Source organism: Lactobacillus equicursoris DSM 19284 = JCM 14600 = CIP 110162, assembly GCF_001434815.1.
Taxonomy (GTDB): domain Bacteria; phylum Bacillota; class Bacilli; order Lactobacillales; family Lactobacillaceae; genus Lactobacillus; species Lactobacillus equicursoris.
Genome location: NZ_AZDU01000013.1, coordinates 1 through 43,429 on the forward strand (window position 1 = coordinate 1; position 43,429 = coordinate 43,429).

Here is a 43,429-nt window from a genome sequence, read left to right on the forward strand (position 1 = left end):
AAAGTCAATGCCTTAACTTAATGACATTGATCCGTTTGGATGACTTCTTTTTTGATTGCTTGCGAATAGACTAACGGTCTAAGCCTGCAGTGTTGTGACGAACGACTAAAACGTCGCAGTCAGCGGTTCTAGTGATGTATTCTGTAACGCTGCCGATCAAGAGTCTTTCAACCGCGTTTAAGCCAGTAGCCCCAACCACGATCAAGTCAATATCGTGCTTCTTAGGGAATTCCCGGCTGATGATTGACTTCGGTGACCCAAATTCAATTGAGTAGTGAACTTCCTTAACGCCGGCATCAACGGCTTCTTGGTAGTACTTTTCCATCTTCTTCTTGGCATCATTGGAAACTTGTTCAACCATGGCTGAGTCAAAGCTGGAGACGTTTTGGAAAGAGCGAGTATCGATTACGTGCAGGATTTCCAAAGTGGCGTTCATGTGCTTGGCTACCGTGACTGCTTTCTTGAAGGCCAAATCAGCTTCCTTTGAGCCATCGACAGCAACTTGAATGTGTTTGTATTGATATTGCTTAGTCATTTTTAACACCTCTTCCTACTCCTATTTTACCAAAAAAATGAAAGCATTTTAATAGTTTTTTCCATCTCACTGCTGGTTTTGTGAAGGCAAAAGCGCAAAGGCGAAAATGACGCCAGATCCAAGGAAGAGGGTAATTAAATTCAGGTACTTGTTGGGCATAAAGAGCAGGATAATCCCTATGATGCTGACAGCCAAGAGAGCAATGGAGCAGGCCGTCAGCAAGGTATGCAGGCCAGGATTGCCAGCGACGTCAAAGACTAGGAAGGCGCCGTTTCTGCGGTGCCAGAGGTACCAGGAGGTGAGGAGGAGCATCAAGATGAAGATCCCCATGAAGATGCGAATGTAGAGCATTAAACCAACTTTCTCTTTCTAAAAAATATTGTATATACAAAAAAACGGCCCATTTGGGCCGCCTTTATTATCTAAGAAAATCCGAGTTGACCAAAGCATAAATGGCGCTTGTTGATCCCGTAAAAAAATCACAAAATCCGGCCCATCGCGCAGTGAATATGGATTCTGCCAAGGCAGCATTCCGATTCAGTAGTTACTGACAGGCCACCACGTCCTTAAGTTTGATCGGTCAACTAATTTACAAATAAGCTTCTGACGATCAACTCAGATCACTTATTATAATATAGAAAGCCCTGCCTCTTGTCAAGAGCGAAAATAGCGCTTACAAAATCTTAATCTTTTTTCTCTGCTTTCCTGGCTCTTTTGAGGCCATCGGCCTGCATTTGGTGCAAGAGCTCGTACTGCTTTTTAAAAGCACCCTCATACTTGCTCTCGCCCTTAGGCTGGAAGTACTGCTTGCCGACCAGCTTATTAGGCAGGTACTGCTGCGGCACCCAGTCGCCAGGGTAGTCATGCGGATAGATGTAGCCCGTGCCATGGCCCAGCTTTGCCGCGCCTTGGTAGTGGGCATCTTTTAAATTATCTGGTATTTGGCCGATATTAGCCTCTCTCACGTCGGTCAGGGCCTGGTCTACGGCTGCCATCGCCGAGTTGCTCTTTGGGGACAGACAGAGCTCGATAACGGCATTTGCCAAAGGGATCCGTGCTTCTGGCAGGCCCAGCTGCTGGGCGCTTTGGACAGCTAGAGCGGTCCGCTCGCAGGCAGGCGGATTGGCCAGGCCAATGTCTTCATAGGCAATAACGGTGAGTCGACGACAAATGGAAATCAGGTCGCCGGATTCGATCAAGCGGGCCAGGTAGTGGAGGGCGGCATCGGTGTCAGAGCCTCGGATGGACTTTTGAAAGGCGGAAACCAGGTCATAGTGACCATCCCCATCCTTGTCAAAATTTTGCGCCTTCATCTGGAGCGAATCTGCCATTTCTTCCAGACCAATGGTGAAGGCTTCCGTATCCTTGCCATCGTTTGCTAGCTCTTGCTTGGTTGACAGGACGGCCAGTTCCAGGCTGTTTAGGGTTGAGCGCAGATCCCCGTTCCCTTTTTCGGCTAAAAATTTTCCTGCTTCTTCGGTCAGTTTGGCGTGGTATTTGCCAAGGCCTCGCTCTTCATCGGTCAAGGCCCGGTTGACGGCAGTCAGGACATCGGCTTCACTCAAGGTCTTCAGCTCAAAAATCTGGCAGCGCGACCGAATGGCAGGGGAGATAGCTAGGTAGGGATTTTCCGTCGTGGCCCCGACCAAGATAACCTGTCCGCTTTCTAGCAAGGGCAGCAAGAAGTCCTGCTTGACCTTGTTTAAGCGGTGAATTTCGTCTAAAAGCAAAATCACGGTTCCGCTCATCTTGCCTTCAGCCGCTACTTGTGCCAGTTCCTTTTGCCCATCGGTTGCAGCATTTAGCTGGCGAAAGGCGTATTTGGTTGAACCCGCGATGGCGCTGGCGATGCTGGTTTTGCCGATGCCAGGCGGGCCGTAGAGAATCATGGAAGACAGGCGGTGGGCTTCGACCATCCGGCGGATGATCTTATGAGGCCCAACCAGGTGCTGCTGGCCGACCACTTCATCTAAGTCGCGGGGCCGCATGCGGTAGGCTAAGGGCTTCACTTTTGATCACCAAACAATCTTTCAAATAAGCCTTTCTTTTTCGGAGCTGGCAATTTTTCTTTGGGCAATTCTGGTGGGTAGACTTGGCCAATCTCAACCCGCATCTGGTTAATTGCCGTCTTTGACACAACCAAGATGGCCGAGTCGTCATCGCCCGTTTTGGCCGTATCATCGTTAACCAGGCGGAAAGGAATGCCCAGCTTGCTGGCCTGACTCTCAATCTTGCCCACAAAGGCCGGATTAGGCGTGTTGCCATTGATCAAGATGGTATAGCCCTGGTAGTCTTTTAAATGCGCTAAAAACAGCTGGGTGAGGGCAGGGTCTTGGCACTCTGTTAAATTCATGCGGAGGTAGACCCGTTCTCTTAAAGAGCCCAGGTAGCGGCGCCGTTCGTCGGGCTTGGTTTGCGGGGTAATGCCGCTTGCCGCGTATTCAACTCTTTTCTCTAAGTCTTCAGACATCTGTTTCCCCTTTCTATTTTGAAAAAAATAAATCGTCTTTTTCCTAATTATAGCAAGTTTAAGGGGTTTTTAGGCAAGAAAAAAGCCTCTCCCCACAGGGGAAAGGCTTTGAAGCAGGCGATGAATTACAGCAACTTGTTGTAGTATTCAACAACCAAGGCTTCGTCAATTTCTGGTTCCATTTCGTCACGTTCTGGGAAACGAACCAATTGACCTTCCATCTTGTCTTCGTCAAATGAAACAAATGATGGACGTGAAGCAGTAGCTTCCAAAGCGTCCTTAACTTGTTGCAAGTTCTTTGACTTTTCCTTCAAGCTAATGGTTTGACCAACCTTAACTTCGTATGAAGGAATGTCAACGCGCTTGCCATCAACAGTGATGTGGCCGTGGTTTACCAATTGACGAGCTTGTTCACGAGTAGTAGCAAGACCCAAACGGTAAACAACGTTGTCCAAACGACGTTCAAGCAAGATCATGAAGTTGGTACCGTGTTGGCCTTCACGGATCTTACCAGCGCGTTCAAACAAAGTACGGAATTGGCGTTCGTTCAAGCCGAACATCCAACGCAGCTTTTGCTTTTCGTGCAATTGCATACCGTATTCTGAAAGACGGCCACGTTGGTTAGGACCGTGTTGACCTGGAGCGTATGAACGACGAGCAAGTTCCTTGCCAGTGCCTGACAATGAGATGCCTAATCTTCTTGAGCGCTTCCAACTTGGACCAGTGTATCTTGACATATAAAATTCCTCCAATAAAAATTAATAAAATTCTTGGAGTAAAATATCACAATATAAGTTCAACATTCGTGCATCTTGAGTTTACATTTTCACCCGTGCAGCGTGGGTTACTCGTTCACTTAGGCGTCCCAAGATGTTGACGTTCTTGTCACTTATGGCTGCAAATATTTTACACGTTGACCATTATAAGGGGTTTGGCAGGATAAAGCAAGGAAAAAGATAAAAAAGCACAGAAAGTATTTATCTAAGAAAATATTTTTAGCCGGAGTTTGGTATAATGAAGTAAAGTTCGGAGGAGAAAGTTATGTCATCAACACAATCTCTACTACTCATCACGATCATTATTGCAATTATTGTCGCTGTAGCCGCGATGCTCATCGTCAACCGCCACCAGCTCCAGGAAATTGAAGAGCTGGACAACGATTTGGGCAACATGGAAGACCTTCACCTTGAGCGGGCCATCAGCAAGCTGGACCAAATGGAGCTGGCTGGGGAGAGTCTAGCAACCTTGACCACCTGGAAGAAGAGCTATGAAAAGGCAGCGGAGGCTTTTCCAGAAATCCAGCGCCTGATTGAGGAGGGGGCTGACGAAAATGCCCGCTACCGCTTAGTTAAGGCTCACCAAGACATCAAGCAGGCTCAAGAGCTTCTCGATGCGATCAGCGAAGATATCAAAAATTCTGCCGACGTCTTCACCCAGTTGCTAGAATCCAACCGGGAAAACCAGGCTCTTTACGATGAGCTGATGAAGACCTACCGGGAAATGCGGAAGGAAATTTTGGCTGCTTCCTTTGACTACAGCTCGGCTTTAGAGGAAATCGAAAACCGTCTGTCAGCCATGGAAGAAGACTTTGCCCAAGCTAAGAACCTTTCAGCCCAAGGCGATCACGTGGAAGCCAAGCGGGTCTTGTCCAAGATTCGGGCAGCTTTAGACAGTTTGGGCAAGCAACTGCCAGAAGTTAAAAAAGATCAGCACGAACTAGAGACGGTTTTTGCCGAGCAATTATCGGAAATTGCCGATGCCTACAAGAAGATGCGGTCTGAAAAATACAGCTTTGGCAGCCTGGACATCTTGCTAGAAATCAAGCAAAGCAATGATCAGATTGAGAAATCCCTCCAAGACCTGGCAAAACTGGACTTAGATGCCTGTGAAAAGGGGATGAAGAAGGTCGACAAGGAAATCGATACCTTGTACAAGATCCTGGAAAAGGAATACCGGGCACGGCCTTTTGTCGAAGAAAACCTAGACAAGCTGCAAAATCTCCTGGCCCACCAGCAAGTAGTCAGCCAGCAATTGGTCAAAAAATTGCGGCATATTGATGAAAGCTACGAGTTGACCCACGGCGAGCTAGACGAAGCCCGGGGCCTTGAGCGTGAGGTCCACAAGATGGATTCTGACTACATTAGAAGCAGTCAAAAGATTGCCGATGGCAATGCCGTTTATTCGGAAGTTGAAAGTACCTGGGTCCGGATCTTGAATCGCCTAAGCGAAATTGGTCAGCGCCAGCAAGAGCTCTCAGAAGCAGTGGATGGCCTTTATGAAGCTGAAGAAGTGGCCCACCGCTCTATCAAGGAATTTAAGCAAGAAGTCTCCCTGATCTATAGACGCTTGAGCCGGCACCAGCTGCCAGGGATCCCAGATGCCTTTTTGCAGATGTACACCTTGGTCATCAATGAAATCAGCAAGACGACCGGCGAACTCAATCAGATCCGGATCAACATGGAAAAAATCTCCCAAGAACTGGTGCAGATTTCTGATGACGTGGACCGGCTGAAAAAAGATGCCGCTGACATCGTCAATTCGGCAGATCTTTTTGAATTGACTATGCAATACTCCAACAAGTTCTTGGACAATGAAGGGGTGGTTCGGGCTAGAAAAGCGGCGATGAAACTTTATGACCGCGACTACAACTATAAAGACGCCCTAGACACGATCGCCACGGCAGTTGAGCGGGTTGACCCTGGCAGCTACCAGCGGATCGAAAATGCCTATTACCAAGAGCAAAAAGAAATGCTGGATTAAGAGTGTAATTAATTGCAGTTAAGCGGCTTTTGGATTAAAATTGAACATTGTTAAGATTAAGCGGTCAGTTGTTGGCCGCTTTTTTTAAGGAGTAAGACTGTGATTTATTTTGACAACAGCGCCACGACCAAGATGGCGCCAGAAGCTTTAGATACCTATAGCCAAGTCGTGACCAAGATCTGGGGCAACCCTTCCAGCTTGCACAAACTTGGCGACCGGGCCCACCAATTGCTTGAGGCTTCTCGCCGGCAGATTGCGGACCTGATGGGGGTAAAGGCAGACGAAATCTTCTTTACTTCCGGCGGGACCGAGTCCAACAACACTGCCATCAAGGGGACGGCTTGGGCCAAGCGGGAATTCGGCAAGCACCTGATTACCTCTTCAGTTGAGCATGCTTCCGTAGCCAACGCCTTTACCGAACTGGAAAACCTGGGCTTCCGGGTGACCAGACTGCCAGTTGACAAGGAAGGCCGGGTTAACCCAGAAGACCTCAAGGCTGCCCTTGACAAGGACACTACCTTGGTTTCCATCATGGGCGTCAATAACGAAGTGGGGACTATTCAGCCAATTCAAGAGATTTCTGAAATCTTGGAAGACTACCCAAACGTTCACTTCCATGTCGACAACGTTCAAGCTTTAGGAAAGGGGATTTGGGACCAAGTCTTCACCCCAAGAGTGGACATGATGAGCTTTTCTTCCCACAAGTTCCACGGTCCGCGCGGTATTGGCATCTTGTATAAAAAAGAGGGCCGGATGATCATGCCGCTATGTGAAGGCGGTGGGCAGGAAAAGGGCCTGCGGAGCGGGACCGAAAACCTGGCAGCCATTGCTGCCATGGCCAAGGCGACCAGGCTGCTGTTAGATGGCGAAGACGAAAAGGCTGCCCGGGAATTGGCCATCAAGACCAGAATTTCAGACTACTTGAAAGACAAGCCTGGCATTCACATCTTTTCACCGCTTAAAGCTGACTTTGCGCCGCACATCTTGTGTTTTGCACTAGAAGGCATCCGGGGCGAAACCCTGGTCCACACCTTGGAAGAGCAAGACATCTTTATTTCAACGACTTCAGCCTGCTCATCCAAGACGGCTGATGAGGCTTCAACCTTAGTGGCGATGAAGACCCCAGACCCAATTGCGACTAGCGCCGTTCGCCTCAGTTTTGACGAAAGCAACACTTTGGAAGAGGCTGACCAGTTTATCGCGGTCTTTGACAAGATCTACCAGCACTTTGCCAAGATTAACCATTTAGGAGAGTAAATTTGCAATACACAGAAATCATGATTCGCTACGGCGAATTGTCAACCAAGGGCAAGAACCGGATGGACTTCATCAACCGGCTTTCAGCCAACGTGCAAAAGGTTTTGCACGACTTCAAGGACTTAAAGATTCAAACCCACCATGACCGGATGCACATCCTGTTGAACGGAACTCCTTTTGAAGCAGTAGACGAACGCTTGAAGGTAGTCTTCGGCATCCAGACCTATTCCCCAGTCATCAAGACGGAAAAGAGCCTAGAAGCCATCGAAAAGACCGCTTTAGAGCTGATGCAGGCTACTTACAAGGAAGGCATGACCTTTAAGGTTAATACCAGAAGAAGCGACCACAAGTTTATCTATGACACCAACCAGTTGAACCAATTGGTAGCTGACTACCTCTATAACAACATGGAAGGCTTAGAAGCGGAAATGAAGCACCCGGACATGGTCTTGCGCCTGGAAGTGCGTCAAGACGGGGCCTACATTTCCAACCAGCTTCTTCACGGGGCCGGTGGGATGCCAGTTGGCACGGCCGGCAAGGCAGTGATGATGCTGTCAGGCGGGATCGACTCACCTGTTGCTTCATACTTAGCCATGAAGCGCGGCGTCAACATCGAAATGGTGCACTTTTTCTCGCCGCCTTATACCTCTGAAAAGGCCCTGGCCAAGGCCAAGGACTTGACCAGCATCTTGGCCAAGTACAGCGGCCGGATCAACTTCATCGAAGTGCCTTTTGCTGAAATTCAGGAAACCATCAAGGAAAAATTGCCGGAAGGCTACCTGATGACCGTGCAGCGCCGCTTCATGCTGCGTTTAGCAGACATCATCAGACAAAGACGGCACGGCCTGGCCATCTTTAACGGGGAATCCGTTGGCCAAGTTGCTTCGCAAACCCTAGAATCCATGGCTGCCATCAACGATGTGACGACTACCCCAGTCATCCGCCCAGTTGCCACCATGGACAAGAACGAAATTATTGCCAAGGCTGAAGAAATCGGCACCTTTGATTTGTCTATTCAGCCATTTGAAGACTGCTGCACAATTTTTGCTCCACCGCGTCCTAAGACTAAGCCACGGGTTGACAAGGCTCGGGAATACGAAAACCGTCTGGACGTAGATGGCTTAATTGAGCGGGCTTTGGCCGGCATCAAGGTGACGCCAATTTACCCAGGTCAAAGTTTCTTAAATGACCTGTCTGAAGAAGACGCGGACCTCCTTTAATGCTGCGCCTTGATAAATTTTTGGCCAACATGAAAGTTGGCTCAAGAAGCCAGGTTCATGAAATCATCAAAAAAGGGCAGGTCCAGGTTAACGGCAAGATCTGCCGGACGGCCAAGCAAAAGGTCAAGGAAAGCGACGAGGTGACGGTAAACGGGCAAGCAGTCGTTTATCAGGAATTCCACTACTTCTTGCTGAATAAGCCGGCTGGCGTTTTATCAGCAACCGAAGACCGGAGCCAAAAGACGGTGCTGGATTTGCTAAAAGCCAAGGACCGCTACCAAAATCTGGCACCAATCGGGCGCTTAGACAAGGACACGACGGGGCTGTTATTGATCACTAACGATGGTCAATTGACCCACCAGCTGCTGGCTCCAGACCACCATGTGCCGAAAGTCTACTATGCTATGCTGGCTGGTGTTGCCACTCAGGAGACGGCTGAAGCTTTCGCTAAGGGGCTAACCTTAAAAGATGGTACAGAGCTAAAGCCTGGTAAGTTACGAATTTTGTCGCAAGACTTTGATCATGATGCATCAGAAATTGAAGTCACCATCACCGAAGGCAAGTACCACCAGGTCAAACGGATGGTTGCTTCTCAAGGGATGAAGGTGCTTGCCTTAAAGCGTCTGTCCATGGGTCCACTTAAGCTGGACGAAAATTTGGCGCCTGCTGCCTACCGGGAGCTGACTGTTGAAGAACTTGCCAAGTTAAAGGGATCGGCCCTTTAATGATCTGAAAAAATATGCTATACTTTTTGACAAAGCACAGATCAAGAGGTGGCGCCTCATGACAGAGAAAGGTCAGCATGCTGAGAGACCGGAAGCGCCTAGTAGCTTGAAGAGCTGATTGGCTGAAAACAAGTAGGTCAATCCGGTTGTTGCCCCGTTACCCGCCTTTAAGTGGAGCAGTATGCTCAAAATAGGTGGTACCGCGGTTAATTAAATCGTCCTAGACAGATTGTCTAGGACTTTTTTGATGGAGGAATTTATGACAGATCTAGCACCAAAATACAACCCGCAAGAGGTTGAAGCTGGCCGCTATCAAGAATGGCTTGATGAAGACCTTTTTAAGCCATCTGGCGACAAGAAAGCTAAGCCTTACTCAATCGTTATCCCGCCCCCAAACGTAACTGGCAAGTTGCACCTGGGTCACGCTTGGGACACGGCAATTCAAGACACCCTGATCCGCTACAAGCGGATGCAAGGCTATGATACCTTGTACCTGCCAGGGATGGACCACGCCGGGATTGCAACTCAAGCCAAGGTTGAAGCGCGTCTTCGCGAAGAAGGCGTCAGCCGCTATGACTTAGGCCGGGAAAAATTTGTCGACAAGGTCTGGGAATGGAAGGACGAATACGCCAACATTATTAAGAGCCAGTGGCAAAAGCTAGGCCTTTCCCTGGACTACTCAAGAGAAAGATTTACCTTGGACAAGGGCTTGTCTAAGGCCGTTCGCCGCGTCTTCGTGCAGCTTTATAACGAGGGCCTGATCTACCGCGGTGAATACATCATCAACTGGGATCCAAAATTGCGGACTGCTTTGTCTGATATCGAAGTTATCCACCAAGACGACCAAGGTGCCTTTTACCACATCAACTATCCACTAGCAGATGGGTCAGGTTCTGTTGAAATCGCAACGACTCGTCCAGAAACCATGTTTGGTGATACCGCCGTTGCCGTTGCACCTGGCGATGAACGCTACAAGGACTTGGTTGGCAAAAAGCTGATCCTGCCACTGGTTGGCCGGGAAATTCCAATCATCGAAGACCAACACGTTGACCCAGAATTTGGGACTGGTTTGGTGAAGATTACCCCAGCCCACGACCCGAACGACTTTGAAGTCGGCAACCGGCACAACCTGGAAAGAATCAACGTCATGAACGATGACGGCACCATGAACGACAAGGCTGGCAAGTACGCTGGCATGGACCGCTTTGACTGCCGCAAGCAATTGGTAGAAGACCTGAAGCAAGAAGGCTACCTCCTTAAGGTTGAGCCAATCGTCCACTCAGTTGGTCACTCAGAACGGTCTGGCGTACAAGTTGAACCACGCCTGTCTACCCAATGGTTCGTCAAGATGAAGCCATTAGCTGATAAGCTTTTGGAAAACCAAGACACTGATGGCAAGGTCAACTTCGTGCCAGAACGCTTTGAAGGGACTCTGCGCCACTGGATGGAAAACGTCCATGACTGGGTTATCTCCCGTCAGCTGTGGTGGGGCCACCGGATTCCAGCTTGGTACAACAAGGAAATCGGTGAAATGTACGTTGGTGAAGAAGCGCCAAAGGACATTGAAAACTGGGACCAAGATGAAGACGTTTTGGATACTTGGTTCTCCAGTGCCTTGTGGCCATTCTCTACTTTGGGTTGGCCAGATGAAGACTCTGAAGACTTCAAGCGCTACTTCCCAACCAACGCCTTGGTAACGGGTTACGACATCATCTTCTTCTGGGTTTCCCGGATGATCTTCCAAAGTTTGCACTTTACCGGCAAGCGGCCATTTGACAACGTTGTCTTGCACGGCTTGATTCGGGACGAACAAGGGCGGAAGATGTCTAAGTCCCTGGGCAACGGGATTGACCCAATGGACGTCATTGACAAGTACGGTGCCGACGCACTGCGCTGGTTCTTGTTGAATGGGACGGCGCCTGGTCAAGATACCCGCTTCAGCTACAAGAAGATGGATTCTGCTTGGAACTTCATCAACAAGCTCTGGAACGCAAGTCGTTTCGTGATCATGAACCTGCCAGAAGATGCTCAGCCTGCTCAAATGCCAGACACTAGCACTTTTGACCTGGCTGATGCCTGGATTTTTGACCGCTTGAACCACACGGTTAAGGAAACCACTCGTCTCTTTGACGAATTCCAATTTGGTGAAGCTGGCCGGGAAATGTACAACTTCATCTGGAACGACTTCTGTGACTGGTACATCGAAATTTCCAAGGTTGCCCTGTACGGCGATGATGCAGAATTGAAGGCCAGAAAGCAAGCCAACTTGACTTACATCCTGGACCAAATCCTGCGCCTCATCTCCCCAATCATGCCGTTCGTAACCGAAAAGCTCTGGCTGTCCATGCCACATGAGGGCAAGTCCATCATGGTGGCTGAATACCCAGTAGCCCATGAGGAATTTGACAATGCGCAAGCTGACAGCGACATGGCCTTCTTGATTGAAACCATCAAGGCCGTTCGGAACATCCGGATGGAAGTGAACGCTCCAATGTCAAGTGCAATCGACATCTTGATCCAATTAGACGATGAAGCGAGCGAACATATCCTGAAGGACAACATGGATTACGTTGAAAACTTCCTGCACCCTAAGAAACTGGAAATCTCAACCAAGATCGATGCGCCAAAATTGGCTAAGACCGCTGTGATCGCCGGGGCTCAGATCTTTGTCCCACTGTCAGAATTGGTGGACCTTGACGAAGAAATTGCTAAGATGACCAAGGAAGAAGCGCGCCTGCAAAGTGAAGTTGACCGGGCTGAAAAGAAGCTGGCCAACAAGGGCTTTGTTGACCACGCTCCGCAAGCTGTTGTTGACAAGGAAAAGGCTAAGAAGGCTGAATACGAAAGTCAACTGGCTGGGGTCAAGGAAAGAATCCAAGAATTGAAGGAAAGTCGTTAAAGACGTGAAATTTGAGACTGTTACCGAATTTACAGATTACCTCTACCATTTGCCCAAGCTGCATGAAAAAAGCGACCTGCGCTATGTGAAGAGGATTTTGGCTGAACTTGGCCATCCAGAAAGGGAAGTCAAGTGCTGCCATATTACTGGAACCAACGGTAAAGGGTCAACTGCATATTATTTGAGCAATCTGCTCCAAAAGGCTGGTCAGCGGACTGGCCTTTTTGTTTCTCCCTTTATCGTTAGCTTTAATGAGCGTATCCAGTTAAATGGCCAGCCGATCAGTGACCAGGAGCTTTTGGCCATCGCCAACCAGGTGGAAGATAAAATTGCTGAAATTCAAAAGACGGAGCCGGATTTTTCGCTTGTGACTTTTGAATACGAAGTGGCAATGGCCTTTTTGTATTTTGCTAAGCAAAAATGCGACTATGCCGTGATTGAAGTGGGCATTGGGGCTGAGCATGACAAGACCAATGTGATCACGCCGGCAGTCAGCCTGATTACGACGATTGGCCTGGACCATGAGCAGATCATCGGGCCGACCCTGGCTGACATTGCCCGGGAAAAAAGTGGCATCATCAAAAAGCAGGTTCCGGCGGTCTTAGGCGATATCCCTGAAAGCGTAAAGGGGATTGTCGAAGATAAGCTGGAAAAAGAAGACAGCCAAGGCTACTGGCTGGGAAAAGATTTTTCCGTGATGGAAAAAGATCAGCAAACAGAAATTTCCTTGCCCCAAAAATACCTCTTGCCGGCGATGCCAGAAGCAGAGGGCAAAGATGCAGCCATGGCTTTAAAGGCTTTTTCCTGCCTGGGCCTGACGCTAGCTTCAGGGGATGCAGAAGCGGCAATTACTGAAACAACTGTCCCTGGCCGCTACCAAAAGCTGGGGGAAGCGCCAATGCTGCTCTTAGACGGAGCCCACAATGTCCAAGCCGGGGAAAAGCTGCTGAGATATGCTGACCAGCTGGCCGGGCAAAGGGGCGGGCAGGTCTTGGTTCTGACGGCGATGATGAAAGATAAGGACTTGAGCGATTTCTTGAGTCTGTTTCAAGCAAAAAACTTGCTCTTGACCAGCCTGCCTTATCCGCGGGCGGCCAAACAGGCCGATTTCCCGGCCTGGGCCCAGGAAAAGTTCCCTTATGAAGCTGACTTAAAGCTTGCACTAGACCAGCAACTGCAACAGGCTAAGAAAAACGACATTGTTTTAGTAACTGGATCTTTTTACCTGGTTAGTGCCGTCTTGCAGTTGGTCAAAAAGAACAGGCAAACAAAATAGGTTGACAAAAAAGCAAAATTGGAAAAAGAAAAAATGAGTAAGAAAAGAGATGAGGAAAAATGCAGATTAAGGGCATTAAACACGAAAAGCAGGGCGTAATTTTTGACATGGATGGCCTTTTAGTCAACTCAGAAGAACTCTACTGGAAGGCTAATATTCAAGCCTCAAAAGAATATAACTTAGGCATCCCCGATGACAGCTACCTGACCCTGGTTGGGGCTAGCGTCAAGAGCATGGATGACTTTTACGCCAAATATTTTGCTAGTGACGAGGTTCGCCGCGCCTTTGTCAAAAGGACCGATGACCTGGTCTGGCAATGGACCGATGAGGGCAAGCTAGTGCTTAAGCCTGGCGTTCAAGAAATCCTCGATAAGTTTGAAGAGCTCGGGATCAACATGGGCCTAGCCAGCAACAACTATAAGAGCGTGGTTGACCATGACCTGTGGGTGACGGGCTGCCGCAATTATTTTGACTACATCGTCACCCACGACGAAGTAGCTGAACACAAGCTGCGCTCTAAGCCTTTCCCAGATCTTTATTTGGAAGCGCAAAAGAAAAGCGGGTTAGCTAAAGACCAGCTTTTGATCTTTGAAGATTCCAGCATGGGGGTCGAAGCCGCCGCCAATGCCGGCATCGATTGCGTGATGATTCCTGATCTGAAGGCACCTACAGCGATTGATAGGAAAAAAGCAATAATGGCGTGCCAAAACTTCTTCCAACTTTCGACGTTAATTTTCTGATTTTCGGTGTAATAACAAGTAGAGGCGTTTTTATTTTTAGGAGGCAGTTGTCATGACTGAACAAACGTTTAACTACTACTACATCGAAAACGATCTGGACTTGCTCAAGCTTTTAGTCAGCCAGCTCCACTTGACCAGCTGGGACGACCTGGAAAAGCGGCTGCAAAAAGACAAGATTACCAGCTTCAAGGACCTGCTGGACTATGCGTCAGGTCCCGCTTGCCCGCCTGACCTGGCCTTGACCATCGAGGTCATGCTGGACCGCTTGCGGGCAACCGACCACCGCCGGTCTTGTGACTGGTCATCCAGCTCCAAGATTGGCAATTACCTGGCTGAAAAGCTGCAAGGGCAAAAGCAGGAGCAGTTTTGGGTCCTCTACTTTGACAAGCAGCAAAATCTGTTAGGAGAAAAGATGCTTTTTCAAGGCACCCTAGACCGGTCCTGGGTGCACCCAAGGGAAATTTTCCGCTGGGCGGTCGTTTACGGCTGCGCCAGCATGATTGTGGCTCATAACCACCCAAGTGGCTATTTGACCCCGTCCCAAAATGACCTGGAACTAACCAGGGGGCTCAAGGAGGCCAGCAAGATCATGAAGATCGCCTTCTTGGACCACTTCATCGTGGGCGGAGGAGACTATTTGAGCCTGCGTGAAAGAGAATTGTTTTAAATTTAGCTTAATTTTCTGCCAATCCATGACTTTCACGGGCATTATGCTATAATTAAGCAAGATTAAGCGAGTAAATAAGGAGAGATATCCGTGTTTGGATTTGGTTCAAAAAATATTGGTATCGACCTGGGTACTGCCAATACTCTGGTTTATGTTGAAGGCAAGGGCATCGTTTTGCGCGAACCTTCTGTTGTGGCAAAGAACACCAAGACCGGCGAAGTCATCGCCGTTGGTTCTGAAGCCAAGGAGATGATCGGCCGTACTCCTGGTTCAATTGTTGCGATTCGGCCAATGAAGGATGGGGTAATTGCCGACTACGACACTACTGCATCCATGCTGAAATACTTCATGGGCAAGACAGTTGGCAATTCTAAGCCGTCGGTCATGATCTGTGTTCCTTCTGGCGTTACCGAAGTTGAAAAGAGAGCGGTCATTGACGCTGCTCGCGTGGCTGGTGCCCGTGAAGCTTACGTCATCGAAGAACCTTTTGCCGCAGCTATCGGTGCTGGTCTTCCAGTAATGGAACCAACTGGTTCGATGGTCGTTGACATCGGTGGCGGTACGACTGACGTTGCCACTATTTCATTAGGCGGGATCGTTTCTTCAACTTCTATCCGCCAAGCTGGCGACAAGTTCAACCAAGCGATCACCAACTTCGTTCACAGCAAGTACAACCTGTTGATCGGTGAAAGAACTGCTGAAGACATCAAGATCCAAATTGGCTCAGCTTCTGTTGAAGCAGCTAAGGAAATTGAATCAATGACGATCCGTGGCCGGGACCTGGTTTCAGGCTTGCCTAAGTCATTGGAAATCAGCGCCGTTGACGTGGCTACGGCCATCCAAGATGTCGTTCAAGACATTATCGTGGCTATCAAGGAAACTCTGGAATTGACTTCTCCTGAAATTGCGGCTGACGTAATTGATCATGGTATCGTCCTGACCGGTGGTGGTGCCTTGCTCAAGAACCTACCAGAAGTCATCTCTGATGCAACCAAGGTACCAGTATTTATCGCTCAAGATCCACTTGACTGCGTAGCTATTGGGACTGGTGAATCACTGAAGCATTTGGACGTAATGCGCAGAACTAGTAGATAAGCAGCAATAAACCGGCCTTAGGCCGGTTTTTATCTTGGATTTGAGTTTATATGAAGAAGTTTTTTCAAAACAGAAAAATGTTATCAGCCCTGGCAACGGTCGCTGTGGTAGCGGCCTTGCTGGGCTCAACCGTTACTTTGCGGAATAACTTAAATGCTCCTTTATTCGTGCAAAGACTGGGCAATGACCTGGTTTCAGTTGGCTCTAGAATCGTCAGTGCACCAGTTGCTTGGCTGTCTGATGGGATCAATTCGATCGATGACCTCCTCAACGCCGCCAGTGAAAATGACCATTTGAAGAAAAAAGTCTCTGAATTGGCCCAGGTTGAAGCAAGAAATGCTGTCTTAGAAAAAGAAAACAAGCAGCTGAAGGCCGCAGCCGGGATCAAAAAGACTTTGACCAGCTACACGACCACCACCGCTTCTGTCATTTCCCGCTCTTCTGACAGCTGGAGCGAGCAATTGACCATCAACAAGGGCAAAAACGCCGGCTTTAAAAAGGGCATGGCGGTGATGTCTGGCGGCGGGGTCATCGGCCGCTTGACCGAAGTGGATACGGCAACCAGCAAGGTTGAATTGATCACGACGACTGACAGTTCAGCTAACCGTTTTGCCGTTCAAGCAGTTTCTAGTTCCGGCAAGACCTTGCACGGCATTATCAGCGTGCAGTCTGGCGGCGTCTTGACCTTCACCCAGGCTTCTAGCTCAAGCAAATTGGCCAAGGGTACCAAGGTTTATACTAGTGGTCTTGGTGGCGTGTCACCTAAGGGCCTGTTGATCGGGACGGTTAGCGAAACGACCAAAGACAGCTTTGGCTTGTCTGACTTGATCAAGATCACGCCTGCCGGCAACCTGTCTGACCCATCAGTCGTCACGGTCGTTCAAAGGAGCGTGTCCTAATGCGCATTTTTAAGCAGTGGATCCTGGCGATCGCCTTATATGTTGCCCTGATCCTCGATGGCGTTTTGTCCGTTTACCTGCAGCCGATCTTAAAATATGGTAACGGCAAGGCTAGCTTGATGCTGCTCCCTTTAGCAGTTTTGATTATCAATTTCGAAGATGAGCGCAACCCTAAAGAATTTTGGCTGGCCCTTGGCGCTGGGTTAGTAGCAGACTTATACTTTTACGGCATTATCGGCATTTACATCGTCGTTTTGCCGGCCCTGTCGGCATTTGGCCGCTGGTACGCCCGCGTTTCACCAGAGCTTTTCGTCGTGCGCTTGATCGGGACCTTTTTGGCCAGTTGCGGGGCTAGCCTTTACATTTGGCTGGTTTTCCGTATTTTGACTTGGACCAACCAATCCTTCCAAGCCGCCTTGCCAAGCGTTCTTTATACGGGCCTGTGGAGCGTGGGGATTACGATTTTGACCTACTGGATCTGGTCAAAATTGGCCCGCAGCTATCCATTCTTGATTGACCTGGATAATTACCGTTATTAAGCTAAAAATAAACGCAAGCAAAAAGCGATCAGCAGCTGCTGATCGCTTTTCTCTTTGATGGTATTTGTCAGTCTTATTAACCCATCAGGTAGTAGACTACAGAAGCAGCAACACCAAACAAGGTGATTACCGCCATCAAGATAACCATGACATTTTCAATCTTTTGAAATGTTGACTTTTTCTTCTTGCGTGCCATATGAGCCTCCTGTATGAAGAAATTATAACCTGTTTGCCATTGATTTGCAATTTATTGCTAGGATTAAGTGCCGAAAAAAGTTAAAATAGACTAGATACGGAGGATTTTTATGACCAAAATTTTGCTAATGCCCGTGCTTGGTCTGGCGGCCGCCTACGTCGTCAACCTAATTTGGCCCAAAGCCAGTTTTCGGGGCTATGACGTGATGCCTTTCTTCTTGATATATGCTTGTCAGCTGTTGACCGATTTGAAAAAGCTCCCTTCATTCTTGCCATCGGCTTTCTTGCTTTACTTCATTTTAATCTTGCTGTCGGCCATCAAGTGGGCCATGATCAACAAGAACATTTCCCTGAGCAAGATGTTTCGGCAGTTTTGGAGCTACCTCAATGCTTGTTCCTTTTTCTGGTATTTGGGTCTCTTGCTAGTCACCATGATTTAAAAAATGTACCGCTTTAATTTGCTAAGCGGTGCATTTTTTTAATTTTTGTGGAAAATTTCCTCTCTTTTCCATATTTGGTGGTTTAAAGTGGGGATTTGTGGTAAATTGTTAATAGAAGGGAGGACCAGGCCATGCTAATGGGTGAATATCAGCACAATTTAGATGCTAAGGGTCGCTTGATCATTCCAGCTAAATTTCGTGAACAAATTGGTTCAGAATTGGTATTGACCCGGGGCATGGAAGGCTGCATTTTTGGCTATCCTTTAGTAGAATGGGCCAAGATTGAAGCCAAGCTGGCCAAGCTTTCCTTAACTAAGAAGAATGCCCGCAGCTTCACCAGAATGTTTTATTCTGGGGCGATGGAAGGCGAGTTTGACAAGCAGGGGCGGATCAACATTTCTCCCACCTTGAAAGAACATGCCGGTCTAAAGAAGGAGTGCGTGATCGTTGGCGTTTCAACCCGGATCGAAATCTGGGCCAAAGAGCGCTGGGATGACTACTCTGAAGAGGCTAATGAGAGTTATGACGATATAGCAGAGAGTTTGGACGATATTGAGTTATAGAAATGGAATTTAAGCATACTAGCGTGCTCCTGCACGAAACGATCGATAATTTAAAAGTGCACGATGGTGGCCTCTATGTTGACGCGACTTTTGGTGGAGGCGGGCACGCCCGCTACCTCTTAAGTCAGCTTAAAGAGGGCACCTTGGTGGGCTTTGATCAAGATGAGTATGCGATCAAGACGGCTCAAGGCAATTTTGCCGACTTTTTGCAGGCTGACAGCCAGCCGCGGCTAGAACTCGTACATAACAACTTTAGTCACTTAACTGAAGAACTTGAAAAGCTGGGGCATGGACTAATCGATGGCATCTACTATGACCTGGGCGTCTCGTCTCCGCAGCTAGACCAAGCTGAGCGCGGTTTTTCCTACCGGTTTGATGCGCGCTTAGACATGCGGATGGACCAAAGCCAGGATTTTGATGCTTACCAATTGGTCAACCAGTATAGCCAAAAGCAGCTGGCTGATGTTCTTTACCGCTACGGCGATGAAAAGTTTTCCCGGCAAATTGCCCGGAAGATCGTGGAAAAGCGGCAGATCAAGCCGATTGAGACCACTTTTGAATTGGTAGACATCATTAAAGAAGCCATTCCAGCGGCGGTTAGACGGACCGGGGGGCACCCAGCTAAAAAGAGCTTCCAGGCCATCCGGGTTGAAGTCAACCATGAGCTGGACGTCTTGCAGGCCTCCCTGGAAGAAGCAATTAAGTTGCTGGCGCCAGGCGGCCGCATCAGCGTTATTACCTTTCAGTCTTTGGAAGACAAGATCGTCAAGAAGACCTTTAAAAAATATTCAGAAGTTGAAATTCCTCGCGGGATGCCGGTTGTGCCCGAAGGAATGAAGCCTGCCCTCAAGCTGGTTACCCGTAAGCCCATTACCGCCAGCGCAGAAGAGCTAGAGCATAACAACCGTTCACACAGTGCAAAATTGAGAGTAGCAGAGAAGTTATAAAGAGGACCACTATGGCTGGAAATACTGTTAGAAAATACAATTACGAACCACAACAAGAAGAACGTGAGCGTCAGCGCCCCCGGATCGTCGTTGACCCCCAAAAGGTCCCTTATTCCCCTTTTGAGAAGGTCTTGGTAGCTGCCGGCGTCATTGTGGCTGTGGCCTTGATCACCTTAAATGTCTCAGCCAGCGTCTCAGCTACCTCTGTTCAAAGACAGCTGTCAAATATTGAAACCGCAATTACCAAGCAAAGAAACGTAACTACCAACCTGCAGCAGGAAATCGGTGAATTGTCATCAAATTCACGCTTAAACAAGATTGCTGCCAAAGAAGGACTTCAGTTACGGGAAAACAACATTAGGACTATTCGCTAATGAAGAAGACCAATAATTTAAAGAAGATCAAATCCAGAGCACACGGCTATCGGTTCACTGTCGGGAGGACACTTGAACTAGCCGTTGCTTTGGTTTTTCTTTTATTCGCCGGCCGCATGCTGTATTTGTCAATTTCTAAGACCATCGATGGTCAAGACATCAGCAAGCGAACAGCGGCCATTTACCGCCGCAACACCGTTTTAACGGCCAACCGGGGGACGATTTATGATAAAAATGGCCTCGTGATTGCCCAAGATTCCCATACTTACACGGTTTATGCCATCTTGGACAAGACCTATGTCGATTCCAATAAAAAGCCCCTCTATGTGCAAAATAAGAAAAAGACGGCAGAAAAACTGGCAACAGTCTTGCCTTTGTCAGATGCCAAAATCTACAAGTATTTGACTCCTAAGTCGAAATCGACCTTCCAGGTGCAATTTGGGACGGCTGGTTCAGGCCTGACCCTAACCCAGAAGAAAAAGATTCAGGCCATGCACCTTACTGGGATCAAGTTTATGGAGACGCCATCAAGGCTGTATCCAAACGGTGTTTTTGCTTCTAACGTCATCGGCTACACGGTCAACCAGACCAGTAAAAAGACCGGGACGAGCGAACTAGTCGGTGTCACAGGTCTAGAAGCATACTTTAACAAGGTCTTGACCGGGACCAACGGCTATGAAACCAGTACCGTTGACTCTTCGGAAAACCAGCTGCCAAGCGGCTCACACTCTTATCAGGCAGCCAAAGACGGCAACAACCTCTACTTGACCATTGACTCCCAGCTGCAAAGTGCTTTGGAAACCTACATGACTAGGGTGCAAAAAAAATACAGCCCTAAGGCCATGACGGCCGTGGTTGAGGACTTAAAGACTGGGAAAATTTTGGCCGCCAGCCAAAGACCAACCTTTAACTCCCAAACTAAAGCCGGCATCAGCAAGGCCGGGAGCAACTTCTTGGTTCAGTCCAGCTATGAGCCGGGGTCGGTTTTCAAGATTCTATCCTTGTCAGCTGCCGTCAATAGCGGCAACTACAACCCTAAAGAGTACTACCGTTCAGGGTCAATCACGGTTTCCGGCAGCACCATCTATGACTGGCTAAAGTCAGGCTGGGGCACGATTCCTTTTTCTCAAGCCTTTCCGCGCTCAAGTAACGTCGGGATGGTGTACCTAGAAAAGAAGATGGGGGCCAAGCTCTGGAAGAAGTACCTGGAAATGTTCCGGATCACCCATAAGACCGGCATTACCCTGCCAGGCGAAGTTTCCGGCAGCATCTCCTTTGCAAGTCCCGTCGACCAAGCCGTAACCTCCTTTGGCCAGGGCGTGACGGTCAACGTCATGCAGATGATGCAGGTTTACAGTGCCTTGGCAAACAACGGTCAGATGGTTAAGCCGCAATTAGTAGAGAAGATCACTGACGCTTCAGGCAAGACGGTGAAGGGCTACACGGTTAAAAAGGTGGGCAAACCCGTCTTTACCGCAGCCACCCGCAAGGTGGTCATGAAAAACATGAAAAAGGTTTTGAGCCAGACCATCGGGACTGGTCATGCCTACTACATGAAGGGCAAGGACTTCGGGATCAAGACTGGGACGGCCCAGATTGCCAAGTCAACGGGCGGCTACATGACGGGGGACCGGAATTACATCTTCTCCGTTGTCGGCATTACCCCAACGGACAACCCGCGCTACTGCATCTACATTACCATGAAGCAGCCAAGCAAGCTGGGGAGCGGTGCTGAAACCATCCTGTCCCAGATCTTCAAGCCGATGATGCGGCGCTTGGTATTGCTCAGCAAGGGAAACAAGTCGGCAACTGGTGCGGTGACCGTGCCAAAGTTAACCGGCATGACCGTAGCCAAAGCCAAGTCAACGGCCAGTGCTAATGGTTTGACCATAGTCAAGCTGGGTACTGGCAGCAAGGTGACCAGCCAAAACGCCAAGGCCGGAGCAACGGTTTCCGCCGGCAGCACGGTCTTTGTTTCAACGGCTGGCAAGCTGACCATGCCGGACTTAACCGGCTACAGCCAAAGCCAGGTTGAAGCCTTTGCCGAATTGACTGGGCTGAAACTAACCCTATCAGGGTCTGGCAAGGTCAAATCGCAAAGCCTTGACGCCGGGACGACTATTAAATCAGGAACAAAATTGAAAGTAGAATTAAAGGAGTAAGAGTTAGATGCAAGCAAGTTTAATTGCTTTTACGATTTCATTGGTACTAAGTGCCTTATTTTTGCCATGGCTGATCATGTGGATGCACAGCCACGATGAGGGCCAGCAGATCAGAGACGAAGGGCCAAAGTGGCATGAGAAGAAGTCAGGGACGCCAACTATGGGCGGGACGGTCTTCGTTTTGGCAGCTGCGGTTGCCACGGTTGCCGTTTGCGCTTTTAAGGGGATGATCAATAACACCGTTTGGATCTTGTTGATCGCTCTGCTAGGCTACGGCATTATTGGTTTCCTCGATGATGGCTTGAAGCTCTTTTTCAAGCGCAACCTGGGTTTGCGGGCTTGGCAAAAGATGGCTCTGCAGCTGCTGGTTGCAGCCTTGATCGTCATCTTAGCGGCAAATGATCACTTTGACTTCGCCTTGTACATTCCTTTTGCCGGTGTCGTTCACAATATCGTGCTCTTTGTCTTGTTCGAAGTTTTCTGGCTGGTTGGCTTCTCTAACGCCGTTAACCTGTCAGACGGCCTGGACGGTCTGGCAACGGGTCTGTCATTTATTGCCTATGGTACCTATGCCTGGCTGGCCATGAAGAGCCAAAACTACCAGGTAATGGTCTTTTGTATGGCGGTTATGGGCGGTCTTATCGCCTTCTTCATGTTCAACCACAAGCCAGCAAAGATCTTCATGGGCGATGCAGGTTCTTTGGCTTTAGGCGGTGGTTTAGCTGCGGTCAGCCTCTTTTTAGGCCGGCCATGGTCACTCTTATTAATTGGTATTGTCTTTGTATGTGAGACAGCCAGCGTTATTTTGCAGGTCATTTCCTTCCAAACCACTGGCAAGCGCATCTTTAAGATGACGCCAATCCACCACCACTTTGAAATGCTGGGCTGGTCGGAATGGAAAGTTGATATCGTCTTTTGGCTGGTTGGCTTAGCCGGAAGCGTTTGTTATTTGTTGATCTGGGGGTAAATAACGTTGAAAGAAATTGATACCTATACTGGTAAAAATATTTTGGTTTTAGGCCTTGGCCGGAGCGGTTTTGCGGTCAGCAAGCTGCTCTTAAAGCTGGGCGCTAAGCTGACTTTAAACGACAAGGCCGACCTTGCTGACAATGCTAAGGCTGCTGAACTGGAAAAAATGGGCGTCAGAGTCATTGGCGGCTATCACCCAACCGAAATTTTTGACGAAGAGCACTTTGACTACTTGGTTAAAAATCCCGGCATCCCTTACGAAAATCCGATGGTCGCTAAGGCAATGGCGAAAAAGATTCCGGTAATTACGGAACCAGAAGTTGCCTTGAGCACCAGCGAAGCGCCTTATGTCTGCGTCACCGGCTCAAACGGCAAGACCACGACCGTGATGCTGACGCAAATGATCATGGACCACTATCTGCAGCAAAAGGGTCACCATGCCTACGCTGTCGGCAACATCGGCTGGCCAATTTCAGAAGTGGTTTTGGACCAAGCAGGCCCAGACGACCTTTTGGTAGTGGAAATGTCTAGCTTCCAGCTGATGGGCGTGACTGACATTAAGCCGAAGGTCGCAGCCATCGTTGACATCTACAACAACGTTCACCTGGATTACCACAAGACTTTTGACAATTACGTTGATGCCAAGCTCAACATCGGCCGCTTCCAAGACCAAAACGACTACTTCTTGGCCAACTTTGACCAAAAGGACATTTTGGCTAAGGAAGAAAAGGCAACTAAGGCTAAGATCCTCACCTTTAGCGAAGAAGATGCCAATGCCGACTTTTACGTTGGCCAAGACTACTTGATGCACGGCGATGAAGCGATGATGAAGATTGCTGATATCAAGCTGCCAGGGATGCACAACCTGCAAAACTCCCTGGTTGCCATCGGTATCTCTACCTTGTTGGGTGCCGGCAAAGACGATATCTATGCCGTCTTGTCCACCTTTACAGGGGCTGAGCACCGTCTGCAATACGTCACCGAATTAAATGGTGCTAAGGTTTATAACGACTCTAAGTCTACCAACATTGAAGCAGCGTCTGTTGCTATTCCGGCCTTTAAGGAGCCAGAAGTCCTCCTTTGCGGGGGACTGGACCGGGGCTTTGTCTTTGACGACTTGATTGACCTCTTTAAAAAGCATGTCAAGGCGATCGTCACCTACGGTGAAACTCGCTACTTGCTTGCTGATGCTGCGAGAAAAGCTGGCATAAAGACCATCGTTGTCGTCGACAACTTAAAAGCAGGGGTGGATGCAGCTGCCAAGCTCTTAGAGCCAGGCGACGTCTTCTTGTTCTCACCAGCTTGTGCTTCATGGGACCAATTCAAGACCTTTGAAGAACGCGGTGAAAAATTTGTTAAGTATGTACAGAAACTGAAAGAAAAGTAAAATGAGAGTTATTTTTTCCGGTGGCGGCACGGGCGGCCACATTTATCCCATCATGGCCTTGATCGAACGCTTGAAAGAAGAAGGCATTTCTACTAACGACGAAATCCTTTTTGTCGGCACGCAAAAGGGGCTTGAATCCAAGATCGTCCCAGCAGCTGGCGTCAACTTTGCAACCATTGAAATTCAAGGCTTTGACCGCAAGCACCCAATGAAGAACTTCAAGACGATCAGTCTGTTCTTAAAGGCTACCAAGCGTGCGCGGCAAATCTTGACTGACTTTAAACCAGACGTTGTTTTGGGGACTGGCGGCTACGTCAGCGGCGCCATCGTTTATGAAGCCAGCAAGATGCACATCCCAACCATGATCCACGAATCAAACTCCGTGGTTGGGGTGGCCAACAAGTTCCTCGGCCACTACGTGGACAAGATTTGCTACAGCTTCGATGATGCAGCTAAGGAATTCCCTGAGAAAAAGAAGCTGGTCAAGACTGGCAATCCGCGCTCTCAGCAGGTCTTGAGCTTGAACGCCAAGCCGGTTGACTTAGAAGGCGAAATGGGCCTAAATCCGCAAATCCCAACGGTCTTGGTCTTTGGCGGCTCACGCGGGGCCCTGGCCATCAACCGGGTCATGCTGAAGAGCTTGATGGAACTCAAGAAAAAGCCGTATCAAGTTATCTGGGCAACCGGGACTTACTACTATAAGGCCATTGAAAAGAAGCTGGCTGACGTTGACTATGGCACTTCCATCAAGGTTGTGCCATACATTGCCAACATGCCAGGCCTGCTACCAGAAATGACCTGCGTTGTTTCCCGGTCTGGGGCAACTAGCTTGGCTGAATTTACGGCTTTGGGCGTCCCGGTTATTTTGATTCCAAGTCCAAACGTCACCCACAACCACCAAATGAAGAATGCCATGGACCTGGAAAAGGCTGGCGCGGCCTTGGTGATTGCCGAAGACGACTTAAACGAAAATACCTTTGTCTCATCCATTGACCACTTGCTACTGGACACGACTTATGCCGACAAGATGAGCAAGGCTTCTAAGGCCTTGGGCGTGCCTGATGCTTCAGACCAAGTCATCCAAGTGATGCAGGAAATTGCCAAAAAGAATTAGAAAACAATTTTTTAGAGAACATAAAGGAGGCTGAGAAGATGGCTCGTAAGCGAATTACCAAGAAAGACCCTCAAGAAGAGCTTTCTAAATTTTTAAACCATGAACCGAATCACCAGGGCCAGCACAAGCTGTCCAATCAGCTTCCCTCCTTGCAAAAAGAGCGGCGGCGCAGTCTCTTGATTCGCCTGGGCTCAATCATCGCCTTTTGCGCAGTGATGATCGCCTTTTTAGGCTACTATGTTTCGCCTTTAGCCGATGTGTCCACGGTCAAGGTGAGCGGGGCAGATGACCTAAGCGCCAAAAACTTGGTCGAATCCGCCCAGATCAAGGCCAGTGAAAAGGTGGTTGATGTCTTGCAGAAGCAAAAGACCATCAGCAAGAAGCTGTCTCAGCTTTATCCAGAAGTACAGTCAGTCTCATTTTCACTTGAAGACTTCAATACCGTGGCTTTCAAGGTTCAGGAAAGAGGCATCATCGGCTACATCAAAGACGGCACTAGCTACCGCAAGATCTTGACCGATGGGCGCCTAGGCACTAAGCGCCTCACTTGGAGCGAGATTGACCACGATAAGCCGCTCTTTATCGGTTATAGCAAGAAAGTTTCTTTGAAAAAGAATCTGAAGATTTTCAATTCTTTCCCTGACTACTTTAAAAAGCAAGTGAAGATGCTGTCTGGCAACACCCGCCGCAAGACTCAGATCATCATGGTCATGAAAGATGGCAACGTGATCATCGGCAATACGGCAACTATCAAATCTAAGGTCAAGTACTATAATTCAATTAAGCAGGACTTGACGACTAGCAGCGTCGTGGATTTAGAGGTTGGTGCCTTTACCAGACCCCTGACTAGTGCAGAAAAAAAGGCATATGGCTTGTCTTAGCTTTATATTTTTTAAGCCTTATGATATATTTAAGTAATAGTATTGGAGGAATAGACCTTGGATAATTCAACTTTACTGGTTGGCTTGGACATTGGGACCACAAGCGTCAAAGTTGTTGTCGCCGACGCTGGGCAGCAGGGGCTGCAGGTTTATGGAGCCGTGGCCAGCCCAACCAAGGGGATGCGGCATGGCAAGATCGTTGACATTGACCAAGTCGCAGAATCTGTAAAAAATGCGCTCAAGCAAGCTGGCGAAAAGACCAGCAGCCATATTTTCCGTGTGGTAACTTCTTTGCCGATCAGCATGCTGCAGCTAGAAGCAACTACTGGCATGATCAATATTTCTGACCAAGGCCGGGAAGTAACCGACCAAGACGTGAGACACGTCATGCAGGCAGCGATCAGTTCTGTTAAAAAGAAGGACCGGCAAGCAGTTTCCTTTTTCCCGAACCGCTTTTTGATCGACGGGGAAAAAGACGTTGACGATCCCCGGACGATGATCGCCCGGTCATTGCTGGTGCAAGGGATCGTGATGACGGCACCAGCCAGCGAGATTCACAACATCAATACTGCTTTGGCCCATGCCGGCATCAGCAACAATTTTTTTGTGCCAGCACCAATGGCCGTCTCTAGCGTAGCCTTGGACGAGGCAGAGAGAACCTTTGGGGCGATCTTGCTGGACCTGGGCGGCGGCAGCACGACGGCAACGGTCATCAAGGATGGGCAGATTCGCTACGCTACGGTTGACTTAAGAGGGGCTGTCGACATTACCCATGACATCTCCGTGGTGCTTTCAACGACCATGAGCGATGCTGAAGCCTTGAAGCGGGACTACGGTTATGCTGATCCAGAGCTAGCTTCAGAAAATGAAAAGTTTTCTGTAAAAGCCGTTGGCCAAGATCAAAACAACCTGGTCAGCGAAAAGTACCTGAGCGAAATCATTTTTGCCCGTCTGCAGCAGATCCTCAAGCACGTTGGCAAGGGCCTGTATAAGCATGGCGCCTTGGGCCTGCCAGCTGGCTTTATCATTACTGGCGGGAGCGCGCTTTTGCAGGGGATTGATGGCTTGGTAGCAGAAGACTACGATGTCAAAGCCAAGATCTACCAGCCTGCCCAAATTGGTCTGCGCAATCCGATCTATTCGGTTGCTTACGGCCTAGTTGCCTACGCCAGCGATTTAAGCGATATTGGCTACATTGCAAACACGGTTATTTATGATAATCAGGCTTTTGCAACCAATGAAGCGACTAGATCGTCAAGCAATAATCAAAAAAATCTTAAAAGAGCTGTCCGGACTGATGAAAAGGATCGGGATTTAGCTTATAATAATACTAAGCATGATGGGTTTGAAGACGCTCAAGAACTAGCAGACCCAGAAGAAAATAATAAAGAAAGCAAAAACAAAGACAAAGGCTTAGCTGCATTTTTCAGAAAGTTCTTTGATTAAGGGTGGTAGAGTAGATGGATTTTACTTTTGATTCAGATGACAACAACAACGCAGTTATCAAGGTAATTGGCGTTGGTGGCGCGGGCGGCAACGCGGTTAACCGGATGATTGAAGATGGCGTTCAAGGCGTTTCTTTCATCGCGGCTAACACTGACGTCCAAGCCTTAAACAGCAACAAGGCTGAAGTTAAGATTCAGCTGGGGCCAAAGTTGACCCGGGGTCTGGGAGCAGGCTCTCATCCAGAAACCGGACAAAAAGCTGCTGAAGAAAGCGAAGAAACGATCGAAGACGCATTAAAGGGCGCTGACATGATCTTCATTACGGCCGGCATGGGCGGCGGTACTGGTACTGGTGCTGCGCCAGTGATCGCCAAGATCGCCCGGGAAACCGGCGCCTTGACGGTTGGGGTCGTTACCCGCCCATTCAGCTTTGAAGGGCCAAAGCGGTCAAAGAATGCCGCTGAAGGGATTGCCAAGTTGAAGCAATACGTTGACACCTTGGTTATCGTTGCCAACAACCGCTTGCTGGAAATCGTTGACAAGAAGACTCCGATGATGGAAGCCTTCAAGGAAGCCGACAATGTCCTCAAGCAAGGTGTTCAAGGCATTTCCGACTTGATCACTTCTAACGACTACGTGAACTTGGACTTTGCCGACGTGAAGACGGTCATGGAAAACCAAGGTGCTGCCTTGATGGGGATCGGCCGGGCCAGCGGCGAAAACCGCTCAGCCGAAGCTACCAAGATGGCGATTTCTTCACCACTTTTGGAAGTTTCCATCGATGGGGCAAAGCAAGTCTTGCTCAACATCACTGGTGGCCCAGACTTGACCTTGTTTGAAGCTCAAGATGCCTCAGATATCGTGAAGAGCGCAGCTGGCGATGACGTGAACATCATCTTCGGTACGGCCATCAACCCTAACCTGGGCGACGAAGTCGTAGTAACGGTAATCGCTACTGGGATTGACTCAGCTGCTGAAGAAGAAGCATCCAGTCAATTGCCAGGGCGCGGTCACCAAGTTTCAGCTTCTCGCGAAAAGGCCCCAGCTCCTAAGATTTTAGAAGAAAAGCCACAAGTTCAAGAAGCAGCTGAACCCGTTAAGGAAGAAGCTAAAGAAGAAGTCAAGGAAGAAAAGCCAGCCAGCATGATGGACCCAACCAGCGTTTGGGGCTTGAACGATGATGACTATTCTAGACGGCAAAGCTCTAAGGCTGAAAAGCAGGCCCAAGAGCAAGAATCAGCACCATTTGCGGCTGACCAAAGCAACATGATTTCTCAAATTGACATCAGCACTGATGACGACGATGACGATGATGATGACGACATCCCATTCTTTAAGCATCGCCGTGACCGCTAAGGAGGCGACTAAATAATGAGCAGCAACAAGCTTAAGGACTTTTTCGGCTTTGGCGACAGTGAAAGCTACGAAGAAGACACTTACGAAGACCAAATGATGGATGACCAAGTGGATAGCACTGCATACATGCGCAGCAATACGCGTGAAAACAATGTCGTTTCCATTAAGTCTGGTCAGGTTAACGCTGGCCCAAGCAAGATTGTCTTGTACGAGCCAAGAGTATATTCTGATGCTAAGGAAGTAGCCCAGAACTTGCTCAACCAAAAGGCGATTATCATCAACTTCTCCCGGATGGACGATGCGTCTGCCCGCCGGGTGGTTGACTTTATCACCGGGACCGTTTACGCCTTGAATGGCGAAATTCAACGCGTTGGCGACAAAATTTTCTTGGCCACTCCACCAAAGTTTGAAACGGACGGCAAGATTACCGAATTGCTGGATAAGAAAGATACTTTAGGTTAATGATGAGTTTTTTACTGATCCTGTACCGCCTGCTCAATTTTATTTGTGAGGCCTACAGTTTATTAATCGTCATCGACGCCTTCATGTCTTGGATTCCGGGCGTAAGACAATCACAAATTGGTCAATGGATCGACCGCTTGGTCAACCCCTTTATCAACTTGTTCCGGCAAGGACCAGTTCTGCGCTTGATCTACTCCACTGGAATTGACATTTCACCGATGATTGCTTTGTTTGTTATCTATTTCATCCAAAGCGTGGCACTAGGCTGGCTTTTTAACATCTTAGCAAGGATCTTTGCATGATGGAGAAAAAACAAGCTAGCAGCTTTTACCCTTATTTTGAACAAGAAGAAAGACCAACAATTGACTATTTTGTTGGTCTTTTTAATCGGGTTCTTTACCAGGGTGAACCAGTCTTAACCGACTTCTTGGATCCCCGCAAAAGGCAGATTTTACAAGCAGTTGCTGGCGGCGAAATCATGCTGGATGAATATGGCGGCTATGATGAAGCAGAGAAAAAGCGGGTTTATTTGACTAGTGACTGGCTGCCCTTGCCCAAAAAAGAATTTGGCGTTTCTTTACTGGAAATTTCTTATCCGCAAAAGTTTGCCCAGCTAAGGCACAGCCAAATCCTGGGCAGCTTGGCCAATTCCGGCGTCAAAACCGAGACCTTTGGCGATATCGTGACTGATGGCCAGGGCCGCTGGCAATTTTTTGCAGAAAAAGAATTAGTGCCTTTTTTCAGCGAAAATATCTACCGGATGGGGCCGGTCAAGGTGAAGTTGGAAGAAGTGGAAATGCGGGACCTCCTGGCCATTGAAGATGGGTCAAAGGCTCTTGACGGGGTTGCGGCATCTCTCCGCTTAGATGCGGTTTTAGCGGCTTTAAGCGGCAAATCTAGGACCCAGCTCAAGCAGGCTCTAGAAGCTGGAGAAGTTCGCCTTAACTGGCATCCGGAAACGAAGGCGGAAAAAGAAGTGCAGATTGGTGACCTGGTCAGCCTGCGCCATTTTGGCCGGGTGAAGATCTTATCAATTTATCCGACCAAGAAGGGACGTTTTCACCTTGAAGGACAATTTTGGCCCGCAAAAAGGCAATAATCATTTGACATGCCTGAGTTAATGGCTTAAACTCTTTTAATGTAGATAAAAGTTTTCTCATTACTTTTTATCTATTGCATAATTTTGATTAATAAACTCAGACTGACAGTCAAGCTTGAAGGCGAATCTAGCGAGTTAATGATGGTGGAAGATTAACAAAAGGCCTGAAAGCGATCAGCTGCCAATTGGTCTGACCGGCAGCTGACCCGATAAGTTGGCAATAAGTGGGGTCTAGCAATAGGCTCAATTTAGGTGGTACCACGAGAATCTCGTCCTATTCAGGATGAGATTTTTTGTTTTATCGAAAGGATTTTTATATGCGAGTTAAAGATACGCTGAATCTTGGCAAGACCAAGTTCCCAATGCGCGGCAACCTGCCAAAGCGGGAAGCGGAATGGGAAAAGAACTGGGAAGATCAGAAGTTTTACCAAAGAAGACTGAAGCTGAATGAAGGTCATGAAAGATTTGACCTTCACGATGGCCCGCCATTTGCCAACGGCAACATCCACATGGGTCACGCCTTGAACAAGATTACTAAGGACATTATCATCAGAAGCAAGAACATGGCAGGCTTCTACGCTCCTTACACTCCAGGCTGGGATACTCACGGTTTGCCAATTGAGCAGCAACTGACCAAGCAAGGCGTTGACCGCAAGACCATGGACCGGGCTGCTTACCGCAAGCTGTGCTATGACTTTGCCATGAGCCAAGTAGAAAAGCAGCGGACTGACTTCAAGCGTCTGGGCGTGATTGGTGACTGGGACCACCCATACATCACCTTGCTGCCAGAGTTTGAAGCTGCAGAAATCCGCGTCTTTGGCAAGATGTTTGAAAATGGCTACATCTACCAAGGCAAGAAGCCTGTTTACTGGTCTTGGTCCAGTGAATCAACCCTGGCTGAAGCCGAAGTTGAATACCACGATATTGAATCACCATCCATTTACATCTCTTTCCCAGTTAAGGATGGCAAGGGCAAGCTGGATGAAAAGAACACTTACTTCTTGATCTGGACCACTACCCCATGGACCATTCCTTCAAACCAAGGGATCACGGTTAACCCAAAGTTTGACTACTCAGTCGTTGAAGTTGGTGACCGCCGCTACGTGGTCGGGACTGAGCGCCTGGAAGCAGTAGCGGAAATCTTGGGCTGGAGCGACTACAAGACCGTTCAGCACCTGAAGGGGACTGACCTGGAATACATGGTTGCCAAGCACCCATACCTGGAAGGCCGAGAAAGCCTTTTGATGAACGCTGTCTACGTTACTGCCGATGATGGGACTGGCCTGGTTCACACCGCTTCTGGCTTTGGTGAAGACGACTACAACACCGCTATGCGCTACGGCTTTGACGTTTTGTCCCCAATGGACAACAAGGGCTGCTTCACCGAAGAAATCCCAGACAAGGACTTAGTTGGTAAGTTCTACACGGACACCAACGACATCGTCAAGGACAAATTGGCTGCTGCTGGCAACCTGCTGCACTACAGCACCTTTGTCCACTCTGCAGCTCATGACTGGCGGACCAAGAAGCCAGTTGTCTACCGGGCAACGACTCAGTGGTTTGCGTCAATCTCCAAGTTTAGAGACCAAATCCTGGACCAAATCGAAAAGACCGACTTCTACCCATCCTGGGGCAAGACCCGTCTTTACAACATGATCAAGGACCGGGGCGACTGGGTAATTTCCCGGCAAAGAGCTTGGGGCGTGCCATTGCCAATCTTCTACGCTGAAGACGGTACGGCAATCGTGACTCCAGAAACCATCAACCACGTCGCTGACCTCTTTGAAAGGGAAGGCTCAAACGCTTGGTTTACCCACCCAGTTGAAGACCTCCTTCCAGAAGGCTTCACTTCAGAACACTCACCAAATGGCAAGTTTACTAAGGAAACGGACATCTTGGACGTGTGGTTTGACTCAGGGACATCCTGGAGCGGCGTTCGGGCTTTGGGCTACGATGTTCAATACCCAACTTCCATGTACCTGGAAGGCAGCGACCAATACCGTGGCTGGTTCAACTCTAGTTTGATCACTAGCGTGGCCGCTAATGGGGTAGCGCCATACAAGTCAGTCTTGTCACAAGGCTTCACCCTGGACGGGCAAGGCCGGAAGATGTCTAAGTCCCTTGGCAACACCATTTCTCCTAACGATGTCATCAAGAAGATGAGTGCTGAAATTATCCGCTTGTGGGTAGCTTCAGTTGACTCCTCAGCCGACGTTGGCGTATCTATGGAAATCCTGCAGCAAGTGTCAGAAGCCTACCGGAAGATCAGAAATACCTTCCGTTACATGCTGGCCAACACCAGTGACTTTGATCCAAAGGAAAACCGGGTTGCTTTCAAGGACCTGCGCAAGATCGACCAATACCTAGAAGTTAAGTTGAATGACCTGGTAGCTGAATGCCTGGTTGACTACAAGAAGTACGACTTTGCCGATGTTTACAAGCAAGTCTTCAAGTTCATCACCAATGACTTGTCAGCCTTCTACTTAGACTTCGCTAAAGACGTCCTTTACATTGAAGCCCAAGACAGCCACGCTCGCCGCTCCATGCAAACGGTCATCTATGATGCAGCCGTTAAGCTGGCTAAGATTTTGGCTCCAATCTTGCCGCACACCATGGGCGAAGTTTGGGAATACCTCAAGGAAGCCGAAGATGACGTTTACCTGTCAAACTTCCCAGAAATCGAAGACTATGATGGTCAAGACGAATTGAAGGAAGACTGGCACGCCTTCATGAAGGTGCGCGATGACGTTTTGAAGGCTCTGGAAAAGGCCCGTGACCAAAAGCTGATTGGTAAGTCCTTTGAAGCTGAAGTAACGGTTTACCCAGACGAAGAAAGCCAAGCAGCACTTGATAAGCTTGCTGGTGAAGACTTCCGGGAAATCTTGATCGTTTCCCAGCTCAAGTTCGGCCAAGGCCCAGTTCCTGCAGATGCTGACAAGTTTGACCACGCAAGCGTTGTTGTCCGTCACGCCGAAGGTGAAGTTTGTCCTCGCTGCCGGATGATCAGAACTGACATTGGCGCTGACAATCGCCTGCCAGAATTGTGTGGCCGCTGCGCAAGCGTAGTAGCACTGGATCACCCCGAAGCACTTGAAGAAGGTCTGGAAAAGTAATGAGAACCGGTATTGTCAAACAGTTTGATGATAAAGCCAGTTTTGGCTTTATCGAAGACGATCTAAACCACAAATCATATTTTGTCTTTTATACCGCCATCAAGGAGGAGGGCTATAAGAGGCTGGAAGTTGGCCAAAGGGTAAGATACCAGCTTGCCCAAGGTAAGAACGGCTTGCAGTGCATTAACGTTTACTTGGCCAAAGACTAAGCAAAGGAATGACGTATGGATTTAAAAGAAACTGAAATTTCATCAAAGGAAGCTTTTCGCGGCAATTTTATCAGCGTCAGCGTTGAAACCGTGAATCTGCCTAACGGCAAGACCGCTTCCCGAGAGCTGGTTGACCACCGGCCAGCCGCTGCCGCCATCTGCATCAACAATGAAAAAAAGATGCTCTTGGTTACCCAGTGGCGTGAAGCCGTAAAGCAATTGACTCTAGAAATTCCAGCTGGAATGATTGATGTCACCGACGTGAGTCCCTTGGATGCAATGAAGCGGGAGTTAAATGAAGAAGGGGGCCTTAAAGCCGAATACTGGGAAAAGGTCTCCGAATTCTACACTTCACCAGGATTTAGTAATGAAAAGCTTTACCTTTACTACTGTGACACCCTAAGCCAAGTTGAAAACAAGCTGGCTTTGGATGATGACGAATTTTTGACAGCAGACTGGTATAGCTTAGAAGAATTAAAGAACCTGTTAACAGAGGGCAAAATAGTTGATGCTAAGACCATTTATGCTATTTCCGTATGGGAAAACATGCTGCTGACCGGTTCACAAGGTTAGAGTTATGACAGAAAAACGTTCCGATTACAGACGCCGCCAGGCGCAACAAGAGAATACTCAGGAAGCAGCTGATTCAGCTGCTTTTCCTGCTTCTAAGAGAAAAGATACGAGAAGACCGCAAGAGCCTGGTTTAGCCGAATCTCCAGCAGAGTACAAGACAAAAATCCTGAAAAGAAGGCTAAACTTTGCTATTCTAATTGTGTGTCTGTTGATTATCCTAGTTTGGGTAATCTTATTGAAATTTTAATTGAATTGAGGATAAGCGATGAAAATTGCAATCGTTGTACCAATGGCTGAAGAAGCCGAATTTTATCACCAGTACTTTTCCTCAGGCAAGAAAGAAATGTTCGGTTCGACAGAATTCGAACATTTTTCCGTTCAAGGAAACGATCTTTACCTGGGCTTAACCGGGATTGGCAAGGTGCAGGCAGCGATGAACCTGACCAGCCTCTTGGCCAAAGAAAAAATTGACCTCGTAATCATGACGGGTTCAGCTGGCTCACTCAATGCCAAGGTTCGCAAAGAAGACTTGGTCTTGCCTACAGAATTTGCCTACCACGATGCCCACAACACCTCAGCTGGCAACTATGTGGAAGGGCAAATTCCGCAAGAGCCTGCCCGCTTTGTGCTAGATTCCCCAGCTCGGGACCAGTTCAAGGCATTTTTGGACCAAAAGGGCATTCAGTATCACCAAGGCCTAGTGGTGACTGGCGACTCCTTTATCTCTTCTCAGGCGCAAAAAGACGAAATCATCAAGAACTTCCCAGATGCCCTGTGCTGTGAAATGGAAGGGGCAGCCTTTGCCCAAGTGGCCTACCACTTTAACGTGCCCCTGATTGCCTTAAGAGCTATTTCTGACAACGGCGATGAAAATGCGGATGATGACTTTGCTGCCTTTGTCAAAAAGGTGGGGGCCAAGGCTGCCGACATGATCGTCAATTTCTTGCAGGAGAGTGAGTTTTAATGGAGCAGATTTATTTGGACAATGCGGCGACGACTCCTATGTCGCCAGCCGTCATTGACTTGATTAGCGATGAGATGAAGAATGACTTTGGCAATGCCTCAAGCACCCACGGCTTTGGCCGCAAGGCCCGCAACGTGGTCGAAAGTGCCCGTCATACCATTGCTCAAGCCATTAACGCCAAGGACCAGGAAATCATCTTTACCTCTGGTGGTTCAGAAAGCAACAATAATGTCATTTTTGGCGTGGCCGAACTGAGAAAAGACATCGGCAAGCACCTGATCACGACCAAGATTGAGCACGAGTCCGTTTTGCGGTCCATGCAAAAACTGGAAAGCCAAGGCTACAGCGTTACTTATCTGGACGTTGACCGGGATGGCCGCATCTCTTTAGATGACTTAAAACAAGCCCTGACGCCTGATACCATCTTGGTTTCAGTCATGGCCGTCAATAACGAAGTTGGCACCGTTAACCCGCTGAAGGAAATCGGTGAGATGGTCGCTGAGACTAACGCCTACTTCCATGTGGACGCTGTGCAGGGTCTTGGCAATATTGACCTGGACGTGCAAGATATGAAGATTGACTTTATGTCCACTTCGGCCCACAAGATCAATGGGCCAAAGTTCTTAGGCTTTTTGTACGAAAGAGACGGCATCCGCCTGCCAAACCTGATTTACGGCGGTGACCAGGAACTGAAGCGGCGGGCTGGTACGGAAAACGTGCCCGGCATCGCCGGCTTTGGCCTGGCTGTAGAGGAAACCCAAGAAGTTTCTAAGGCAGAATTGCAGGAAAAGTACACCAACTTCCAAAAGCTGGTCTTAGACCGCTTAGACCAAGCTGGCATTGACTACGAAGTCAACAGCCCCTTGACTGGTCTGGTTTCTCACCACGTCTTGAACTTACGGATCAAGGGCGCTTCCACTTACCTCTTGATCGCCAACTTGGACCTTGCTGGCTTTGCCATTTCTGGCGGATCCGCATGTACGGCCGGGAGCTTGACTCCATCTCATGTCTTGACTGCCATGTTTGGACCAGACTCTCCGCGGATTTCGGAGTCAATCAGAGTCTCCTTTGGCCGCTACAACACGGCCGAAGAGGTGGCTGCCTTTGCGGATGCCTTGATCAAGGTGGCCAAGAGAATGCAAGAAAAGAAGACGCAAGACTAAATTCTTGCTTTTTTTAGAAAAATACTTACAATTAATAAGCGAGGTTTTACTTTATGGCTAATACTGTGACAATCAATGGCGATCAAAGAAAGTTTGTTTTGAACCCAGACGTGAAGCTTTATGCCTTGATCGATGCCGGTTTTCAAAAGACGGCTCGGGGCAACTTCGTCTACGAACACCCACTTTACAATGAATCTCCATACAACGCGACGACCAAGCTGAAGATGACGGTTAAGAGCGATTTGAGTCACCTCACCATGGTCGTTACGGATCCAAGCGGTTTGCAAAAAGTAAATATTTTCAAAAATAAGCAGCTGGCTCCAACGGTGGAACTTTTAAACTACATTTTGAAGGACCTGGAGGAGCGCAAGATTTTATCTGAAGTGAAGGATTGATTTTTAATGGTTGACAAGAGCAAGATCAGGGTCGTTGTCGGCATGAGCGGGGGCGTCGACTCATCAGTCGCAGCCTTGCTCTTAAAGAGACAAGGCTATGACGTGGTCGGCGTCTTTATGAAGAACTGGGATGATACCCGGGATGATGGCATTTGTACGGCAACGGAAGACTTTGAAGATGTCAAAAAGGTTGCTGACAAGATCGGCATTCCTTACTACTCCATCAACTTTGAAAAAGAATACTGGGAGAGAGTTTTTCAGTACTTTTTGAAGGAATACAAGGCTGGCAGAACGCCAAACCCAGACATCATGTGCAACACCGAAATCAAGTTTAAGTCCTTCTTGGACTACGCCATGAACTTGGATGCTGACTACCTGGCCATGGGCCACTATGCCAAGACCATGGTGGATGACCAAGGCGTCACCCACATGATGCGGCCAAAGGACGGCAACAAGGACCAGACCTACTTCTTGAGTCAACTGAGCCAAGAACAGATCAAGAAGGTGATGTTCCCATTGCAAGACTTGACCAAGCCAGAAGTGCGGCAAATTGCTGAAGAAGCTGGTTTGGCAACGGCCAAGAAGAAGGATTCAACTGGGATCTGCTTCATCGGTGAGCGGAACTTCAAGCACTTCTTAAGCGAATTTTTGCCAGCCCAAGCCGGTGACATGGTGACCCCAGATGGGCAAGTCGTAGGCCACCACGCCGGACTTATGTACTACACCATCGGCCAAAGACAGGGGCTGGGTCTGGGCTCAACCAAGGAATCTACCGCTCCATGGTTTGTGGTTGGCAAGGACCTGTCCAAGAACCAATTGATCGTGGAACAAGGCTATGACAGTCCGCTTTTATACGCTGACCGCCTGGTAGCATCTGGCATGACCTTCTTTACCGGCAACCCCGACCACGATGTGGAATTTAAGGCAACGGCTAAGTTCCGCTACCGCCAATGCGACGTCGGCGTATACGTTAAGTACCACGCAGCCACTAAGACGGCTGACGTTTACTTTGATGAACCAGCTAGAGCGGTAACGCCAGGTCAGGCTTTGGTCCTGTATAACGGCGAAGAGTGTCTGGGCGGAGGCAACATTGATGCTGCTTGGAAGGAAGCCCGGCAGCTGCAATTAGTTTAATATCTGCTTTTTAGCAAGGCTGAGTCAATTTGACTCGGCCTTTTTTTGCTATAATGAAGAAGACAGTTTACGAAGAGGCGAAAATAATTTATGGAGATTTATTTTATCAGACATGGCAAGACCGAATGGAATCTGGAACAACGCTTTCAAGGGGGGCAAGGCGACTCCAAGCTCTTAAAGAGCAGCTGGGAGGACATTGAAAAAATGGGCCACTACCTGCGCGGGACCCACTTTCAAGCCGTTTATTCCAGTCCCTTGGAAAGGGCCAGACAGACTGCTCAGGGCGTTGCTGATGCAGCCCAGTGCCGCCTGCCCATCCACTTAGATGAACGCCTGCGGGAAATGAATTTGGGGCAACTGGAAGGGATGAAGTATGCTGATGCAGAAAAGCTTTTTCCAGCAGAAATCGACAACTTTTGGCACCACCCAGAAAAATACGATGCAGCTGTAGTTGGTGGGGAGAGCTACCAAAGCGCCATGGAAAGAGGCCTCTCTTTTGGCCAGGAAATGGCGGAAAAATACCCTAAAGACAGCGACAAGATCTTGGTAGTCAGCCACGGCGCTGTTTTATCTGCCATCATGGGGGCGCTGCTTGGCTATGACCTGTCTCATTTAAGGCAAAACGGCGTAATCTACAATACCAGCCTAACCATTTTGAAGAGCCGAGATGGCGGCAAGTTTGACCTGGTCAAGTGGTCAGACGTTAAGCCTCTTGGCCACCAGATGTCAGAAACGGACGGCTTATGATGAACGAAAACAAGCAAATTGATGAGCTCTACCAAGCTGGCAAGAGCAAAGAGGCAATTCACCAGTTGATTGCCTTGATTGACCAAGAGCCCAAAAATGCCAATAACTACATGCAGCTGGCCACTTATTTATTAGACCAGGGCAGCCCAGAACAAGCCCAGGAGCTTTTGGAGAAGGCTAGAGGATTAGTCGACAATCCTGGCGACCTGGACTATGACCTAGCTGTAGCTTATTATGCCAATGGTGACTTTGACAAATCTTTGGCATTGTTAAAAAACATCCCGAATGATGACTTGACTCTCTATCAAAAGGCCCTGGTTTACCTCAAAATGGGGCAGACCTCACGTGCCTTGGCCCATGCCCTGTCTATTAAAGAGCAAGGCGACAAGGTCAAAGAATTGCTTGGTGACATTTGGCTGGCACTGGGCGATCTAAAAGCAGCTGAAGGCAGCTTTTTGGCCATTCCGGAGAAAAAGCGCTCAGCTAAGGTGAATTTTTTGCTGGGGGTCAGCTGCCTTGAAGCTGACCGGGACCGGGTGGACCAATTTTTTGCCAAGGCAGAAAAAATGGATCCCAAATACTACAAGCAGGCTAAAAACCAGTACCAGTCACTGTTAAAACTGGTCAGACAAAAGCAGGGCGGGCAAGATAAGAAGTAAGAGCGAGAAGCAAGGACGTACAAGATGATGGAAATTACCGGTACTTTAAAGAGCATTATCTACCAAAATCCGCAAAACATGTATAAAATTCTGGTGATTGACCTGACTAGTCCCGTGCCAGATTACGATGACGATGAGATCAAGGTTACTGGCACCTTTGGCGACCTGGAAGAGGGGCAAGAATACCAGTTTACTGGCCAGCTGGTGACCCACCCCCGCTATGGCCTGCAGTTTCAAGCTGATGCCTGCCAAGCAGTCTTGCCAAGCGGGGACGGCAGCGTGGAAAAGTACCTGTCCTCAGACAAGTTTCCGGGCATCGGGGAAAAAACAGCCGCTAAGATCGTCCAGCAGCTGGGCCCAGACAGCTTAAAGAGCCTCCAGGCTGATCCAAGCCAGGTGGCCCAGCTTGACCTGACTCAAAAGCAAAAAGACAGCCTGCTGGCCGGCTTGAAGTCCATTGACTCATTTGACGACCTCTACTTAAAATTGGCTCCTTTTGGCGTTAATAAAAAAGTTGCGGCTAGACTCTACCAAAAGTTCCATGACCAAACCTTGCAAAAGCTCCAGGTCAATCCTTATGAGCCTCTTGACGTGACCGGCTATTCTTTTAAGATGGCTGACCAGCTGGCAAGGCATTTTGGCATCAAAATGACATCTCTTGAGCGGGCCGAAGGCAGCATCATCGCGGTCTTGCTCCAAGCGCTAGGGGCAGATGGGGAAACCTATTTAGACTTAGAGGACCTCTTAAAGCGTGCTAATGAATTAACTGACTGTCCCTTTGACCGCCTAGCCGATGGCGTCAATAGCCTGCAGGAAAAGGGGAAAGTCGTGGCTGTCAATAACCGGGCCAGCCTCAAGCAGCCTTATGAGGTTGAAAGCAATATTGTTTTTGAGATTGAGCGCCTTTTAAAGACGAAAGACAGCGATTACGAGGATGCGGAAATAAGCGAGGCCATCGAAAATGCAGAGGCTCGACTTGAGATATCCTATGACCCTGAGCAAAAGCAGTCGATCAAAAATGCGGTAACCAAGCCGGTTTCTATCTTGACCGGGGGTCCCGGCAGCGGGAAAACGACGATCATCAACGGCATCCTTTTAGCCTTAAAAGAACTAACCGGTTTTGACGAAGAGGAAGCTGAAGACAATATCCTGCTAGCCGCCCCAACTGGCCGGGCCGCCAAGCGGATGAGCGAGGTGACGGGCTACCAAGCTAGAACCATCCACCGGCTGCTTGGCCTTGGGATTGACGGGGGAGATGCTGACCTTAAAGAGCTGGAAGGCGAGATCTTGATCATTGACGAAATGTCGATGGTTGACATCTACTTGTTTGAAAAATTGCTGGAAGCCATCAAGAACGTTAAGCACGTGGTCTTCGTGGGGGACAAGGACCAGCTGCCATCGGTAGGGGCCGGCAACGTGTTTGCGGATTTAATTGCCTCAAGGACTATTCCAACTACTAAGTTGACGGTCGTTCACCGGCAAAAAGATGGCTCAACCATCATCCCGCTTGCTCACGCCGTCAACCAAGGGGCTAATCCGGAGATGCTGACGCAAAAGACCAAGAGCTACTCCTTTATTCCATGCGGTCCCCGCAATGTGGCCAGCGCAGTAGAACAGATTACCCGCGCCGCCCTCAAGAGCGGCTTTCCAGCTGACGACATCCAGGTCTTAGGTGCCATGTACCGGGGCGAGAGCGGGATTACCCACTTAAATGACGTCTTGCAGAATGTCATTAATCCGGTAAGCGAGACTAGCAAGGTCGTAGAAGCCCACCAAGAGCAGTTCCGCCTCCATGACCGGGTTCTGCAGCTGCAAAACAACCCCGAGAAGGGCATCTACAACGGGGAAATCGGTAAGGTGATTGCGGTTGAACCCGAAATGGAAGATGAGGATGACGACATCAAGCTGATCGTTAATTTTGACGGGAAGGAAGTTGCCTTAACCCAGCTGGACTTAAACAACCTGACCCGGGCTTATGCCATCACCATCCATAAGTCTCAGGGTTCAGAATTTCCGCTGGTAATCCTCTGCCTGACCATGCAGAACTACATCATGCTGAAGCGCAATCTCTTGTACACGGCCATTACCCGGGCCTCCAGCAAGCTGGTCATGGTTGGGGAAGAGCGTGCTTTTGCCCAAGCCCTGGCCGTGAAGGGCAATGAGCGGCGGACCAACCTGGTTTGGCTCTTAAAGGATCACTTTAAGCCTGAAGAAGGCAAAAAGGCAGATAAAGGGCAAGAAAATAGTGCCCCTGAAGAGAAGATTCCTGCTGTAGAAGAAAAAGCCGAAGACTACATCTTGACCGGGGCCCGGATCAGCCGGGCAGAGATTTCCCCGATGGTTGGCATGGCGGACCTGGTTCAGGGATGCAAGAATCTGGCGGAAATTGTCCGGACCAAGGGGCCGGGAGCTTAACTTAAGAAAGTTTTTGACAGAAAGATCGGTTTGACCGGTCTTTCTTTTTTATCCCAAAAAAAAATTACTTTTTGTAAGTAAAGTGCTGACAAAAAGGAAGAGATGAGGTATACTTAAACCAACTTACAAAAAGTTAGTTAAGGCTTAAGAAAGTATGTTTAAAAATGATAGAAAACGAAACAATGAAGACAGTCAAAAACATCATCATCGGTTTTGGCAAGGGGGGCAAAACTCTAGCTAAGTTCCTGGGCCAGCAAGGCGAAGAGGTTCTTTTGGTTGAAAAGTCACCCAAGATGTACGGGGGAACCTGCATCAACATCGCCTGCCTGCCGTCTAAGCGCTTGATTTTGGAAGCAGGGGTCGGGAGTGATTTTTCTGAGGCAGTAGCTGGTAAAAATGAAATGACAGCCCTTTTGCGGGAGAAAAACTACCAGATGTTGGCCCAAGAAGAGACAGTGACCGTGCTTGATGGGGCAGCCCATTTTATCGGCGAAAAAGAGATTGAAGTCACTGGCCCGGCAGGCAAGCAGAGTTTTCAAGGTGACCGGATCTTCATCAACACCGGGGCCAGCCCGGTTTTGCCGCCAGTTCCTGGCTTAAAGGAAAGCAAGAAACGGCTGGACTCCACCCAAGCCATGGATCTAAACGACCTGCCAAAAGAGCTCTTGATCCTGGGGGCCGGCTACATTGGTCTGGAATTCGCGGCCATGTTTGCCAATTTTGGCAGCCAGGTGACTGTTTTGGACCATAGCCCGGAATTTTTGCCAAGAGAAGACGATGATATCAGAGCCGCTGTCAAGGCTGACCTGGAAGCAGTTGGAGTTAAATTCATCTTAGGCGCGGATGTCGATAAAGTCGGCGATGAAGCTGATAAGGTCGTAGCCCATTACCAATTAGGCGGTGAAAAAATGCAGCTTTCAGCCGACAAAATCTTAGTCGCGGCTGGCCGGCGGGCCAACACGGCTGACCTTAATCTGACGGCAGCCGGGATTGAGACAGATGACCGGGGCAACATCAAGGTTGATGACCATTTAAGAACAAGCGCCGACCAGGTCTGGGCCTTAGGGGACGTCAAGGGTGGACCTCAATTTACCTATGTTTCTTTAGATGACTTCCGGATTGTCAAGGACCAGCTTTTTGGCGAAGGCAAGCGGAAAGTCAGTGACCGGCAAATCCTGCCGACCAGCGTCTTCATTACTCCGCCTCTGTCAGCTGTTGGCCTTAATGAAAAAGCCGCCCAAAAAGCCGGGATCAGCTATCAGCTCTTCAAGTTGCCAGTTGCCGCTATTCCAAAGGCCAAGGTAGCCAAGGACAGCCAGGGCTTCTTCAAGGCCCTGGTTGACCCGGCAAGCGGACAGATCCTGGGGGCCAGCCTGTATGGCCTGGAATCCCATGAGCTGATCAACCAAATTACCTTGGCCATGCAGGCCAAGCTGCCTTACAGCTTCCTGCGCGACCAAATCTACACCCACCCGACCATGAGCGAGGCCTTTAACGATCTCTTTAAGTAGTAAAAAATGACAAAAGGACATAAAAAAAGAACTCCGGAGAGCAATGTCATTAAGTTAAGGCATTGACTTT

The 43,429-nt window shown here is 48.8% G+C and carries 43 protein-coding genes; 37 read left to right on the forward strand and 6 right to left on the reverse strand.

Annotation, left to right across the window (positions count from 1 at the left end):
- Positions 1-70: 70 nt before the first annotated feature.
- The 5 genes from FC20_RS03790 to rpsD form a co-directional block, all read right to left on the reverse strand.
- Positions 71-535: a universal stress protein gene (locus tag FC20_RS03790; protein ID WP_008459969.1), complete on the reverse strand. Its 465-nt coding sequence runs from the start codon at positions 533-535 to the stop codon at positions 71-73.
- 66 nt (positions 536-601) lie between these two features.
- Positions 602-886 carry a hypothetical protein gene (locus FC20_RS03795; protein ID WP_008459971.1) on the reverse strand — a complete coding sequence of 95 codons (285 nt, stop codon included), beginning with the start codon at positions 884-886 and terminating at the stop codon, positions 602-604.
- A 332-nt stretch (positions 887-1,218) separates the two neighbouring features.
- Positions 1,219-2,544, reverse strand: a complete 1,326-nt coding sequence (locus FC20_RS03800; protein ID WP_008459973.1) for a replication-associated recombination protein A — start codon at positions 2,542-2,544, stop codon at positions 1,219-1,221.
- Positions 2,541-3,005 carry a YueI family protein gene (locus FC20_RS03805; RefSeq protein WP_008459976.1) on the reverse strand — a complete coding sequence of 155 codons (465 nt, stop codon included), beginning with the start codon at positions 3,003-3,005 and terminating at the stop codon, positions 2,541-2,543. The genes FC20_RS03800 and FC20_RS03805 overlap by 4 nt, the downstream gene beginning before the upstream one ends.
- A 125-nt stretch (positions 3,006-3,130) precedes the next feature.
- Positions 3,131-3,742 (reverse strand): 30S ribosomal protein S4, encoded by a 612-nt coding sequence (gene rpsD, locus FC20_RS03810; RefSeq protein ID WP_008459978.1) that lies wholly within the window; start codon positions 3,740-3,742, stop codon positions 3,131-3,133.
- Positions 3,743-4,046: 304 nt separating this feature from the next.
- Here rpsD and ezrA point away from each other — a divergent pair, with 304 nt between their 5' ends.
- The 11 genes from ezrA to FC20_RS03865 all read left to right on the forward strand — a co-directional run bounded on the left by ezrA (position 4,047) and on the right by FC20_RS03865 (position 17,082).
- Positions 4,047-5,765, forward strand: coding sequence for a septation ring formation regulator EzrA (gene ezrA, locus FC20_RS03815; RefSeq protein WP_008459980.1), 1,719 nt, complete (start codon positions 4,047-4,049; stop codon positions 5,763-5,765).
- A 99-nt stretch (positions 5,766-5,864) separates the two neighbouring features.
- Positions 5,865-7,022 carry a cysteine desulfurase family protein gene (locus FC20_RS03820; RefSeq protein ID WP_008459982.1) on the forward strand — a complete coding sequence of 386 codons (1,158 nt, stop codon included), beginning with the start codon at positions 5,865-5,867 and terminating at the stop codon, positions 7,020-7,022.
- 2 nt (positions 7,023-7,024) lie between these two features.
- Positions 7,025-8,242, forward strand: a complete 1,218-nt coding sequence (thiI, locus tag FC20_RS03825; protein WP_008459984.1) for a tRNA uracil 4-sulfurtransferase ThiI — start codon at positions 7,025-7,027, stop codon at positions 8,240-8,242.
- On the forward strand, positions 8,242-8,967 hold the full coding sequence (locus tag FC20_RS03830) for a pseudouridine synthase (protein ID WP_008459985.1): 726 nt from the start codon (positions 8,242-8,244) through the stop codon (positions 8,965-8,967). Before thiI ends, FC20_RS03830 begins: the two co-directional genes overlap by 1 nt.
- Positions 8,968-9,226: 259 nt before the next feature.
- A complete protein-coding gene (locus FC20_RS03835) occupies positions 9,227-11,866 on the forward strand; it encodes a valine--tRNA ligase (RefSeq protein ID WP_008459986.1) in 2,640 nt (879 codons plus the stop codon).
- Positions 11,867-11,870: 4 nt separating this feature from the next.
- Positions 11,871-13,142 carry a bifunctional folylpolyglutamate synthase/dihydrofolate synthase gene (locus tag FC20_RS03840; RefSeq protein WP_009558510.1) on the forward strand — a complete coding sequence of 424 codons (1,272 nt, stop codon included), beginning with the start codon at positions 11,871-11,873 and terminating at the stop codon, positions 13,140-13,142.
- A gap of 59 nt (positions 13,143-13,201) precedes the next feature.
- On the forward strand, positions 13,202-13,882 hold the full coding sequence (locus FC20_RS03845) for an HAD family hydrolase (RefSeq protein ID WP_008459988.1): 681 nt from the start codon (positions 13,202-13,204) through the stop codon (positions 13,880-13,882).
- Between the two features lie 52 nt (positions 13,883-13,934).
- Positions 13,935-14,549 carry a JAB domain-containing protein gene (locus tag FC20_RS03850; protein WP_008459990.1) on the forward strand — a complete coding sequence of 205 codons (615 nt, stop codon included), beginning with the start codon at positions 13,935-13,937 and terminating at the stop codon, positions 14,547-14,549.
- A gap of 90 nt (positions 14,550-14,639) precedes the next feature.
- Positions 14,640-15,644 carry a rod shape-determining protein gene (locus tag FC20_RS03855; protein WP_008459991.1) on the forward strand — a complete coding sequence of 335 codons (1,005 nt, stop codon included), beginning with the start codon at positions 14,640-14,642 and terminating at the stop codon, positions 15,642-15,644.
- Between the two features lie 50 nt (positions 15,645-15,694).
- Positions 15,695-16,543 carry a rod shape-determining protein MreC gene (mreC, locus tag FC20_RS03860; RefSeq protein ID WP_039943138.1) on the forward strand — a complete coding sequence of 283 codons (849 nt, stop codon included), beginning with the start codon at positions 15,695-15,697 and terminating at the stop codon, positions 16,541-16,543.
- Positions 16,543-17,082 (forward strand): hypothetical protein, encoded by a 540-nt coding sequence (locus tag FC20_RS03865; RefSeq protein WP_008459996.1) that lies wholly within the window; start codon positions 16,543-16,545, stop codon positions 17,080-17,082. The genes mreC and FC20_RS03865 overlap by 1 nt, the downstream gene beginning before the upstream one ends.
- 76 nt (positions 17,083-17,158) lie before the next feature.
- Here FC20_RS03865 and FC20_RS10030 read toward each other — a convergent pair whose 3' ends face one another.
- Complete coding sequence (locus FC20_RS10030; protein WP_008459998.1) at positions 17,159-17,278, reverse strand: DUF4044 domain-containing protein; 120 nt, start codon at positions 17,276-17,278, stop codon at positions 17,159-17,161.
- Positions 17,279-17,387: 109 nt separating this feature from the next.
- Here FC20_RS10030 and FC20_RS03870 point away from each other — a divergent pair, with 109 nt between their 5' ends.
- From FC20_RS03870 to FC20_RS03995, 26 genes are all read left to right on the forward strand, one after another.
- Positions 17,388-17,717 carry a DUF3397 domain-containing protein gene (locus tag FC20_RS03870; RefSeq protein ID WP_008459999.1) on the forward strand — a complete coding sequence of 110 codons (330 nt, stop codon included), beginning with the start codon at positions 17,388-17,390 and terminating at the stop codon, positions 17,715-17,717.
- A gap of 131 nt (positions 17,718-17,848) precedes the next feature.
- On the forward strand, positions 17,849-18,280 hold the full coding sequence (gene mraZ / locus FC20_RS03875; RefSeq protein ID WP_008461145.1) for a division/cell wall cluster transcriptional repressor MraZ: 432 nt from the start codon (positions 17,849-17,851) through the stop codon (positions 18,278-18,280).
- A 2-nt stretch (positions 18,281-18,282) separates the two neighbouring features.
- Positions 18,283-19,227 (forward strand): 16S rRNA (cytosine(1402)-N(4))-methyltransferase RsmH, encoded by a 945-nt coding sequence (rsmH, locus tag FC20_RS03880; RefSeq protein WP_008461147.1) that lies wholly within the window; start codon positions 18,283-18,285, stop codon positions 19,225-19,227.
- 11 nt (positions 19,228-19,238) lie between these two features.
- Positions 19,239-19,601, forward strand: coding sequence for a cell division protein FtsL (gene ftsL, locus FC20_RS03885; protein ID WP_008461148.1), 363 nt, complete (start codon positions 19,239-19,241; stop codon positions 19,599-19,601).
- Positions 19,601-21,763 carry a peptidoglycan D,D-transpeptidase FtsI family protein gene (locus FC20_RS03890; protein ID WP_008461150.1) on the forward strand — a complete coding sequence of 721 codons (2,163 nt, stop codon included), beginning with the start codon at positions 19,601-19,603 and terminating at the stop codon, positions 21,761-21,763. The genes ftsL and FC20_RS03890 overlap by 1 nt, the downstream gene beginning before the upstream one ends.
- Positions 21,764-21,770: 7 nt before the next feature.
- A complete protein-coding gene (gene mraY / locus FC20_RS03895) occupies positions 21,771-22,730 on the forward strand; it encodes a phospho-N-acetylmuramoyl-pentapeptide-transferase (protein ID WP_008461152.1) in 960 nt (319 codons plus the stop codon).
- Positions 22,731-22,736: 6 nt separating this feature from the next.
- A complete protein-coding gene (murD, locus tag FC20_RS03900) occupies positions 22,737-24,119 on the forward strand; it encodes a UDP-N-acetylmuramoyl-L-alanine--D-glutamate ligase (protein WP_008461153.1) in 1,383 nt (460 codons plus the stop codon).
- Position 24,120: 1 nt separating this feature from the next.
- Positions 24,121-25,233 (forward strand): undecaprenyldiphospho-muramoylpentapeptide beta-N-acetylglucosaminyltransferase, encoded by a 1,113-nt coding sequence (murG, locus tag FC20_RS03905; RefSeq protein WP_008461155.1) that lies wholly within the window; start codon positions 24,121-24,123, stop codon positions 25,231-25,233.
- A 38-nt stretch (positions 25,234-25,271) separates the two neighbouring features.
- Positions 25,272-26,114 carry a cell division protein FtsQ/DivIB gene (locus tag FC20_RS03910; protein ID WP_008461157.1) on the forward strand — a complete coding sequence of 281 codons (843 nt, stop codon included), beginning with the start codon at positions 25,272-25,274 and terminating at the stop codon, positions 26,112-26,114.
- Between the two features lie 57 nt (positions 26,115-26,171).
- Entirely contained in the window at positions 26,172-27,560 is a 1,389-nt protein-coding gene (gene ftsA / locus FC20_RS03915; RefSeq protein WP_008461159.1) for a cell division protein FtsA, read from the forward strand.
- A 14-nt stretch (positions 27,561-27,574) separates the two neighbouring features.
- Positions 27,575-28,915, forward strand: a complete 1,341-nt coding sequence (gene ftsZ, locus FC20_RS03920; protein WP_008461161.1) for a cell division protein FtsZ — start codon at positions 27,575-27,577, stop codon at positions 28,913-28,915.
- Positions 28,916-28,930: 15 nt separating this feature from the next.
- The gene (locus FC20_RS03925; RefSeq protein ID WP_008461163.1) at positions 28,931-29,377 is read left to right on the forward strand and encodes a cell division protein SepF; all 447 of its coding nucleotides are present in this window, start codon (positions 28,931-28,933) and stop codon (positions 29,375-29,377) included.
- Positions 29,377-29,679, forward strand: coding sequence for a YggT family protein (locus tag FC20_RS03930; protein WP_008461165.1), 303 nt, complete (start codon positions 29,377-29,379; stop codon positions 29,677-29,679). Before FC20_RS03925 ends, FC20_RS03930 begins: the two co-directional genes overlap by 1 nt.
- A complete protein-coding gene (locus FC20_RS03935; RefSeq protein WP_009558495.1) occupies positions 29,679-30,476 on the forward strand; it encodes a YlmH family RNA-binding protein in 798 nt (265 codons plus the stop codon). Before FC20_RS03930 ends, FC20_RS03935 begins: the two co-directional genes overlap by 1 nt.
- Before the next feature lie 317 nt (positions 30,477-30,793).
- A complete protein-coding gene (ileS, locus tag FC20_RS03940) occupies positions 30,794-33,589 on the forward strand; it encodes an isoleucine--tRNA ligase (protein WP_008461169.1) in 2,796 nt (931 codons plus the stop codon).
- Positions 33,589-33,798, forward strand: coding sequence for a cold-shock protein (locus FC20_RS03945; protein ID WP_008461171.1), 210 nt, complete (start codon positions 33,589-33,591; stop codon positions 33,796-33,798). Before ileS ends, FC20_RS03945 begins: the two co-directional genes overlap by 1 nt.
- A gap of 15 nt (positions 33,799-33,813) precedes the next feature.
- Complete coding sequence (locus tag FC20_RS03950; RefSeq protein ID WP_008461172.1) at positions 33,814-34,371, forward strand: NUDIX hydrolase; 558 nt, start codon at positions 33,814-33,816, stop codon at positions 34,369-34,371.
- A 4-nt stretch (positions 34,372-34,375) separates the two neighbouring features.
- Positions 34,376-34,618 (forward strand): hypothetical protein, encoded by a 243-nt coding sequence (locus tag FC20_RS03955; protein WP_008461174.1) that lies wholly within the window; start codon positions 34,376-34,378, stop codon positions 34,616-34,618.
- 18 nt (positions 34,619-34,636) lie between these two features.
- The gene (locus tag FC20_RS03960) at positions 34,637-35,335 is read left to right on the forward strand and encodes a 5'-methylthioadenosine/adenosylhomocysteine nucleosidase (protein ID WP_008461176.1); all 699 of its coding nucleotides are present in this window, start codon (positions 34,637-34,639) and stop codon (positions 35,333-35,335) included.
- Entirely contained in the window at positions 35,335-36,498 is a 1,164-nt protein-coding gene (locus FC20_RS03965) for a cysteine desulfurase family protein (RefSeq protein WP_008461177.1), read from the forward strand. Before FC20_RS03960 ends, FC20_RS03965 begins: the two co-directional genes overlap by 1 nt.
- A 53-nt stretch (positions 36,499-36,551) precedes the next feature.
- On the forward strand, positions 36,552-36,893 hold the full coding sequence (locus FC20_RS03970) for a DUF1831 domain-containing protein (RefSeq protein ID WP_008461179.1): 342 nt from the start codon (positions 36,552-36,554) through the stop codon (positions 36,891-36,893).
- 6 nt (positions 36,894-36,899) lie between these two features.
- Positions 36,900-38,027 (forward strand): tRNA 2-thiouridine(34) synthase MnmA, encoded by a 1,128-nt coding sequence (mnmA, locus tag FC20_RS03975; RefSeq protein WP_008461181.1) that lies wholly within the window; start codon positions 36,900-36,902, stop codon positions 38,025-38,027.
- A gap of 90 nt (positions 38,028-38,117) precedes the next feature.
- Positions 38,118-38,774, forward strand: coding sequence for a histidine phosphatase family protein (locus FC20_RS03980; RefSeq protein ID WP_008461183.1), 657 nt, complete (start codon positions 38,118-38,120; stop codon positions 38,772-38,774).
- Positions 38,774-39,433, forward strand: a complete 660-nt coding sequence (locus tag FC20_RS03985; protein ID WP_008461185.1) for a tetratricopeptide repeat protein — start codon at positions 38,774-38,776, stop codon at positions 39,431-39,433. The genes FC20_RS03980 and FC20_RS03985 overlap by 1 nt, the downstream gene beginning before the upstream one ends.
- Before the next feature lie 24 nt (positions 39,434-39,457).
- Positions 39,458-41,848 carry an SF1B family DNA helicase RecD2 gene (recD2, locus tag FC20_RS03990; RefSeq protein ID WP_008461186.1) on the forward strand — a complete coding sequence of 797 codons (2,391 nt, stop codon included), beginning with the start codon at positions 39,458-39,460 and terminating at the stop codon, positions 41,846-41,848.
- 164 nt (positions 41,849-42,012) lie between these two features.
- The gene (locus FC20_RS03995) at positions 42,013-43,359 is read left to right on the forward strand and encodes an FAD-dependent oxidoreductase (protein ID WP_039943636.1); all 1,347 of its coding nucleotides are present in this window, start codon (positions 42,013-42,015) and stop codon (positions 43,357-43,359) included.
- Positions 43,360-43,429 lie beyond the last annotated feature (70 nt).

What these genes read in the sequence shown, in the direction of transcription:
- FC20_RS03845 (WP_008459988.1), top strand. Translation starts at nt 13,202, where the DNA reads ATGCAGATTAAGGGCATTAAACACGAAAAGCAGGGCGTAATTTTTGAC.
- FC20_RS03995 (WP_039943636.1), top strand. Translation starts at nt 42,013, where the DNA reads ATGATAGAAAACGAAACAATGAAGACAGTCAAAAACATCATCATCGGT.
- ezrA (WP_008459980.1), top strand. Translation starts at nt 4,047, where the DNA reads ATGTCATCAACACAATCTCTACTACTCATCACGATCATTATTGCAATT.
- FC20_RS10030 (WP_008459998.1), bottom strand. Translation starts at nt 17,278, where the DNA reads ATGGCACGCAAGAAGAAAAAGTCAACATTTCAAAAGATTGAAAATGTC.
- mraZ (WP_008461145.1), top strand. Translation starts at nt 17,849, where the DNA reads ATGCTAATGGGTGAATATCAGCACAATTTAGATGCTAAGGGTCGCTTG.
- ftsZ (WP_008461161.1), top strand. Translation starts at nt 27,575, where the DNA reads ATGGATTTTACTTTTGATTCAGATGACAACAACAACGCAGTTATCAAG.
- FC20_RS03945 (WP_008461171.1), top strand. Translation starts at nt 33,589, where the DNA reads ATGAGAACCGGTATTGTCAAACAGTTTGATGATAAAGCCAGTTTTGGC.
- rsmH (WP_008461147.1), top strand. Translation starts at nt 18,283, where the DNA reads ATGGAATTTAAGCATACTAGCGTGCTCCTGCACGAAACGATCGATAAT.
- FC20_RS03790 (WP_008459969.1), bottom strand. Translation starts at nt 535, where the DNA reads ATGACTAAGCAATATCAATACAAACACATTCAAGTTGCTGTCGATGGC.
- ftsL (WP_008461148.1), top strand. Translation starts at nt 19,239, where the DNA reads ATGGCTGGAAATACTGTTAGAAAATACAATTACGAACCACAACAAGAA.
- FC20_RS03970 (WP_008461179.1), top strand. Translation starts at nt 36,552, where the DNA reads ATGGCTAATACTGTGACAATCAATGGCGATCAAAGAAAGTTTGTTTTG.
- FC20_RS03865 (WP_008459996.1), top strand. Translation starts at nt 16,543, where the DNA reads ATGCGCATTTTTAAGCAGTGGATCCTGGCGATCGCCTTATATGTTGCC.
- ileS (WP_008461169.1), top strand. Translation starts at nt 30,794, where the DNA reads ATGCGAGTTAAAGATACGCTGAATCTTGGCAAGACCAAGTTCCCAATG.
- FC20_RS03955 (WP_008461174.1), top strand. Translation starts at nt 34,376, where the DNA reads ATGACAGAAAAACGTTCCGATTACAGACGCCGCCAGGCGCAACAAGAG.
- mnmA (WP_008461181.1), top strand. Translation starts at nt 36,900, where the DNA reads ATGGTTGACAAGAGCAAGATCAGGGTCGTTGTCGGCATGAGCGGGGGC.
- FC20_RS03910 (WP_008461157.1), top strand. Translation starts at nt 25,272, where the DNA reads ATGGCTCGTAAGCGAATTACCAAGAAAGACCCTCAAGAAGAGCTTTCT.
- FC20_RS03830 (WP_008459985.1), top strand. Translation starts at nt 8,242, where the DNA reads ATGCTGCGCCTTGATAAATTTTTGGCCAACATGAAAGTTGGCTCAAGA.
- FC20_RS03795 (WP_008459971.1), bottom strand. Translation starts at nt 886, where the DNA reads ATGCTCTACATTCGCATCTTCATGGGGATCTTCATCTTGATGCTCCTC.
- rpsD (WP_008459978.1), bottom strand. Translation starts at nt 3,742, where the DNA reads ATGTCAAGATACACTGGTCCAAGTTGGAAGCGCTCAAGAAGATTAGGC.
- FC20_RS03965 (WP_008461177.1), top strand. Translation starts at nt 35,335, where the DNA reads ATGGAGCAGATTTATTTGGACAATGCGGCGACGACTCCTATGTCGCCA.
- recD2 (WP_008461186.1), top strand. Translation starts at nt 39,458, where the DNA reads ATGATGGAAATTACCGGTACTTTAAAGAGCATTATCTACCAAAATCCG.
- FC20_RS03935 (WP_009558495.1), top strand. Translation starts at nt 29,679, where the DNA reads ATGGAGAAAAAACAAGCTAGCAGCTTTTACCCTTATTTTGAACAAGAA.
- FC20_RS03835 (WP_008459986.1), top strand. Translation starts at nt 9,227, where the DNA reads ATGACAGATCTAGCACCAAAATACAACCCGCAAGAGGTTGAAGCTGGC.
- FC20_RS03980 (WP_008461183.1), top strand. Translation starts at nt 38,118, where the DNA reads ATGGAGATTTATTTTATCAGACATGGCAAGACCGAATGGAATCTGGAA.
- FC20_RS03960 (WP_008461176.1), top strand. Translation starts at nt 34,637, where the DNA reads ATGAAAATTGCAATCGTTGTACCAATGGCTGAAGAAGCCGAATTTTAT.
- FC20_RS03890 (WP_008461150.1), top strand. Translation starts at nt 19,601, where the DNA reads ATGAAGAAGACCAATAATTTAAAGAAGATCAAATCCAGAGCACACGGC.
- mreC (WP_039943138.1), top strand. Translation starts at nt 15,695, where the DNA reads ATGAAGAAGTTTTTTCAAAACAGAAAAATGTTATCAGCCCTGGCAACG.
- FC20_RS03925 (WP_008461163.1), top strand. Translation starts at nt 28,931, where the DNA reads ATGAGCAGCAACAAGCTTAAGGACTTTTTCGGCTTTGGCGACAGTGAA.
- FC20_RS03950 (WP_008461172.1), top strand. Translation starts at nt 33,814, where the DNA reads ATGGATTTAAAAGAAACTGAAATTTCATCAAAGGAAGCTTTTCGCGGC.
- FC20_RS03805 (WP_008459976.1), bottom strand. Translation starts at nt 3,005, where the DNA reads ATGTCTGAAGACTTAGAGAAAAGAGTTGAATACGCGGCAAGCGGCATT.
- mraY (WP_008461152.1), top strand. Translation starts at nt 21,771, where the DNA reads ATGCAAGCAAGTTTAATTGCTTTTACGATTTCATTGGTACTAAGTGCC.
- murG (WP_008461155.1), top strand. Translation starts at nt 24,121, where the DNA reads ATGAGAGTTATTTTTTCCGGTGGCGGCACGGGCGGCCACATTTATCCC.
- FC20_RS03850 (WP_008459990.1), top strand. Translation starts at nt 13,935, where the DNA reads ATGACTGAACAAACGTTTAACTACTACTACATCGAAAACGATCTGGAC.
- FC20_RS03870 (WP_008459999.1), top strand. Translation starts at nt 17,388, where the DNA reads ATGACCAAAATTTTGCTAATGCCCGTGCTTGGTCTGGCGGCCGCCTAC.
- FC20_RS03985 (WP_008461185.1), top strand. Translation starts at nt 38,774, where the DNA reads ATGAACGAAAACAAGCAAATTGATGAGCTCTACCAAGCTGGCAAGAGC.
- FC20_RS03930 (WP_008461165.1), top strand. Translation starts at nt 29,377, where the DNA reads ATGATGAGTTTTTTACTGATCCTGTACCGCCTGCTCAATTTTATTTGT.